The 55,294-nt window shown below is 67.1% G+C and carries 62 protein-coding genes and 2 tRNA genes (2 of these 64 only partly in view); 32 read left to right on the top strand and 32 right to left on the bottom strand.

The genetic code is table 11. The features are described 5' to 3' along the window. Positions 1–67, bottom strand: the 5' end (the start) of a protein-coding gene (locus QE379_RS03050; protein ID WP_306997725.1) for a hypothetical protein. The gene continues 140 nt to the left of window position 1, outside the view; only the first 67 of its 207 coding nucleotides appear in the window; it begins with the start codon at positions 65–67; its stop codon lies beyond the left edge, outside the window. 216 nt (positions 68–283) lie between these two features. Between QE379_RS03050 and QE379_RS03055 the strand changes: the two genes are divergently transcribed. Beyond that, entirely contained in the window at positions 284–1,486 is a 1,203-nt protein-coding gene (locus QE379_RS03055) for an MFS transporter (RefSeq protein WP_306997727.1), read from the top strand. A gap of 83 nt (positions 1,487–1,569) precedes the next feature. On the opposite strand, the gene QE379_RS03060 is transcribed toward QE379_RS03055, so the two are convergent. The 14 genes from QE379_RS03060 to QE379_RS03125 form a co-directional block, all read right to left on the bottom strand. After that, positions 1,570–2,277 carry an alpha/beta fold hydrolase gene (locus QE379_RS03060; protein WP_306997729.1) on the bottom strand — a complete coding sequence of 236 codons (708 nt, stop codon included), beginning with the start codon at positions 2,275–2,277 and terminating at the stop codon, positions 1,570–1,572. Positions 2,278–2,406: 129 nt separating this feature from the next. Beyond that, the gene (locus tag QE379_RS03065) at positions 2,407–5,319 is read right to left on the bottom strand and encodes a sensor histidine kinase (RefSeq protein WP_306997731.1); all 2,913 of its coding nucleotides are present in this window, start codon (positions 5,317–5,319) and stop codon (positions 2,407–2,409) included. A 291-nt stretch (positions 5,320–5,610) separates the two neighbouring features. After that, positions 5,611–5,686 (bottom strand) — tRNA-Phe (locus QE379_RS03070). Positions 5,687–5,717: 31 nt separating this feature from the next. Beyond that, a complete protein-coding gene (locus tag QE379_RS03075) occupies positions 5,718–5,885 on the bottom strand; it encodes a DNA gyrase inhibitor YacG (protein WP_306997733.1) in 168 nt (55 codons plus the stop codon). Then, on the bottom strand, positions 5,882–6,835 hold the full coding sequence (locus QE379_RS03080; protein WP_306997735.1) for a ribonuclease: 954 nt from the start codon (positions 6,833–6,835) through the stop codon (positions 5,882–5,884). The genes QE379_RS03075 and QE379_RS03080 overlap by 4 nt, the downstream gene beginning before the upstream one ends. After that, positions 6,828–7,397 carry a nucleoside triphosphate pyrophosphatase gene (locus QE379_RS03085; RefSeq protein ID WP_307003055.1) on the bottom strand — a complete coding sequence of 190 codons (570 nt, stop codon included), beginning with the start codon at positions 7,395–7,397 and terminating at the stop codon, positions 6,828–6,830. Before QE379_RS03085 ends, QE379_RS03080 begins: the two co-directional genes overlap by 8 nt. A 14-nt stretch (positions 7,398–7,411) precedes the next feature. After that, a complete protein-coding gene (gene infA / locus QE379_RS03090) occupies positions 7,412–7,630 on the bottom strand; it encodes a translation initiation factor IF-1 (RefSeq protein ID WP_007403889.1) in 219 nt (72 codons plus the stop codon). 498 nt (positions 7,631–8,128) lie between these two features. After that, on the bottom strand, positions 8,129–10,096 hold the full coding sequence (locus QE379_RS03095) for a S9 family peptidase (RefSeq protein WP_306997737.1): 1,968 nt from the start codon (positions 10,094–10,096) through the stop codon (positions 8,129–8,131). A 78-nt stretch (positions 10,097–10,174) separates the two neighbouring features. Next, on the bottom strand, positions 10,175–11,080 hold the full coding sequence (gene thiL / locus QE379_RS03100) for a thiamine-phosphate kinase (RefSeq protein ID WP_306997739.1): 906 nt from the start codon (positions 11,078–11,080) through the stop codon (positions 10,175–10,177). Between the two features lie 16 nt (positions 11,081–11,096). After that, positions 11,097–11,552: a transcription antitermination factor NusB gene (gene nusB / locus QE379_RS03105; RefSeq protein WP_306997741.1), complete on the bottom strand. Its 456-nt coding sequence runs from the start codon at positions 11,550–11,552 to the stop codon at positions 11,097–11,099. 401 nt (positions 11,553–11,953) lie between these two features. After that, the gene (locus QE379_RS03110; protein WP_306997743.1) at positions 11,954–12,949 is read right to left on the bottom strand and encodes an IS5 family transposase; all 996 of its coding nucleotides are present in this window, start codon (positions 12,947–12,949) and stop codon (positions 11,954–11,956) included. A gap of 56 nt (positions 12,950–13,005) precedes the next feature. Next, a complete protein-coding gene (gene hisD, locus QE379_RS03115; RefSeq protein WP_306997745.1) occupies positions 13,006–14,301 on the bottom strand; it encodes a histidinol dehydrogenase in 1,296 nt (431 codons plus the stop codon). After that, entirely contained in the window at positions 14,298–14,960 is a 663-nt protein-coding gene (gene hisG / locus QE379_RS03120) for an ATP phosphoribosyltransferase (RefSeq protein ID WP_306997747.1), read from the bottom strand. Before hisG ends, hisD begins: the two co-directional genes overlap by 4 nt. A gap of 174 nt (positions 14,961–15,134) precedes the next feature. Next, complete coding sequence (locus QE379_RS03125) at positions 15,135–15,854, bottom strand: murein L,D-transpeptidase catalytic domain family protein (RefSeq protein WP_306997749.1); 720 nt, start codon at positions 15,852–15,854, stop codon at positions 15,135–15,137. 197 nt (positions 15,855–16,051) lie between these two features. Here QE379_RS03125 and QE379_RS03130 point away from each other — a divergent pair, with 197 nt between their 5' ends. Beyond that, positions 16,052–16,654 (top strand): L,D-transpeptidase family protein, encoded by a 603-nt coding sequence (locus QE379_RS03130; RefSeq protein ID WP_306997751.1) that lies wholly within the window; start codon positions 16,052–16,054, stop codon positions 16,652–16,654. A 145-nt stretch (positions 16,655–16,799) separates the two neighbouring features. Here the strand turns inward: QE379_RS03130 and QE379_RS03135 are convergent, their stop codons facing one another. Beyond that, positions 16,800–17,459, bottom strand: coding sequence for an HAD family phosphatase (locus QE379_RS03135; RefSeq protein ID WP_306997753.1), 660 nt, complete (start codon positions 17,457–17,459; stop codon positions 16,800–16,802). A gap of 9 nt (positions 17,460–17,468) precedes the next feature. Continuing rightward, positions 17,469–17,594, bottom strand: a complete 126-nt coding sequence (ykgO, locus tag QE379_RS03140; RefSeq protein ID WP_003046794.1) for a type B 50S ribosomal protein L36 — start codon at positions 17,592–17,594, stop codon at positions 17,469–17,471. A 218-nt stretch (positions 17,595–17,812) separates the two neighbouring features. Between ykgO and QE379_RS03145 the strand changes: the two genes are divergently transcribed. After that, positions 17,813–18,430: a DUF4136 domain-containing protein gene (locus QE379_RS03145; RefSeq protein WP_306997755.1), complete on the top strand. Its 618-nt coding sequence runs from the start codon at positions 17,813–17,815 to the stop codon at positions 18,428–18,430. A gap of 4 nt (positions 18,431–18,434) precedes the next feature. Continuing rightward, complete coding sequence (locus tag QE379_RS03150; protein WP_306997757.1) at positions 18,435–19,541, top strand: M14-type cytosolic carboxypeptidase; 1,107 nt, start codon at positions 18,435–18,437, stop codon at positions 19,539–19,541. Positions 19,542–19,689: 148 nt separating this feature from the next. On the opposite strand, the gene pgmG is transcribed toward QE379_RS03150, so the two are convergent. Genes pgmG through QE379_RS03165 form a run of 3 tightly spaced genes read right to left on the bottom strand, consistent with a single transcriptional unit; the run spans position 19,690 to position 22,193 of the window. Then, positions 19,690–21,075 (bottom strand): phosphoglucomutase/phosphomannomutase PgmG, encoded by a 1,386-nt coding sequence (gene pgmG / locus QE379_RS03155; RefSeq protein ID WP_307003057.1) that lies wholly within the window; start codon positions 21,073–21,075, stop codon positions 19,690–19,692. Further along, entirely contained in the window at positions 21,068–21,337 is a 270-nt protein-coding gene (locus QE379_RS03160) for a DnaJ domain-containing protein (RefSeq protein ID WP_306997758.1), read from the bottom strand. The genes pgmG and QE379_RS03160 overlap by 8 nt, the downstream gene beginning before the upstream one ends. Before the next feature lie 22 nt (positions 21,338–21,359). Then, a complete protein-coding gene (locus tag QE379_RS03165) occupies positions 21,360–22,193 on the bottom strand; it encodes a division plane positioning ATPase MipZ (protein ID WP_306997760.1) in 834 nt (277 codons plus the stop codon). A gap of 75 nt (positions 22,194–22,268) precedes the next feature. On the opposite strand from QE379_RS03165, the gene panC reads away from it, so the two are divergent. Together panC and QE379_RS03175 are read left to right on the top strand one after the other, a co-directional pair. Then, complete coding sequence (panC, locus tag QE379_RS03170) at positions 22,269–23,111, top strand: pantoate--beta-alanine ligase (RefSeq protein WP_306997761.1); 843 nt, start codon at positions 22,269–22,271, stop codon at positions 23,109–23,111. A 75-nt stretch (positions 23,112–23,186) separates the two neighbouring features. Further along, on the top strand, positions 23,187–23,492 hold the full coding sequence (locus tag QE379_RS03175; RefSeq protein WP_306997763.1) for a hypothetical protein: 306 nt from the start codon (positions 23,187–23,189) through the stop codon (positions 23,490–23,492). 47 nt (positions 23,493–23,539) lie between these two features. Here QE379_RS03175 and topA read toward each other — a convergent pair whose 3' ends face one another. The 3 genes from topA to plsY form a co-directional block, all read right to left on the bottom strand. Then, on the bottom strand, positions 23,540–26,140 hold the full coding sequence (topA, locus tag QE379_RS03180) for a type I DNA topoisomerase (protein ID WP_306997765.1): 2,601 nt from the start codon (positions 26,138–26,140) through the stop codon (positions 23,540–23,542). A 197-nt stretch (positions 26,141–26,337) separates the two neighbouring features. Continuing rightward, on the bottom strand, positions 26,338–27,417 hold the full coding sequence (dprA, locus tag QE379_RS03185) for a DNA-processing protein DprA (protein ID WP_306997767.1): 1,080 nt from the start codon (positions 27,415–27,417) through the stop codon (positions 26,338–26,340). Then, positions 27,414–28,019 (bottom strand): glycerol-3-phosphate 1-O-acyltransferase PlsY, encoded by a 606-nt coding sequence (plsY, locus tag QE379_RS03190; RefSeq protein WP_306997769.1) that lies wholly within the window; start codon positions 28,017–28,019, stop codon positions 27,414–27,416. The genes dprA and plsY overlap by 4 nt, the downstream gene beginning before the upstream one ends. Before the next feature lie 104 nt (positions 28,020–28,123). Between plsY and murI the strand changes: the two genes are divergently transcribed. After that, positions 28,124–28,921, top strand: a complete 798-nt coding sequence (gene murI, locus QE379_RS03195; RefSeq protein WP_307003059.1) for a glutamate racemase — start codon at positions 28,124–28,126, stop codon at positions 28,919–28,921. 270 nt (positions 28,922–29,191) lie between these two features. Then, a complete protein-coding gene (hemA, locus tag QE379_RS03200) occupies positions 29,192–30,433 on the top strand; it encodes a 5-aminolevulinate synthase (RefSeq protein WP_373461710.1) in 1,242 nt (413 codons plus the stop codon). A 141-nt stretch (positions 30,434–30,574) separates the two neighbouring features. Here hemA and QE379_RS03205 read toward each other — a convergent pair whose 3' ends face one another. Next, positions 30,575–31,024 (bottom strand): hypothetical protein, encoded by a 450-nt coding sequence (locus tag QE379_RS03205; RefSeq protein ID WP_306997770.1) that lies wholly within the window; start codon positions 31,022–31,024, stop codon positions 30,575–30,577. Positions 31,025–31,142: 118 nt separating this feature from the next. Here QE379_RS03205 and rpiB point away from each other — a divergent pair, with 118 nt between their 5' ends. The 6 genes from rpiB to QE379_RS03235 all read left to right on the top strand — a co-directional run bounded on the left by rpiB (position 31,143) and on the right by QE379_RS03235 (position 34,802). Further along, complete coding sequence (gene rpiB, locus QE379_RS03210; RefSeq protein ID WP_306997772.1) at positions 31,143–31,586, top strand: ribose 5-phosphate isomerase B; 444 nt, start codon at positions 31,143–31,145, stop codon at positions 31,584–31,586. 12 nt (positions 31,587–31,598) lie between these two features. Next, on the top strand, positions 31,599–32,906 hold the full coding sequence (glyA, locus tag QE379_RS03215) for a serine hydroxymethyltransferase (RefSeq protein ID WP_373461711.1): 1,308 nt from the start codon (positions 31,599–31,601) through the stop codon (positions 32,904–32,906). Positions 32,907–32,917: 11 nt separating this feature from the next. Next, positions 32,918–33,109 carry a hypothetical protein gene (locus QE379_RS03220; RefSeq protein ID WP_306997776.1) on the top strand — a complete coding sequence of 64 codons (192 nt, stop codon included), beginning with the start codon at positions 32,918–32,920 and terminating at the stop codon, positions 33,107–33,109. Then, positions 33,110–33,577 (top strand): transcriptional regulator NrdR, encoded by a 468-nt coding sequence (gene nrdR, locus QE379_RS03225; protein ID WP_306997778.1) that lies wholly within the window; start codon positions 33,110–33,112, stop codon positions 33,575–33,577. Positions 33,578–33,752: 175 nt separating this feature from the next. Further along, positions 33,753–34,073, top strand: coding sequence for a GIY-YIG nuclease family protein (locus QE379_RS03230; protein ID WP_306997780.1), 321 nt, complete (start codon positions 33,753–33,755; stop codon positions 34,071–34,073). A gap of 3 nt (positions 34,074–34,076) precedes the next feature. Further along, the gene (locus QE379_RS03235; protein ID WP_306997782.1) at positions 34,077–34,802 is read left to right on the top strand and encodes an RNA methyltransferase; all 726 of its coding nucleotides are present in this window, start codon (positions 34,077–34,079) and stop codon (positions 34,800–34,802) included. 153 nt (positions 34,803–34,955) lie between these two features. Here the strand turns inward: QE379_RS03235 and QE379_RS03240 are convergent, their stop codons facing one another. After that, entirely contained in the window at positions 34,956–35,264 is a 309-nt protein-coding gene (locus QE379_RS03240) for a chorismate mutase (protein ID WP_306997784.1), read from the bottom strand. Positions 35,265–35,370: 106 nt separating this feature from the next. On the opposite strand from QE379_RS03240, the gene QE379_RS03245 reads away from it, so the two are divergent. The 3 genes from QE379_RS03245 (at position 35,371) to QE379_RS03255 (ending at position 36,989) form a co-directional block, all read left to right on the top strand. Continuing rightward, complete coding sequence (locus QE379_RS03245) at positions 35,371–35,607, top strand: hypothetical protein (protein ID WP_306997786.1); 237 nt, start codon at positions 35,371–35,373, stop codon at positions 35,605–35,607. Between the two features lie 158 nt (positions 35,608–35,765). Further along, positions 35,766–36,380, top strand: coding sequence for a 30S ribosomal protein S4 (gene rpsD, locus QE379_RS03250; RefSeq protein WP_267435281.1), 615 nt, complete (start codon positions 35,766–35,768; stop codon positions 36,378–36,380). A 120-nt stretch (positions 36,381–36,500) separates the two neighbouring features. Beyond that, positions 36,501–36,989 carry a GNAT family N-acetyltransferase gene (locus QE379_RS03255; RefSeq protein ID WP_306997788.1) on the top strand — a complete coding sequence of 163 codons (489 nt, stop codon included), beginning with the start codon at positions 36,501–36,503 and terminating at the stop codon, positions 36,987–36,989. Between the two features lie 36 nt (positions 36,990–37,025). Here the strand turns inward: QE379_RS03255 and QE379_RS03260 are convergent, their stop codons facing one another. After that, a complete protein-coding gene (locus tag QE379_RS03260; protein WP_306997790.1) occupies positions 37,026–37,169 on the bottom strand; it encodes a hypothetical protein in 144 nt (47 codons plus the stop codon). 93 nt (positions 37,170–37,262) lie between these two features. Here QE379_RS03260 and QE379_RS03265 point away from each other — a divergent pair, with 93 nt between their 5' ends. The 4 genes from QE379_RS03265 (at position 37,263) to aguB (ending at position 41,955) form a co-directional block, all read left to right on the top strand. Continuing rightward, entirely contained in the window at positions 37,263–38,894 is a 1,632-nt protein-coding gene (locus QE379_RS03265; RefSeq protein ID WP_306997792.1) for a M28 family metallopeptidase, read from the top strand. A 5-nt stretch (positions 38,895–38,899) separates the two neighbouring features. Then, positions 38,900–39,877 (top strand): agmatine deiminase family protein, encoded by a 978-nt coding sequence (locus QE379_RS03270; RefSeq protein ID WP_307003063.1) that lies wholly within the window; start codon positions 38,900–38,902, stop codon positions 39,875–39,877. Positions 39,878–40,127: 250 nt separating this feature from the next. After that, positions 40,128–41,087 (top strand): hypothetical protein, encoded by a 960-nt coding sequence (locus tag QE379_RS03275; RefSeq protein ID WP_306997795.1) that lies wholly within the window; start codon positions 40,128–40,130, stop codon positions 41,085–41,087. A gap of 19 nt (positions 41,088–41,106) precedes the next feature. Continuing rightward, positions 41,107–41,955, top strand: coding sequence for an N-carbamoylputrescine amidase (aguB, locus tag QE379_RS03280; protein WP_306997797.1), 849 nt, complete (start codon positions 41,107–41,109; stop codon positions 41,953–41,955). A gap of 142 nt (positions 41,956–42,097) precedes the next feature. Here aguB and QE379_RS03285 read toward each other — a convergent pair whose 3' ends face one another. Together QE379_RS03285 and QE379_RS03290 are read right to left on the bottom strand one after the other, a co-directional pair. Further along, positions 42,098–43,093 (bottom strand): IS5 family transposase, encoded by a 996-nt coding sequence (locus QE379_RS03285; protein ID WP_306997743.1) that lies wholly within the window; start codon positions 43,091–43,093, stop codon positions 42,098–42,100. Positions 43,094–43,146: 53 nt separating this feature from the next. Then, positions 43,147–43,821, bottom strand: coding sequence for a uracil-DNA glycosylase (locus QE379_RS03290; RefSeq protein ID WP_306997799.1), 675 nt, complete (start codon positions 43,819–43,821; stop codon positions 43,147–43,149). Between the two features lie 22 nt (positions 43,822–43,843). Here QE379_RS03290 and folK point away from each other — a divergent pair, with 22 nt between their 5' ends. From folK to QE379_RS03330, 8 genes are all read left to right on the top strand, one after another. Continuing rightward, positions 43,844–44,320 carry a 2-amino-4-hydroxy-6-hydroxymethyldihydropteridine diphosphokinase gene (gene folK, locus QE379_RS03295; RefSeq protein ID WP_306997802.1) on the top strand — a complete coding sequence of 159 codons (477 nt, stop codon included), beginning with the start codon at positions 43,844–43,846 and terminating at the stop codon, positions 44,318–44,320. Between the two features lie 20 nt (positions 44,321–44,340). After that, positions 44,341–44,416: transfer RNA gene (locus tag QE379_RS03300), tRNA-Lys, on the top strand. Between the two features lie 363 nt (positions 44,417–44,779). Then, positions 44,780–45,226 carry a helix-turn-helix transcriptional regulator gene (locus QE379_RS03305; RefSeq protein WP_306997804.1) on the top strand — a complete coding sequence of 149 codons (447 nt, stop codon included), beginning with the start codon at positions 44,780–44,782 and terminating at the stop codon, positions 45,224–45,226. Between the two features lie 18 nt (positions 45,227–45,244). Continuing rightward, entirely contained in the window at positions 45,245–45,589 is a 345-nt protein-coding gene (locus QE379_RS03310; protein ID WP_267435290.1) for a hypothetical protein, read from the top strand. Positions 45,590–45,652: 63 nt separating this feature from the next. Continuing rightward, entirely contained in the window at positions 45,653–46,060 is a 408-nt protein-coding gene (locus QE379_RS03315) for a hypothetical protein (RefSeq protein ID WP_306997806.1), read from the top strand. Beyond that, entirely contained in the window at positions 46,057–46,380 is a 324-nt protein-coding gene (locus QE379_RS03320) for a hypothetical protein (RefSeq protein WP_306997808.1), read from the top strand. Before QE379_RS03315 ends, QE379_RS03320 begins: the two co-directional genes overlap by 4 nt. Positions 46,381–46,509: 129 nt before the next feature. After that, on the top strand, positions 46,510–48,990 hold the full coding sequence (locus tag QE379_RS03325; RefSeq protein ID WP_306997810.1) for a DegT/DnrJ/EryC1/StrS family aminotransferase: 2,481 nt from the start codon (positions 46,510–46,512) through the stop codon (positions 48,988–48,990). After that, positions 48,987–50,048, top strand: a complete 1,062-nt coding sequence (locus tag QE379_RS03330; RefSeq protein WP_306997812.1) for a glycosyltransferase family A protein — start codon at positions 48,987–48,989, stop codon at positions 50,046–50,048. The genes QE379_RS03325 and QE379_RS03330 overlap by 4 nt, the downstream gene beginning before the upstream one ends. 140 nt (positions 50,049–50,188) lie before the next feature. Here the strand turns inward: QE379_RS03330 and QE379_RS03335 are convergent, their stop codons facing one another. After that, entirely contained in the window at positions 50,189–50,425 is a 237-nt protein-coding gene (locus QE379_RS03335; protein ID WP_306997814.1) for a hypothetical protein, read from the bottom strand. Positions 50,426–50,574: 149 nt separating this feature from the next. Here QE379_RS03335 and QE379_RS03340 point away from each other — a divergent pair, with 149 nt between their 5' ends. Next, positions 50,575–51,249, top strand: a complete 675-nt coding sequence (locus QE379_RS03340; protein WP_306997816.1) for a phosphatase PAP2 family protein — start codon at positions 50,575–50,577, stop codon at positions 51,247–51,249. 4 nt (positions 51,250–51,253) lie between these two features. On the opposite strand, the gene QE379_RS03345 is transcribed toward QE379_RS03340, so the two are convergent. After that, on the bottom strand, positions 51,254–52,093 hold the full coding sequence (locus QE379_RS03345) for a CoA ester lyase (protein WP_306997818.1): 840 nt from the start codon (positions 52,091–52,093) through the stop codon (positions 51,254–51,256). Positions 52,094–52,098: 5 nt separating this feature from the next. Beyond that, on the bottom strand, positions 52,099–53,103 hold the full coding sequence (gene galE, locus QE379_RS03350) for a UDP-glucose 4-epimerase GalE (protein ID WP_306997820.1): 1,005 nt from the start codon (positions 53,101–53,103) through the stop codon (positions 52,099–52,101). Between the two features lie 78 nt (positions 53,104–53,181). On the opposite strand from galE, the gene msrA reads away from it, so the two are divergent. Beyond that, positions 53,182–53,721 (top strand): peptide-methionine (S)-S-oxide reductase MsrA, encoded by a 540-nt coding sequence (gene msrA / locus QE379_RS03355; protein ID WP_306997822.1) that lies wholly within the window; start codon positions 53,182–53,184, stop codon positions 53,719–53,721. Positions 53,722–53,851: 130 nt separating this feature from the next. Here the strand turns inward: msrA and QE379_RS03360 are convergent, their stop codons facing one another. Then, a complete protein-coding gene (locus tag QE379_RS03360; RefSeq protein ID WP_306997824.1) occupies positions 53,852–54,787 on the bottom strand; it encodes an L-threonylcarbamoyladenylate synthase in 936 nt (311 codons plus the stop codon). A gap of 92 nt (positions 54,788–54,879) precedes the next feature. Between QE379_RS03360 and QE379_RS03365 the strand changes: the two genes are divergently transcribed. Beyond that, positions 54,880–55,294: the 5' portion of an arylamine N-acetyltransferase gene (locus QE379_RS03365; RefSeq protein WP_306997826.1), read on the top strand. Its footprint extends 404 nt past the window's final position; the window shows 415 of its 819 coding nt (coding positions 1–415); the start codon lies at positions 54,880–54,882; its stop codon lies off the right edge, out of view.

A 55,294-nucleotide genomic window follows, 5' to 3' on the forward strand; every position in this document is an offset into this window, starting at 1 on the left:
CGGCGGCCCCGACATTGGGGCTGTCGGGGACGTACAGCACGCGTTCTTCGTTCGACTTGTCTTCCATATCCGGCTCCTTCACGCTGCTTCAAACGCGGAACGGGAGCCACGGTGCCGCTATCCAACGGAATAGGCGGGCTTTTCATCCGCAAACTGCCGCTCGGCGGTGTATCCGTTCGGGATATACAAGACGTGGCCATCGGCGGGCTGATACCCGGTGGCCGCGTAACCTAGCCTCGTATCCGACAATCTTCGGGGATCGGGTTTTCGACTGGAGGATCGCATGACCATATCGACACCCCCGACGCCGCTTGCCGCCTCGCCAGCGTCGAGCCCGGCCCTCGGACGGGGGCTGACCTTCGCCATGGCGGTCGCGGCGGGGATTGCTGTTGCCAACATCTATTACAACCAGCCGATGCTGGGGGTGATGGAGCGGGACCTGCCCGGTGCGGCGACCGGGCTCATCCCGACCGCGACGCAACTCGGCTATGCCGCCGGGTTGTTCCTGCTCGTGCCGCTGGGCGACCTGATCGAGCGCAAGAAGCTCATCGTCCTGCAATTCCTGGTGCTGGCCATGGCGCTGGTCGCCGCCGCCGTCGCGCCGAATGCCTGGGCGGTGGTGTTCGCTTCGCTCCTGCTCGGCGTGGCAGCGACGGTGGCGCAGCAGATCGTGCCCTTCGCGGCGCATCTCGCCTCGCCCGAAAAGCGGGGCGCGACGGTCGGGACCGTGATGTCGGGCCTTTTGTGCGGCATCCTGCTCAGCCGGACGCTTGCCGGCTTCGTCGCCACCCATGCGGGCTGGCGCGAGATGTTCTGGCTGGGCGTGCCGATGGCGCTCGGCGCAGGGGGGCTGATGGCGGCGGCACTGCCGCGCAGTCATCCGGACAGCGATCTGCGTTACGGCCAGCTTCTGGGTTCGCTGCGGCATCTGTGGAACGAGTTCGCGGAGCTTCGGCTGGCGGCCGTGACCCAGGCGTTGTTGTTCGGTGCCTTCACCGCCTTCTGGACCATCCTTGCGCTGCATTTGCAGGAACCCCGCTTCGCACTCGGTGCTGATGTGGCCGGGCTGTTCGGCATCGTCGGAGCGGTCGGGATTCTCGCCGCACCGATCGCCGGGCGGATGGCCGATCGGCGCGGACCGCACGGGGTGATCGCGATCGGGGCGGCGCTGACGCTCCTCTCCTGGGCGGTGTTCGGGCTGTGGCAGTCGCTCGCCGGTCTGGTCGTCGGGGTGATCCTGCTCGACTTCGCGGTGCAGAGCGCGCTCGTGTCCAACCAGCATGTCGTCTACGCGCTTCGTCCCGAGGCGCGGGCGCGCCTGAACACCATCTTCATGGGGGCGATGTTCCTGGGCGGCGCGGGCGGATCGGCGGCGGCCACCGCGGCGTGGAGGGCGGGCGGCTGGTCCGCCGTCGCGTGGCTGGGCATCGCACTGGCGGCGGTCGCGGTCGCTCTCCAGAGCCGAAGCATCCTGCGGCGGCGGTGAAGGTCGAGCCTGTCGCCGCGATCGTGGGCATGAAGGCGCCCCCTGTCCGGACAGGACGAGGAGCGCCTTCCGGTTCGTGGCGCTCAGGCGGCGGCGATGCTCTCGACCGTTTCCATGATGATGGCGGCTACCGCCTCGGGCTGCGACAATAGGGACAGATGGCTGGCCTTCAGCTCGGTCGTCTTCGCGCTCATCCGTGCGGCGAACATGCGTTCCAGGTCGACGTTCACGACGCGATCCTCGCTGGAGACGATGTACCAGTTCGGACGATCCTCCCAGGCGGCACGGCTGATCGCCTCGCCGAACGTGCTGGCGGGGAGGGGTGGTTGCAGCGTGGCGAGGATGCGGGCCTCCGCTTCGGGCAGGTCCTGCCCCACATCCTCCACCCAGCCTTGGGCGCTGAGCTTGAGATTGCCCTTCCCGTCATCGACGATCTTGGAAAGTCCCGGGGGATTGGCGAACTTCCCCACCAGTTCGCCGACCGTCTCCCCCGCGGCGGGCGCGAATGCCGCGACATAGACGAGCGCCTGGACCTTCTCGTCGGTCCCCGCCTCGGTGATCACCGCGCCGCCCCAGCTATGGCCGACCAGAACCACGGGCCCCGGCACCGAATCGAGCACCAGCCGGGTCGCTGCGACATCGTCCGCCAGCGAGCTGGTCGGGTTCTGCACCGCGACGACCGGAATGCCGCGATCGAGCAGGATCGGGATGACACGTTGCCAGCTGGAGCCATCGGCCCAGGCTCCGTGGACGAGGACGACGGTGGGCGGGGATGTTGCGGTGTCGGCCATGGTGATGCGTACTCCTGCGGTGAATGATGCAGGCCACGCTAGGCGTCGGGGCATGGGGCGGCTTGTCGGATCGGCAGCCGAGTTGCTCAAAGCTGCTGCATCGCGCCCCTCGAAACCCTGGAGGCGGCCTTACCGATAGGCGATGCGGGCGGGCATGACGATGGCGATATGCGTACCGTCCTGGGGCGGCGAGGTGATCGACAGCGTGCCGCCGAGCCGCATCGCCCGTTCCCGCATGCCGACCAGGCCGAAATGACCTTCGCGGTGCCCGGCGGCGAGCACGTCGGCGGGCAGCCCCCGGCCGTCATCCCGCACCGTGACCGTCAATTTGTCCAAGCCGTGGACGATCCCGACATGCACGTTCGAGGCATGGGCATGGCGCGCGGTGTTCGCCAGCGCCTCCGCGACGATGGAGGCGATCTCGTCCGCCACGGGAGCGCAGACGGGGCGCGCGCGACCCTTCTCGTCTATCGCGAAATCCATGCCCGCCGGAAGGATGGCGCCTGCAAGGGCCGACAGGCGCGGTCGCAGGTGGACCGGCTCCATATCCTCGCGCAGGGCCCTGACCCGATCGCGTCCCTCCAGCAGCACGTCGTCGGCGCGGTCCAGCGCCCCTTCCAGCGCCATACGAGCCTCACCGCCGGGCGGAAGCTTCTCGGCCGCCGCCTGGAACCGCAGCATCAGGCCCTGGAATCCCTGAAGCAGCGTGTCGTGAAGCTCACGCGCGATTCGCTCGCGTTCCGACAACTGCGCCTCGAACCCCGCCCGGGTGCGGTCGGCGATGATCCGCAGCCGCTGGCGGTAGAGCAGCCACAACAGCCCCCCGACACCCAGTGCACAGAGCAGGGCGAACCACATCGTCTGATAGAATCGGGGTGCGATCTCGAAGCGGAGGACCGCGCCCTCGCGGTTCCACACCCCGTCATTGTTGGCGGCGAGCACATGGAAGCTGTAAACGCCCGGCCCCAAATTGGTATAGAGCGCCTGCCGCCGCCCCTGCGCATCCGTCCAGACCGTGTCCGCCCCCTCCAGCCGATACCGGAAGCGGTTGGCCTTGGCATCGGTCAGGCTGAGGCCGGTATAGTCGATCTGTACGCGGTCGGTTCCGGCGGGAAGCGCGATCCGCGTGTCCGAGGGCGTCCACACCCGTCCGGCGGCGGTCAGCGACCGGATCGTGACGGGGGGCGGTAGCGTATTCTTCACGATGCCGGCGGGATCGACATAGGCCAGCCCCTTGTTCGTCGCGAACCAGATGCGCCCGCTGGCGTCCTGCGCGGCGTCGTTCGCCTGGTTCATATAGGTGCGAGCGGCGAAGTCCTCATAATAGCCGAAGCGTTCGATCGGCAACGGACGGCCAGGACGATCGAAGGCCGCGTTCAGCGCCTTGGTCGAGGTGCGGACGATCCCGTCGACGCCGATCAGCCATGTCGACCCGTCCGGGGTCGGCAGGATGCCGGTGATGTCCGCCAGGAACGGATAGTCCCGCTGACGCAGATTGGCGAAGGCCCGGCCATCCCATCGTCCGACACCCGCTTCGGCCCCGGCCAGGATCGCGCGGCCGTCGAACGCCATGGTCGAGATCGCACCGATGGTCGGCGCCTTGCGCGGCCAGAGCGCGCTTTCCGTCGTGCCGATGCGTCGGCGAAAGCCGGTGCTCGGTCGACTGAAGATCAGGCCGCCCTGCGGATCGACCCGCAGCTTTCCCAACGTCCCCTTCTTCTCGCCGGAGGCCCCGGCCGCCGGAACCAGCTGCGATCCGATCAGCTGGTAGAGCCGGTCGCGACCGGTCCAGAACCGGCCTTGCTGGTCCAGCACACAGGAAATCGAGAGTGGGTCGCCCACCTTGCGGACATGGGCGACCGATCCCGATGGCGTGAGGTCCAGACGATAATGCCCTTCGAGGCTGAAGGTCAGCAGGTGCCGGTCGTCGCCGCACAGCACGCCGATCGAGGGCTTGCGGAAGATGAGCCTGGGCGTCGGCTGACCGGCGTCGATGCGATAGATGCCCGACAGTCCCGCAACGAACAGACGGCTGCCGGTGCGCGACCGCACGAAGCCGGTGACGATGCCTTCCCTGACCGGGGACTGGGCGACGTTCGCGGGGGAGAAGCGGTCCAGGCCGGATGCCGTGCCGACCCAGATATTGCCCTCGCGATCCTCGAAGGTCGACAGGCTGAGGGTGGAGGTCAGGCCCTGCTCGACGGTCATCCGCTCCGCTGTGCCGGGGCCGTCCCGCGTCGGGGTGAAACGGGTCAGCCCGTCGTCCTGCGCCAGGATCCAGAGGTGGCCGTCCCGGTCGGCCCGCATGGTCCGCCGGGCGAACGGGGTGTTCGCGCCGGCGAGCGATACCGGTCCGCCGGTTCCGCCCAGCCGACGAAGCCCCTTGTCATCGGCCAGCCATATCGTTCCGACGGGTTGTTCCGCCAGCGTGGCATAGGGTGCGGCCTGGAAGGGGAGCGTTTCGAAATGGTCCATGCCCGGACGCAGGCGCAACACGGCGGGCGGAGACGACAGATAGACGCTGCCGTCCGCCGCCGCGAGGATCGGACCCATCTCTCCCGGCGTATAGCCTTGGCGGGGGCCGATCCGCATCCATCGGCCATCCTTGAGCCGACTGACCAGCAGCACGCCCCGGCTGTCGCCCGTCACCCAGATCGAGCCGTCGCGCGCCTGCACGATCGAATCGACGCCGCCATCGGGTGTCCATGGATTGGCATCCCGCAGGACGCCATGGCGGACCACGGCGATGCCGCCGCTGTCATAGCCGACCCATATGTCGCCGTTGCGCGCCGCGAGCAGGGCCGTCACCTGAAGCGAGCGTCGCCGTCGTTCGTCGCTGGGCAGGATGCGCTCGAAGCTGATCCCATCGAAGCGGTAGAGCCCGGTCGAGGTGCCGAGCCAGAGGAAGCCGTCCGGCCCTTGCGTGATCGCCCGGATGTTGCCCGGCGCGCCGTCGCCCAACGTCCATCGGCTATGGCGCAAGTCGGTAAGGGCGGGCCGGTCCGCCGCCGCCGCCGCCGAAACGGCGGGGCCGGGCAGCATTGCCGCGATGCTCAGGCACAGCGACGGTCGGAGCGTTCGACGGTGCGTGGGTAAACGGGAACAAGCGGCAAGAATAGCAGGGAACGTCAATAGCCTGGGCCAGCCTTGCCCGCGCGCCTCCGCTCTTCCCGTGACCCCGCCCTTTTGCATCGTAGCATCATGGCAGTGCCGATGGAGGTGATCCAGTGGCGATTCGGCTCCGGAATGTCGGTTCGGCACGACAATGCGACCCGGCGCGCGATCGCATCCACGGAGTGCCCTATGGCAGCACGATTATCGATGTCAGGAAAATGGTGCCCAAGGGCGGGATCGAACCACCGACACTGCGATTTTCAGTCGCATGCTCTACCAACTGAGCTACTTGGGCCCACACCGCGATTGCGATTGGAGGCGTGCCTTTAGGGGTGGTTTCCGCCGGTGTCCAGCCCTTCCTCGTCACTTTCTTTGACCGGAATGCGATAACCCTCGCCCAGCCATTGCAGCAGGTCGCGGTCCTTGCACCCGCGCGAGCAGAAGGGGGCGTGGTCGGCGGCGGTCGGCTTGTCGCAGATGGGGCAGGTGGTCATGACGCTCGTTCCAGTTGCAGCGGGCGACCGGTGCGGCGCGCGACCTCGTCGCGCCAGCCAGGGTTCGCCATCAATCGATCATATAGGGAGCCGGACAGCCGGTGCACGGGGGCCGGGCCCGCCGGCTCGCGCTCCCATTGCCGCAGCAGCGCACGGGCCCGCGCGCCGATCGGGTCGATCCCCAGCCGCTCGGGGATCGAGGCGCGGGGACGCGGGCGCACGATCTGGAGGAAGCCGAAGCCGTTGACCGCCGTCCGCTCGAAGGGGAGGGGCAGAGCAGCATCCAGCGCCTCAGCCACCGCCTGACGCGGCCCCTTGCCCTCCAGCGTGGGGAAGTCGATCCCGATCGACCCACCGATCCCGTGGCGCAGGATCGCCTCACCCACCGCGCGCGCGGCGGCGATGGACAGGGCTTCGTGCGGCGGCGAGCCATCGACGTCGAACAAGGTCATCGCCGGGGTCGGCGTCATCCGCAGCACGCCCGGGCCGAAGCCGATCTCGCCCGTCACCGCTTCGTCGAGCAGTTCGGACCAGCCGGCCGCTTCCAGATCGTCGGGTTGATGTGCCAGCATTTCGCGGACGGGAATGCCGGTGGCGACAATGCGGGCGCGCAGATCGGGGCCGGGGCCGGGGGGGGCATCCTCCGGGGCGACCTGCACCTTGGGCAATTTGGAGCGGCCGCGTTCGGGAATCGCCTCGCGCGTGACGATGACGGTCAGGCCTGAGCCTTGCGTCATCCCCTTGGGCACCGGGGCAAGCAGCACGTCGCCGCCCTGGTCCAGCGTCACCCGACCTTGCCGACCGGGGAGCAATTCGACCAGCCGCCCCTCGGCCACCGTACCGACGGTCAGCGTGCCGGTCAGTTCGATCGCGGCCTGAACGATCCGGCCATCCTCGACCAGCGCGGCGCGCGCCTCGCCGATCCCGGCCTCATAGAGCCATTCAGACAAGCGGCAGTCCGGCGGCCTTCAACAGCGCCCGCGTCTCGAACAGCGGCAGGCCGATCACGCCGGAATGACTCCCCTGAAGGAAGCGGACGAACGCCTCGGCGCGGCCCTGGATGGCATAGCCACCGGCTTTGCCCAGTCCCTCGCCGCACGCGATATAGGCGTCGATCTCCTCCTCGGAGAGCGGCTTGAACGCGACGATCGTGTCGGCCAGCCGGGTGCGCGCCTTGCCGGTGGTGTCGATCACGCACACCGCCGACAGCGCATGATGCCGCCGCCCGGAGAGCAGGCGGAGCAGCTTGCGCTGGATATCCTCCGTTTCGGCGGGCGGCAGGATGCGGCGTCCGACGGCGATGGTGGTGTCGCCCGCGACGACGATCTCGCCCTCGGCACGGTCCACCGCGTGCGCCTTCTCCACCGCCAGCCGCAGCGCATAGACACGCGGAAGCTCGGCGGGGCGGGGCGCTTCGTCGATATCGGGCGAGGCGGTGCGCTCGGGCACGACTCCCAGCCGCGCCAGCAGATCGCGGCGGCGCGGGGAGGAGGATGCAAGGACGACCGGCATGATGGGCCGTTCGCTCACTTGAAGCGGTAGGTGATCCGGCCCTTGGTCAGGTCGTACGGCGTCAGCTCGACGAGCACTTCGTCGCCGACCAGCACGCGGATGCGGTTCTTGCGCATCTTGCCCGCCGTATGTCCCAGGATCTCGTGATCATTCTCGAGCTGGACGCGGAACATCGCGTTGGGGAGGAGTTCCACCACGCGGCCGCGCATCTCGAGCAGTTCTTCCTTGGCCAAAAAATACCTCGGTTCGTCTTGTTTTAGGGTATGTCGAAGAGGCGCCGCCATAGCCGCAATGGCCCCAAAAGGAAAGGCGCGCCGAATCAACCCGGGATATGGGGTCGGTGATGAGGTTCAGCAAGGTTGCCGATCCTCCCCGGCACGGGGAGGGGGACCGCCGCGAAGCGGTGGTGGAGGGGGGCTTCCACGAGGCGGATCGAGATTCAGATATGCCCATCTTTTCCCTCTCCCCTCAAAGAGGGGAGAGGGTTGCGCAGACTTGGTCTTTGCAAAAGCAAAGGCTTAGTCGGAGCTGGGTGAGGGGTGCTGCGCTCGAAGAGCGCGCGAGCCTGTGGCTCGCTCAACCCCTCACCCAAGCTGCGCTAGCCAGCAGGCTGGCAAGCTCCGCTAACCCTCTCCCCTATCCAGGGGAGAGGGAAGAAGGAGTGTCATAAATCTCGATCGGCTCTAGGCGATACCCGTGCGGCGTTCCCCCTCCCCATGCCGGGGAGGATTTCACGCCGGGTTATGCTCCGCCAGAAACGCCGCCATCGCCTTCAGGAATTCCAGGCGATCCTCCGAGCGGGTGAAATGGTGGTCGGCCAGCGGCTGTTCGATATAGTTCACCGGCTTGCCCGCCGCCTTCAGCGCGGCGACCATCATCCGCGACTGGTTGACCGGTACGCGCTTGTCTTCCTTGCCGTGCACGATCAGCAGCGGGATCGTCATGTCGGCGGCCCCGAAACGCGGCGAGACGGCGCGGTAGTCCGGGGCCTGTTTGTGCAGCCAGTCGGCGCGCGTCTTGCTGAACAGGAACCGCGAGTCGTAGCGCTTCATCGCCTGAAGATCGGACACCCCGGCATAGGATATCGCACAGCGGTACAGCGCCCCGTCACGCTGCGCCGCGCGCATCGCGGCATAGCCGCCATAGGAGGCCCCGACCATGCACACGCGTTTCGGATCGGCGATTCCCTGCTTGGCCAGCCAGGTGACGGCGTCGTTCAGATCGTCCTGCATCTTCAGGCCCCATTCGCCCTGGCCTTTCAACGCAAAGGCGGTGCCGTAGCCGGAGGACCCGCGATAATTGGGCTGGATCACCGCATAGCCGAGTTCGGCCAGATACTGGCTCCACCAGTCCCAGCTTTCCGAGTCGCGCGCGAACGGCCCGCCATGCGGCAGCACGATCAGCGGCAGGTTCTTGTCCCCGCGACCGCGCGGCAGGGTCAGTATCGCCTCGATCTGGGTCCCGTCGCGCGCCGGGTAGCGCAGGGTGCGCACCGGCGACAGGCGCTGGCCCTTGAGTTGCGGATTGTCCCAGGACAGGAACTGCATGTTCCCGTAATCGGTATCCCAATAATAGAGCGCGCCCGGCGTGGAGGGGCTGCTGACATCGATCAGGAAGCGGGTGCGGGCGCGGTTCCATGAGATGATCTCCGCCCGGCGCGGCGCTACCGCCTTGTCGACCTGCGCCTGCAAGTCCTTGATGCGCGGGTCGGTCCAGGCGTCATGATAATATTGGTCGGTGTAGCGGATCGCCGAGATATCGTCGCCCGCCTCGTTCCCGATGATCCCGTCGATATCGTAACCGGTCACGCTGCTCAGCTTGCGACCCAGTTTCAGGTCGGGCAGCGTCACCTCGTACAGCGCGTCATAGCCGTCGCTGTCGTCGATCGCGAGCGCGGTGCCGTCGGGGCGGAAGATGCTGGGCACCAGAACCGATTCGTCCTTGCGCGCATCGGCACGTGCGATCGTGCGGAAGGACTCGGCGTTGGACTGGCGATAAAGCAGGCTCTTCTGCCGCGTCGAATCGGAATAGCGGACGCCCATGCGCAACTGGCCCTGGCCATCGGCATACCAGTCCCACACATCGGTCTGCCCGCTGACGATCCGCTTCACCTTGCCGGTGGAGATGTCGGCTTCGAAGACGGACGGATAGACATCCTCCATCGAATAGATGCCGGTCTGCTTGGCGAACAGGATGCGCGGGCTGCCGTCCCTGGCGACCCATAGAACCTCGTCGGCGCGGAAGCCCGACCGATCCCAGTCGATGCGGGTCGTCTTCGCCATGTCGGCGCGGATGCCCAGCATGCGGGTGATGTAATATTCCTCGCCCTCGATCACCTGCTTGGCGCCCAGCCCGACCAGCAGCCATTCGTCATTGACCCAGCGCCACCAGTTGACGTCGACCTTCTCGCCGATCGGGACGATGGCCGGCTTGCTCTGTCCTTTGACCAGTGGAACGACCATCAGATATTGCTGGCCGTTCAGCGCGCGCTTGCCCGCAATCCGGGTGCCGTCGGGCGAAAGCGAGGGCTTTTCGAACTCGGGCAGCGCGGCGAAGGCCTCGACCGGTTGCGGTCCCGGCCTGGCGGCCGGAGCGGATGCGGCGGCGGGCTTGGCCGGTTCCTGCGTCATCCCCGTCAACGCCATCAGGGCGAGCGCCGCCACCGACGCGCCCAGCATCCTCGTCACACCCAAAGTCATTCTTCCCCCTTGGCCGGACCATCTCCCCAGGGTCCGGTCGCGCCAGAATATCACCGCCGCGCGGAGGCGAAAGGGGTTTCAGTGCCCGGTTGTGTGCTCGAAGCCCAGGCGAGGGGGCAGGGGGACGGGCCCCTGTCCGTCATGGAGCGACAGGCCATCGCCCATCCCGAAGACGCCCAGCCGGGTCGCGGGCACGGGCGGGGTCGTGTCGGCGGGCAGCGCGAACAGCAATTCGTAATCGTCGCCCGCCGTCGCCGCCGCGAGACGCGCCGCGCGGCCCTCTCCGCCATGGGCGCGCGCTTCCGCCGATAATGGCACAGCATCCAGATCGATCGACACCGCCAATCCACTCGCCCGCGCCATCCGCGCGGCATCGATCAGCAGGCCGTCGGAGACATCCATCATCGCATGAACGATCGGCCCCAGCACGCGTCCCTCGGCCAGACGCGGATGGGGACGGCGATAGGCGTCGCGCAGCGCGATCGGTCCATAGCCCCGCATCGCGATCGCTAGCCCCAGTCCCGCATCGCCGATCGTGCCGGTGACCCACAGTGCATCGCCATCGCGCGCGCCATCGCGCGCGGGCGCGGGGGCATCGCGGCCGAACGCGGTCAGCGTCAGGACGCGGGGACCGCGCAACGACACCGTATCGCCGCCGATCAGCCGGACATGAAAGCGGTTCAGCACCACGCCCAGCCCGTCGAGGAACGCCCGGTCCCAATCGGCTTCGCCCAGCGGATAGTTGAGCATCACCCCCTCGACCAGCGCGCCCTTGGCGGCGAGGTCGGACAGGTTGGTGGCGACCAGTTTCCAGGCGACATCTGCGGGGGGATCGTGGGGCAGGAAATGCACCCCCTCGACCAGCGTGTCGGTCGTGACGACCAGCGGGGCGGCGTCGATCACGGCCCCGTCATCGACCAGTCCGCGCGCGCCGGGGTGCAGCGGCAACCGGCGCAGCGCGGCGAGGAAGTCCGCCTCGTTCATCGGGCGGATCCTGGCGTCAGGCCCGAGCGACCTTGGCGATGGCGTCGAGCAGGCCGTTGACGAAGCCCGATTCGCGCTTCTCGTAAAAGGCGTGGGCGACATCGACATATTCGCTGATCACCGCGCCCACCGGCACGTCGTGGCGGGCGATCAGTTCATAGGTGCCGGCGCGCAGGAGCGCCTTCATCGGCCGGTCGAGCCGGTTCAGCGTCCAGCCCGTGGCCAGCTTGTCCTCGATCATCCGGTCGATCTCGCCCAGGCGCGCGTGCACGCCCTTGACGATGTCGTCGAAGAAATCGGTGTCGGCATCGGCATATTCGACGTCTTCGATGGTCGCGCCGATGCGGTGGTTGTGGAATTCGTGGAGCAGCGCCGCCAGCGGGGTCTGTTCCATGTCATGCTGGTAAAGCGCCTGGACGGCGGCAAGGCGCGCGGCGGCGCGCGCCTGGGTACGGGCGGTGGGACGAGTCATTGGCGGGCCTTTACCGGGCTGTCGCCAATCCGTCACGTTTTTTGGTGGGGGATGTCCCTTGGCCTTCGACTTCGCTCAGGCTGAACGGAGGCTGGTATACTGGGCTAGCATTCCCTCGCTCCGTTCAGCCTGAGCGAAGTCGAAGGCCAAGGACCGAACCCCAATCCTCCCCATCCCCGATGGGGAGGGGGACCATGCGAAGCATGGTGGAGGGGCGGGGCCCCACGCGAACGGCGATCCCCCTCCGTCAGGGCTCTACCGCGCCACCTCCCTTTGCAGGATTCCTTTGCGAAACGGCTCATTTGTGACAGAGGATCTGGGCGAGGCTTTCGCTGCAGGGATCCGGTACGGGCCTTGGTCAGCTTTGGCTGGCCGGTTTGGAGGGGCAGGATCGCTCCGGCTCAGCCAGCGGCAAGGATGGCGGCGCGTCTGAGATTGTAGATGGTGGCAAAGGCGAGGAAGTCTGCGGCGTTCCGCTCGATCGACAGGCATCTGGTGCGCGCCTTGCCGTAGAGGCGCTTCATGGCGCTGAAGACCGCCTCGACAGGGGCGCGCCGTCTGGCGATGAGGTGGTTGCGCCGGGCCTGCCAGCGCGGCAGCTTTGGCATGTAGCGGTGCCGGCGATGCATGATGCGATCCTTGATCCCGGCCGCCTTCAGGGCCTTGCGACGCGCCTGGCCCTCATAGGCCCGGTCGGCATAGACCGCGCCTTCGTCGCCGCAGACCAGCGCGTCGGCCCGTTCGACATCCTGGACCCTGGCCGAGGTGAAGGCCAGCTTGCGGATCAGGCCCGAGCCCTCGTCCATGCCGATATGGAAGCGGTAGCCGAACACCGGCTTGCCGTCCTTGCGCGTCCAGTCGGCTCCCGGCTCCTGGGGGTGCGGATCACCCGGCGCGATCCCGTCCCCGCGCGGGGGCTTGCGGGTCGCCTTGACCACCGAGGCATCAAGGATCGTCCCCCGCCGCAGCACCAGCCCCTGCGCATCCAGCTGCCGGTTGATCTCGGCAAAGCAGCGCTCCAGCACGTCCCCCGCCGCCGCCGCCGCGCGAAACCGGCACAGCGTCGTCTCGTCCGGCGTGCCGCCATCCAGCGCAAAGCCGCAGAACCGCCGGAACGACAGCCGGTCGAGCAGCGCCTCCTCCAGCCCGGGGTCCGACAGATCATACAACGCCTGCAGATACAGCGCCTTGACCATCGCCAGCGGCGCATAGGGCGGTCGACCCGTCCGACCCTGCCGCAGCGGCGACACCAGCGGCTCCAGCCGGCTCCAGTCGATCAGCCGCTCGATCCCCGACAGCTTCGCATTCGATCCCAAGCGCGGATCCATCAACGCTTCCACCAGCGATCGCTGCTCGACCATCACCATGCCCTCCTGCCCGCACAGTGAATCACTCAACCATCCTCATTGCCAGCCGTTTCGCAGAGGAATCCTTTGCAGGGGAGGAAAGAGCGTTACCGGTTGAGCCGCAGCCGCAACGCCACCGACTTGGCATGCGCGGGCAACCCCTCGGCATGGGCGAGCGCCACCGTCGCCGGGCCCAGTTCCGCCAATGCCGTCTCGGTCAGCCCCAGAAAGCTGGTCCGCTTCATGAAATCGAGCACCGACAGCCCGCTGGCGAAGCGCGCCCGCCGCCCGGTCGGCAGGACATGGTTCGGCCCCGCGACATAATCGCCGATCGCCTCGGGCGTATGCCGTCCCAGGAACACCGACCCGGCATGGCGCAACCGGTCGAACAGTCCTTGTGGATCGTCCACCGCCAGTTCCAGATGCTCGGGCGCGAGCCGGTCGACCAGCGGCATCGCCGCCTCCAGCGACTCGACGACGACGATCGCGCCGTTCGCGTCCCAGGCGGTGCGCGCGACGCTGGCGGTGGCCAGTTCGGGAATTTGCCGGTCGACGGCTTCGGCGACGCGCGTGGCGAAGTCCGCATCGTCGGTGAACAGGATCGACTGGGTGACCGTGTCATGCTCGGCCTGGCTCAGCAGGTCGGCGGCGATCCAGTCGGGGTCGTTCTTGCCATCTGCGACCACGACGATCTCGGAGGGGCCCGCTACCATGTCGATGCCGACCATGCCGTACACCTGGCGCTTGGCCTCGGCGACCCAGGCATTGCCGGGGCCGGTGACGACATCGACCCGCTGGATGCGGCCCGCGCCGTAAGCCAGCGCGCCGATCGCCTGCGCCCCGCCGACGCGCCAGACCTCGTCCACCCCTGCCAGATGCGCGGCGGCGAGGACCAGATGGTTGATCTCGCCCTTGGGCGTCGGCGTGACCATCACCAGCCGCTCGACCCCCGCCACCTTGGCCGGAATCGCGTTCATCAGCAGCGAGGACGGATAGGCCGCGCGCCCGCCGGGGACATAGATCCCCGCCGCATCCACCGCCGTCCAGCGCGCGCCCAGCCGCACGCCCTGCGCATCGACATAGTCGCTGTCGGTCGGCTTCTGCTTCTCGTGATAGGCGCGGATGCGCGCGGCGGCGAGGTCGAGCGCGTGGCGGAGTTCGGGCTCCAGCGCCTCATAGGCGGCGCGGCAATCGGCGAGCTCGATCCGCCAGCCGCTCTCCGCCAGGTCATGGCCGTCAAACTGCCTGGTGAAGGCTGCCACCGCCGCCTCGCCATCGTCGCGGACCGCGCGCAGGATCACCTGCACGTCGCGCGCGACATCGGCATCGCTTTCGCGCCGGGCATCGACCAGTTCGTCGAACGCGGCGGCGAAACCCGGTTCCTGCGTATCGAGACGGATCATGCGGCGTGCCTTTCGGCCACGGCGCGGCGGAACGCCTCGACCAGCGGCACGACCTGCGCCCGCGTCTTCATCGCGGCGCGGTTGACGACCAGGCGCGAGGTGACTTCCTCGATCACCTCCACCTCGACCAGCCCGTTTTCCTTCAGTGTGCGGCCCGAAGACACCAGGTCGACGATGCGCGGCGCCAGGCCCAGAGTCGGGGCCAGTTCCATCGCGCCGTTCAGCTTGACGCACTCGGCCTGCACCCCCCGGCGGGCGAAATGGCGGCTGGTGATATGCGGATATTTGGTCGCGACGCGGACATGGCTCCACCCGCGCGGATCGTCGCTTTCCGCCATCGCGGCGGGCTCGGCGACCGAGATGCGGCAATGGCCGATCTTCAGGTCGACCGGCGCGTAAAGCTCGGAATAACCGAACTCGGACAGCACGTCCGAGCCGACGATCCCCAGTTGCGCCGCGCCATGCGCGACGAAGGTGGCGACGTCGAAGGCGCGGACGCGGATCAACTCGATGCCGGGGACATCGGTGGCGAAGCGCAGCGCGCGGCTGTCCTTGTCGGTGAAGGCCGGTTCGGGCCGGATGCCGGCGGCGGCGAGCAGCGGCAGCGCCTCGGCCAGGATGCGTCCCTTGGGGACGGCGATGATGAGCGGCTGGACCATGAGGATCGGGGACTTACCCACCCCGGTGGGGGATCGCAATTCTTATCCTCCCCGGAACGGGGAGGGGGACCAGCGAAGCTGGTGGAGGGGGCGCGCCACAAAGGGCATCCTGTGGGGCAGCCCCCCTCCGTCAGGCCTGCGGCCTGCCACCTCCCCGTGCCGGGGAGGATTGGATCACACCTTGGCGGCGTAGATCATCCGGCCCGGACCGAGATTGGCGAACACCCGGTCCAGATCGCTTTCGCCGACCGCGAAGCAACCCTGGCTGCGGCCGAGCATGCCGTGCGTCTTGATCATGTCGCGATTGGCGTACCAGGCCGAATGCACCACGATCGCGCGACCCAGCGCGTTGTCGTTGGTCGGGTCCAGCCCGATCAGACGCTGCGACCGGCCATGTTTGCCGACATAATAATCGTCGGTCAGGAACGCGCCTTCCGAGCTGGCATTCGAGTTGAACGCGTTGGAAAAGCGCTGAAGATAGCCGCTGTGCGATGGGTCCGACCCGCTGCCGTGCGAGACGAGCAGCGAGGTGCTCTTGCCGCTGACCAGATCGACCAGATGGAGCCGGGGTTCGGACGAGCCGACCGCGAAATCGACGATCGCCATCCGGTCGCGCTGGCGCACCCGCGCGCCATGTTGTTGCAGCGAGGCCATCGCGGCCCGCAGCAGCGCCGGGCGAACCACCCGCGACGAGGCGAGGATCGGTTGCGCCGGAATGGGCGAGGGCATCGTCGGATGGCTGGGCAGCGGCGGCTGGCGAACGGGCCGCAAATCACCGGCCGTCAGCCGTTCGCGAGCACCTGCCGCCCCCGGAACCGCGAGCGCACCGGCCAAGACCAGCGCGTTCTTCAGCAGCGCGCGCCGACCCGGCGCAGCGTCCAGATTATCGAACATTATGATCCTTCAAACCCCAGAAATCCCGCGACTCCGATGTAGCAGAGAAGGGGCGGTTTTTCTCCCCGTCCCGTCTCGGTTGATCGCTTGGTTCCATCGATTCGGCGAAAGTTCCGCTCCAGCGCAAAAAATTTCGCTCGGCACAAATTGTCTATTGACGGGTTTAAGAAATTATGAACTCGCCAAGGAAAAGGGACATGAAGGCACTCGCTCTTGCCGCCCTGCTCGGCGTCACGACGCTGGGTTTCGCCGCACCCGCCATCGCCGAAGAGGGGCCGGGCACCGTCACGGTCGCCCAGGCCGCCGCCGCGCTGGCCCCCAACCGATTCGTCTGGACCGATTCGCAGATGACGGCGGTCGATCCGGTGGCGCAACCGGTGACGGTGGTGGTCAGCCTGCCGATGCAGCGTGCCTATGTCTATCGTGGCGACGCGATGATCGCCGCCGCCTCGGTATCGACCGGCAAGGACGGCAAGGACACCCCGACCGGCGTCTTCCCGATCCTGCAAAAGCGCGAAATGCATCGCAGCAATCTCTATAACGACGCGCCCATGCCGTTCATGCAGCGGCTGACCTGGGACGGCGTCGCGCTTCATGCGGGCAACAATCCGGGCTTTCCGGATTCGCATGGCTGCATCCGTCTGCCCACCGCCTTCGCCAAGAAGTTGTTCGCAGTCACCTCGGTTGGCACGACGGTGATCGTCACCGATCAGATGGTTGGGGATCATTTCGACCCGGCGCTGCTGGAAACCGAGACGATGCAGGCGAATCAGACGCAGATGGCGTCGTTGGAGCGGTGAGGGTTGGGCGTGGCCCCGTCGACTGCCCGCGAAGGCAGGCGCTCAGGACAGGCTTCGACTTCGCTCAGGCTGAACGGACGTTGGATTGATCTCCGCCCCTCCGTTCGCGCTGAGCGAAGTCGAAGCGCACGGGATGACGTTTGGCCTATGCAACCAATCCCAACGCCCGCAACTGGGGCCGCAACGTCGCCTCATCGGTGAAGTGCAGCGCATGAATGCCCATCGCCGTCGCCGCGTCGATATTGGCGCGATTGTCGTCGATGAACACCGCCTCATGCGGCTCCAGCCCGAATCGGGCGAGCGCGAGGGCGTAGATGGCGGGATCGGGCTTCACCAGCTTTTCCGCCCCCGACACCACCACGTCGCGGAACCGGTCGAACAGCGCCGCTTCGCGCGCACGGAAGGGCGGCCAGAATTCATGGCTGAAGTTCGTGATCGCGAACAAGGGCACGCCAGCCGAATCGAGCTCGGCGACCAGTTCGTGCATCCCCGGAATCGGATCGCCGATGCTGTCGTTGAAGCGCGGGCCCCAGGCGGCGATCAGATCGCGATGTTGCGGATACAGCGCGGTCAACTCCGCCGAGGTGTCGGCGAAGTCGCGTCCCGCATCATGCTGGAAATGCCATTCGGTCGTGACGACATCGCGCAGAAACGCATCGAGCGCCCGATCGTCCGCGATCAGGCGCCGATACAGGATCCGGGGATCCCAGTCGTACAGGACGCGACCGACATCGAAGATGACGGCGGTCGGCCGATCGGCACGCAGTCCGGGCAGGGTGCCCGTCCCGTTCGAATCGATCGGCATCAGGGCTGATTAGCCCTGGCGCGCCTTGAAACGACGGTTGGTCTTGTTGATGACATAGGTGCGGCCGCGACGGCGGATCACGCGGTTGTCCCGGTGGCGATCCTTGAGCGACTTCAGGGAATTGCGGATCTTCATGATCGATTCGCTTCTTTTGAACTGGAGGGTGATCTGGAAAGCGTCGCCGCCTAGTGGCAACGACGCGTCAAGTCAAGGTTGGGCGGCTGCTTTGGCGCGTGGGGCATGACATGTGCGTCACACGTCATGCATCCGGAACGCGGCCTCTTCCGCCGCCGGATCAACCCCCATATGTCATGCGTTGCCCATCCGTAACATCCTCCAAGGTGCTCCTGTCCATGAAAGCCCGTTCGCTCCTGATCCTCGCGGCCGCCGCCGGAACGCTGGCCGCCTGTTCCACCACGGGTGGGCGCCTGCCCCCGACCGAGGTGATTCGCTATCATCTGGGCGAGCCGATCGCGCGCGGCACGATCCGGGTCGAGCCGCTGTCCAACACCGGCCCCGCCAGCATCGAGTTCAAGACCTATGCCGCCGCCGTGGAAACCGCGCTTCTCCGCAACGGCTATTCGGTGGCGCAGGGTGATGCGCAGCCCGATTTCATCGCGACCGTCGCCTTCACCCGCGCCAACCGACTCGGCCCGCCGCGTCCCTCGCCCTTCTCGGTCGGTCTGGGGGGCGGCAGCTTCTCGGGCGGTCGCGGCGGCGGTGTCGGGCTGGGCGGCGGCTTGAGCTTCCCCATCGGCAAGAGCCGCCCGCAAGAGATCATCGGCACCGAATTGTCGGTCCAGATCAAGCGCCGCGCCGACCAGTCGCCCATCTGGGAAGGCAGCGCGCGCAACATCGCGCCGGTCGAGGCGCTGGCCCGGATCGATGCGCAGGCGCAGGCGGCGAAGCTGGCCGATGCGCTGTTCACCAAATTCCCCGGCGAGTCGGGCCGCACGGTCGAGGTGAAGTAAGGGCATGACGCTGACCATCAACGCCTCCTTCGACGGCGGCAATATCCGCCTGGTCGGGATCGAAGGTGACCGTGTCGACCTGGAGATCATCGCCGACAAGGATTCGGACTTTTACCAGTGGTTCTATTTCCGCGTCGGCGGGGTGAAGGGGCGGATGCTCACCTTCCGCATCCTGAACGGCGCGGGGTCGGCCTTCCCGCAAGGTTGGCCCGGCTACCACGTCCGTGCCTCCACCGATCGGCGGGATTGGCGGATGACGCCGACGACCTATGCCGATGGCGTGATCGAATGGCAGTGGACGGGCGAGTCGGACCTGGTCTGGTTCGCCTATTTCGAGCCCTATACGATGGAGCGGCACCATGATCTGGTCGCCCGGATCGCGGCTCGGGGCGTCCATCATGAGGAGATCGGCCAGAGCCTGGACGGTCAGCCGATCGACTATTTCCGCTTTGGCGACGGCCCCAAACAGGTCTGGCTCTATGCCCGCCAGCATCCGGGCGAATCGATGGCCGAATGGTGGATGGAGGGTGCGCTCGACTGGCTGACCGGCCCGGCGGCGGCGGATCTGCTGGCGAAGGCGACCGTCCATGTCGTGCCCAACATGAACCCCGACGGCACGCGGCGCGGGCATCTGCGCACCAATGCGGCCGGGGTGAACCTCAACCGCGAATGGCATGACCCGACCCCGGAGCGCAGCCCGGAAGTGCTGTGCGTGCGCAATCGGATGGACCGGACCGGCGTCGACTTCGCCATCGACGCGCATGGGGACGAGGCGATCCCGGCGAACTTCATCGCGGGGTTCGAGGGGATTCCGAGCTGGACCGAGGAGCATGGCGCCAAATTCTATGAATTCGGTCGCCGCCTGGCCGCGCATACGCCCGATTTCCAGACCCAGATGGGCTATGAGAAGTCGAGCGCGGGCCATGCCAATCTCGCCATGTCGACCAACCAGCTTGCCGAGCGGTTCGGCGCGGTGTCGGTGACGCTGGAAATGCCGTTCAAGGACCATGATCCCAACCCGGATGCGGTGCACGGCTGGTCCGGCGAGCGTTCGGCCAAGCTGGGCGTGTCGTGCCTGGAGGTGCTGTCCGGGATGATCGGGGAGATTTGATCCGGGTGGGGGGATGCCTTTTTGGGAAAGCCATCCCCTTGGCCTTCGACTGCGCTCAGGCTGAACGGAGCGGGGGGATTTTGATCCAACGTACCAAAGGCCGTTCAGCCTGAGCGAAGTCGAAGGCCACGACCTGCACGCGCCGGAACTACCGCCGCACCCCCTGTGCCGACAGATAGCGGTCCATTTCCGCCAACACCCGTTCCAGTCCCGTAATGTCCCCCGACTCGGCCCGCACGGTCAGCGCGGCTTGGGTATTGGAGGCGCGCAACAGCCACCAGCCATCCGCCGTCCGCACCCGGACGCCATCGGTATCGTTGACCTCCGCGCCGTCCTGGGCGAGCGCCGCCGCCACCCGCTCGACCAAGGCGAACTTGTCCGCCTCCGCCACCGCGATCCGCGTCTCGGGGATATCGACCGTCGCAGGCATCGCACCACGCAAGTCGGTCATCGATCGGCCCGCGAGATGCACCGCGCGGATCAGGCGGATCGCGGCGTAATGCGCGTCGTCAAAGCCGTACCATTCGCCCGCGAAGAACATATGGCCCGACATCTCGCCACCCAGCGGAGCACCGGTTTCAACCATTTTGGACTTCATCAGGCTGTGGCCGGTCTTCCACATCACCGGCTGGCCGCCCAGGCGTTCGATATGGTCGAACAGCGTCTGGCTGGCCTTCACATCCGCGACGATCGGCGCGCCGGGATGATCCACCAGGGCGGGGCTCGCCAGCAGCATCAATATCTGGTCGCCCCAGATCACCCGCCCCCGACCATCGACCGCGCCGATCCGGTCGCCATCGCCGTCGAAAGCGAATCCGAAATCGAGCCGCTTCTCGGCGACCAGTGCCTTCAGCGCGTCTAGATTGGCCTCGACCGTCGGATCGGGGTGATGATGCGGGAAATGACCGTCCACATCGGTGAACAGCGTGTGATGCTCACCCGGCAGGCGCTGGACCAGCTTTTCCACGACCGGCCCCGCCGCGCCACTGCCGCAGTCCCAGCCGATGCGATACTCGCCGCCCGCATAGCCCGCCATCAGCCGGTCGACATAGGCGTCGAGAATGTTGCGATCCTCGACCACGCCGGTTCCTTGGGTCCAGTCGCGCGCGGCGGCCATGCGCGCCAGGTCCTGCACGTCCTCGCCGAAAAAGGGGCGATGGCGAAGGACCATCTTGAAGCCATTGTCGTCGCGGGGATTATGGCTGCCCGTTACCTGTACGGCGCCGTCCACCCCTAGGGTCGCCTCGGCGAAATAGACCATCGGCGTGGGGCCCAGGCCCAGACGGACGACGTCGACCCCGCTGTCGGTCAGCCCCTCGACCAACGCGGCCTCCAGCGCGGGCGAACTCAGCCGCCCGTCGCGCCCCACCGCGACGCGGGTGCCCCCGGCCCGGCGCACCCGCGTCGCGAAGCCCCGCCCGACCGCATAGGCCGCGCCTTCGTCCAGCGTCTCGGGAACGGTGCCGCGCACATCATATTCGCGGCAAGCGCTGGGGTGGATGGCGGCGACCCGTTCGGCCCCCCGATCACCCATGGCGGCGGTCCAGCAGCAGGTCGCGCGCCGCATTGACCCGGCGCGTCAGGTCAGCCGAGCCGCCGCGATCGGGATGAACCTGCGCCACCAGCCGCCGATGCGCCTGTCGGATCGCGTCGGCATCGGCATTGGGCGGCAGGTCGAGGACCGCCAGCGCCTCCGCCTCGTCACGCGGCAGGCGGGGCCTGGGGGCGGACCTGGCCGGACGCGGCATGTAGCGCCACACCAGCCAGATCACCGCCAGCGCGATCAGCCATTTCACGCTCCGAGCATCCGCCGCGCCGTCATGCCGCCGGGCTGGCGGCGGCAGCGGCCTTCGCGTCCGGCGTTCCCTCTTCCGCCCAGGCTTCGGGCAGTTGCAGCGCCGCCATCATCTCGCGCAATTCCTGCCGCGCGGCGACATGACCCAGCCCCATCGCGCCGAATTCCTTGGCGTCGATCATGGTCAGGCCGTTGGGGAACATCTCGCGATAGATGACGCGCTCGCCCAGCCCGGGGATCACCCGGAAGCCGACCCGCCGCGACAATTGGAGCAGCGCGTCGGACACGCGGCGCATGTTGCGCGCCTCGATATGCTGGAGCCGGTTGCGCAGCACGACCCAGTCGATGGTGGTGCCGTCCGCCCGTGCCCGCTGCTTGCGCGCGTCCCAGATCAGTTCGGAATAGAAGCTGGGGCGGGTGACCTGGAACGTCTCCGGGTCGACCTGTCCGATCAGGTCGAAATCGACGAAGCTGTCGTTCATCGGCGTGACCAGCGTGTTCGACAGCGCCGCCGCGGTGCGCGCGAAATGGTCGTCGCGGCCCGGCGTGTCGACGATCAGGAAGTCGGCATCGTGCGAGAGACGGAACCAGAGTTCCTCGAATCCTTCCTCGGTCTGGCTGCTGTGCGTCGCGTGGACCGGCATGGGCAGGGCATGGCCGGTGCGCCGAATCGTCTCGGCCCGATTGTCGAGATATCGGCCCACGGTCCGCTGCCTGTGATCCAGATCAAGGCACGCCACGCGCGCGCCCTTCGCGGCCAGAGCGATGGCCACGTGAACCGCCGTCGTCGATTTGCCAGTGCCACCCTTTTCATTGGCAAACACGATCACATGGGTTGAAGATAGCCGTTCCGGCAACTCGTCGCTTCCTTATTGATCCCCGTTGCCACCCTTCATAGAAGCCCTGGGCCTGGGGAACGAGGGGTAAAATCAGTGCAAGTCATTCGGGATCGCGAAGCCTTGGTCGCGGCGCTCGCCGCCATGCGGGCCGAGGGCGCGCGCGTGGCGCTGGTGCCCACCATGGGCGCGCTCCATGCCGGTCACATCGCGTTGATCGAGGCGGCGAAGCGGCCGGGGACCAGGGTCGTCGCGTCGATCTTCGTGAACCCGAAGCAGTTCGGCGCGGGCGAGGATCTGGGCCGCTATCCCCGGCGTGAAGCGTCCGACCTGCGCATGCTGAACGAGGCGGGATGCGACCTGGTCTGGATGCCCAGCGTCGAGATCATGTATCCGGAGGGCCATGCGACCAACATTCGCGTCACGGGCGTCAGCGAAGGCTTTGACGGCGAATCGCGCCCCGGCCATTTCGACGGAGTCGGCACCGTCGTCGCCAAGCTGTTCAACCAGATCGGCCCCGATGCCGCCTATTTCGGCGAGAAGGATTTCCAGCAGCTGGCGGTGATCCGTCGCATGGTCGCCGATCTCGACTTTCCGATCGAGGTGGTCGGCGTGCCGACCCAGCGTGAAGATGACGGCCTCGCTTTGTCGTCGCGCAACATCTATCTGGACGAGGAAGAGCGGGCCAAGGCCGTCGCGCTGCCCCGCGCGCTGGGCGTCGCGGCCCGCGCGATCGGGCGGGGCGAGGATGTCGCCACCGTTCTGGCCGATGCGCGCGCCACGCTGACCGCCGCGGGGTTCGAGGTGGATTATGTCGCGCTGGCCGATGCCGAGACGCTGGTCCCCGATCCCGCCGCCGACCGCCCCCGCCGCCTGCTGGCCGCCGCCCGCATGGGATCGGCGAGGCTGATCGACAATATCGCTATATCGGATGGTTAACGAGTTAACGAATTTGTGACCGTTTTGGCCATAGGCTAACCCTCGGACACAGGATGTCCGGCAAAAGGGTGGGACATGGCCAATAGCAGCAAGTCCGCGCATTTCCTGATGGAAAGCCGGTATGCCGATCGGGTCGCGAGCGATGACGGCGCGACCCTGTACGATCTGGGGGTCGCCTATTCGACCGGGTCGGGCGGCACGGCCATCGACCTGATCGAGGCGCACAAATGGTTCAATCTGGCGGCGGTCGCGGGCTTCCTGCCCGGGCAGATCGCACGCTCGGAAATCGCCGGCGACATGACCGCGCGTGAGATCGCCGAAGCGCAGCGTCAGGCCCGCGCCTTTCTTCAGGGCGGCATGCAGCAGATGCGCGCGGCCTGAACCCTCTCACGACCGCGCGTTGACTGCCCCGGCAGGGAAGGCCGGGATCAGCCTTCGCCCGCCGTCGCCTTGGGTGCCGTCTTCTTCGGGGCCGCCTTCTTCGCCGGAGCCTTTTTGGCCGGCGTCTTCTTGTCCGCCGACGCCTTCGCAGGTGCCTTCTTGGCTGCGGCCTTCTTCGTCGGCTTCTTGCGCGCCGGAGCCGCCGCCGCCCGCGCGTCGATCAGTTGCGCGGCCTCTTCCAGCGTCAGCTGGTCCTTGTCGACCGTCTTGGGGATGGTCGCATTGGTCTCGCCATCGGTGACGTAAGGGCCATAGCGGCCTTCCATCAGCTTGATCTCCGCCTCGGTGCGCGGATGCTTGCCCAGTATCTTCAGCGGTTCGCGCGACGCCGTCGTGCGCGCCCCGCGTCCGCCGCCCGCTGCGGCTTCGGCCAGCTTGACCACGGCGGCGTTCATGCCCGTCTCGAACACCTCGGCGGTCGAGGTCAGGCGCGCATATTTGCCGCTATGCGCCAGATAGGGGCCATAGCGCCCGATCGACGCGGTGATCGGCTCGCCCGTTTCCGGGTGGTTGCCGATGGTGCGTGGCAGGCTGAGCAGCTTGAGCGCCCATTCCAGATCGAGATCGACATCCTTAGGGATCGAAGCGCGCTTGGCGTCCTTGCCCTCGCCCAGCTGGATATAAGGGCCGAATCGCCCGGACTTGCGCTCGACCGGCAGCCCGGTCTCGGGGTCCTGGCCCAGCGTTTCCGGCCCCGAATCCTCGCCCGCGCCTTCGCCGCCCTGCGCGAATCGGCGGGTGAACTTGCACTCGGGGTAATTGGAGCAGGCAATGAACGCGCCAAATCGACCGCCGCGCAACGCCAGCTTGCCCTCGCCGCAATTGGGGCAAAGGCGCGGGTCCGATCCGTCCGCCTTTTCCGGGAAGAGATAGGGCGCGAGAAACTGATCCAGTTCGGCGGTAATCGCCGAGGGCTGTTGCTCCATCACCTCGGACGTGCGCGGCTTGAAGTCGCGCCAGAAGGCGTCGAGCACCGCCTGCCACTGGGCGCGGCCGCCGGACACGTCGTCCAGTTCCTCTTCCAGCTCGGCGGTATAGTCGTAGCCGACATATTTCTCGAAGAAGCGCTCCAGGAACGCCGTCACCAGCCGCCCGCTCTCCTCGGCGAAGAAGCGGTTCTTCTCGACGCGGACATAGGCACGGTCCTTCAGCGTCTTGATGATCGAGGCATAGGTGGACGGACGCCCGATGCCGAGTTCCTCCATCCGCTTGACCAGCGACGCTTCGGAAAAGCGCGGCGGCGGCTGGGTGAAGTGCTGCTCGGCCTTGACCTCCTTCTTGGCGGGCGCATCGCCTTCGCGCAGGCGGGGGAGGCGGCGCGCCTCCTCGTCCTGGCTGTCGTCCTGGCCTTCCTCATAGAGCGCCAGATAGCCGGGGAAGAGCACGACCTGGCCGGTCGCGCGCAGCAAATGGCGGCCGGTGCCGTCGGCCATGTCGATGGTGGTCCGCTCCATCCGCGCCGAGGCCATCTGGCTCGCCAGCGCGCGCTTCCAGATCAGGTCGTAGAGGCGGCCATGATCGCCCGAACCCGCACGATCGCGCGAGAAGTCGGTCGGGCGGATCGCCTCGTGCGCTTCCTGGGCGTTCTTCGCCTTGGACTGATAGACGCGCGGCTTGTCGGGGACATAGGAGGCGTCATAGCGATCGGCCACGGCTTTCCGCGCCGCCGAGATGGCCGACCCGTCCATCTGGACGCCGTCGGTACGCATGTACGTGATCGCGCCGTCCTCATAGAGCTGCTGCGCGATCCGCATGGTGTGATCGGCCGAGAAGCCCAGCTTGCGCGCGGCCTCCTGTTGCAGCGTGGAGGTGGTGAAGGGCGGCGGCGGATTGCGCGTCGCGGGCTTGGTCTCGACCGACTGGACCTGGAAACGGCCCGCCTCGACATCCGCCTTGGCGCGGGTCGCGTCGCCTTGCGTGCCGATCGACAGGCGGTCGAGCTTCTTGCCCTCCCACTGGACCAGCCGCGCGACGAAGGGCGTGCCGTCCTGCTCCATATCGGCCGTCACCGACCAATATTCCTGGGGCTTGAACGCCTCGATCTCGCGCTCGCGCCCGACGATCAGGCGCAGCGCCACCGACTGGACGCGCCCCGCCGACTTGGCGCCGGGCAGCTTGCGCCACAGCACCGGCGACAGCGTGAAGCCCACCAGATAGTCGAGCGCGCGGCGCGCGCGATAGGCGTCGATCAGGTCGGTATCCAACTCGCGCGGGTTCTGCATCGCGTGGAGGATGGCGGGCTTGGTGATCGCGTTGAACGTCACGCGCTCGACCTTGTCGGGCAGCGCCTTGCGGTTCTTCAGCACCTCCTGCACATGCCAGGAAATCGCCTCGCCCTCGCGATCGGGGTCGGTGGCCAGGATCAGGCGGTCGGCCTTCTTGGCCTCGTCGGCGATCGCCTTGAGCTGGCGCGCCTTGTCCGCGTAATTCTCCCACTCCATCGCGAAATTCTGGTCCGGGTCGACCGAGCCGTCCTTGGGCGGCAGGTCGCGGACATGGCCATAGCTCGCCAGGACGCGGTAGTCCGAACCCAGATATTTCTCGATGGTCTTCGCCTTGGCGGGCGATTCGACGATGACAAGCTGCATGAGTGGTAAAACTACGTCCCTTACGTGTGTACGCGAGGATGGGGAGGGGGCGGGGGGCCGTCAAGCGGGTTGGCGGGTGCGTGGCGGACGGCGGGACGTGGCCTTCGACTTCGCTCAGGCTGAACGGCGCCTGGGATATAGGTCGCACATACCACCACCCGTTCAGCCTGAGCGAAGTCGAAGGCCACGCGACGCGCTTACCCCAGCGCCACCCGGCCCCCGGCATGGCGCTCCAGCCGTCCGGCCAGTTCCAGTTCCAAGAGGATCGTCTGGACGATCGCCGGGGGGCGCCCGCTCTGGCGGATGAGTTCGTCGACCGTCACCGCCACCGGGCCGAGCAGGTCGGTGACGCGGGCGCGGTCGGCATCGCTCGCCTCTTGGGGAAGCGGCGGCGTATAGATGCTGCCCGGTGCGCGGACCATGCGCGGGTCAATCGGGCGGATCTGTTCGAGGATGTCCCCCGCCGACTGGATCAGCGTCGCGCCCTCGCGAATCAGCATATTGCACCCCTGCGCGCGCGGATCGGCGGGGTGGCCGGGCACCGCCATGACCTCTCGCCCCGCCTCGCCCGCCAACCGGGCGGTGATGAGCGAGCCGGAACGCGGTGCGGCCTCAACCACCACCGTGCCTTGCGCGAGCCCGGCGATGATCCGGTTGCGCGAGGGGAAGTGGCGGGCGAGCGGCTGCGTTCCCGGCGGCTGTTCGGCGATCAGCAGGCCGCGTGTAGCCACCTCCTCCTGCAACCGCGCGTTTTCGGGCGGGAAGGCGATGTCGATGCCGCTGGCGATGACGCCGATCGTCCCGCCCTCCAGCGCGCCGATATGCGCCGCCGTGTCGATCCCGCGTGCGAGGCCGGAGGTGACGGGGACGCGGTGCGAGGCCAGATCGTGCGCCAATCCGCGCGCGAAGCGGCAGGATGCGGCGGAGGCGTTGCGGGCACCGACCAACGCCACCCCGCCGCGCTGCGCCAGCCCCATGTCGCCGCGCACGATCAGCGCGGGCGGGGCGGTATCCAGCTCTGCCAGCAAAGTGGGATAGTCGGCCTCGCCCAACAGCACATGCCGTGCGCCAAGCCGTCCGACCGCCTCGATCTCCCGGGCGATCAGCGCGGGATCGGCAGCCTTGGGAGCCTCGCCGCCGCCGCGCCGGGCAAGACTGGGCAGCGCCTCCAGCGCCGCCGCCGCATCGCCGAAGCGCGCCATCAATTGCCGCCAGGTGACGGGCCCGATGCCGTGCGTCCGCAACAGCCGAAGCTGCGCGAACCGGGCGTCGCTCACGGCTTCTTGCGACCGATGCGCGGCTCGGTCCCGGCGAGCAACCGCTCGATATTCGCGCCATGTTTCCAGATGACGATCAGCGCCAGCGCGATCAGCAGGAGGACCAGGTCGAACCGCCCCATCACCGCCGCGGCGAGCGGCGCACTGATCGCCGCCGCCATTCCGGCCACCGCCGAGATGCGGACGATGGCGAGCAGCCCCAGCCACACCACCGCATAGACGACACCTAGCGGCCAGTAGAGCGCGGTGACGACGCCCATCAGCGTCGCGACACCCTTGCCGCCGCGAAACTTGAGCCAGATCGGATAGCAATGGCCGATGAACGCCGCCGCCGCCGCCAGCACTTCCTCACCCGGCAGCCAATGACGCACCAGCAGAACGGCGGCGACACCCTTCAACAGATCGAGGATCAGCGTCGCGGCGGCCAGCCCCTTGCGCCCCGTCCGCAACACGTTGGTCGCGCCGATATTGCCCGAACCGAGCTTGCGAAGGTCGCCCGCGCCCGTTGCCTGCGTCAGGATGATGCCGAAGGGAATCGATCCCAGCAGATAGCCGATCAGCAAAGCCCAGGTCGGCGGCCCCCAGATGATTTCGGTCGGCAATGGTCTTCCCCTGTGCTCCGGGTACAGACATAGAACATCGGTCATCGTCTGTCCAATCCGGCGACATGCTGGTTTCGCTCGCCCAAGCCGCTTACAAGGCGGCGATGAGCGACGTGCGACCCATTTTGTTCTTCGATTCCGGCGTCGGCGGACTGTCGATCGCGGGGCCCGCGCGAGAGGCGTTGCCGACCGCGCCCTTCGTCTATGTCGCGGATAGCGCGGGCTTTCCTTATGGCGAGAAGAGCGAGGCGGAGATTGCGGGGCGCGTCCCCGCGCTGCTCGGGCGGCTGGCGGAGCGGTATCGACCGCGCCTGATCGTGATCGCGTGCAACACCGCCTCGACCATCGCTCTGCCCGCCGTGCGCGCCGCGCTCGATCTGCCGGTGGTCGGCACGGTGCCCGCGATCAAGCCTGCCGCCGCGATGAGCGAGACGCGGACCATCGGCGTGCTCGGCACCCGCGCGACGGTGCGGCAGGCCTATGTCGACGATCTCGCGACACGGTTCGCGGGCGATTGCCGGGTGATCCGGCATGGCTCGGCGGAACTGGTGGAACTGGCCGAGGCGAAACTGCGGGGTGAGCCGCTGTCGCGCGAGTCCTTCGTGGCGGTGCTGGACGGGCTGTTCGGGCAGGAGGGGGGCGAGCATGTCGATGTGATCGTCAATGCTTGCACCCATTTCCCGCTGGTTGAGGCGGAGCTGGCGGCGGCGGCGCCCCATGCGGTGCGCTTCGTCGATGGCGGGCCCGGAATCGCGCGGCGAATCGCGTTCCTCACCCAGGGGCAGGACTGGCCCGACTCGGCGGGCGAGGGTGTGGCGGTGTTCACGCATCTGGGCGAGCGCGAGGCCGCGTTGCGACCGGGACTGGCGGCGCGGGGCTTTTCGCGCATCGCGGCACTGTAACCCCCTCACCTCCGGCCAGGCTGAGCGAAGTCGAAGCCCAAGGGAAAGCCCAAGCGAAAGCCTCACCGCGAACCCACCCCATGCACTTCGACTTCGCTCAGTGCGAACGGCGGGGTACCTGACCGGAGGTTGGGTGGGGGGGAGGAACGTTGCGAACCATCCGCATCGGGAACCCTTCGATCCGTGGGACAATATGTCCACCATGATCGATCACAGTAAGCGCAGTTCCCGACTCGATTCATTTACGTCTTCGGCCTACATTGCGACCCCATGAGCATCGAGGGCACGGACGCGCGCGTGGATTATTCCCGCGTCTTCACCCAGGCGATCGACCGCCTGCACGCCGAGGGACGTTACCGCGTCTTCATCGACATTTTACGCAACAAGGGCATGTTCCCCAATGCGCGGTGTTTCGCCGGGCATAACGGACCCAAGCCGATTACGGTCTGGTGCTCCAACGACTATCTGGCGATGGGGCAGCATCCCAAGGTCATCGCCGCGATGGAGGAAGCGCTGCACGATGTCGGCGCAGGCTCGGGCGGCACGCGCAACATCGGCGGCAACACGCATTACCATGTCGATCTGGAAGGCGAACTCGCCGACCTGCACGGCAAGGAAGCGGCGCTTCTGTTCACCAGCGGCTATGTCTCCAACGAGGCGACGCTGGCGACGCTCGCCAAGATCCTGCCCGGCTGCGTGATCTTTTCCGACGAACTCAACCATGCCTCGATGATCGCGGGGATCCGCAATTCGGGGTGTGAGAAGCAGGTGTTCCGCCACAACGACCTGGCGCATCTAGAGGAATTGCTGGCGGCGACCGATCCGGCGGTGCCCAAGCTGATCGCGTTCGAGAGCGTCTATTCGATGGAGGGCGATGTCGCCCCGATCGCGGCGATCTGTAATCTCGCCGACAAATATAATGCGCTGACCTATCTGGACGAAGTGCACGCGGTCGGCATGTACGGCCCGCGCGGCGGCGGTATCTCGGAGCGCGACCAGGTCGCCCACCGGCTGACCGTGATCGAGGGGACGCTGGGCAAGGCGTTCGGGGTGATGGGCGGCTATATCGCGGCCGACCGGATGATCGTCGACGTGATCCGTTCCTATGCGCCGGGGTTCATCTTCACCACCTCGCTGTCGCCGGTGCTGGTCGCGGGCGTGCTGGCGAGCGTGCGCCACCTCAAGCAAAGTTCGGTCGAGCGCGAGGGCCAGCAGGCCGCCGCGGCGAAGCTCAAGGCGATGATGCGCGACGCTGGCCTTCCGGTGATGATCGGCGAGACGCATATCGTGCCGGTGATGGTCGGCGACCCGGTCAAGGCGAAGAAGATCAGCGATATCCTGCTCGCCGAATATGGCGTGTACGTGCAGCCGATCAACTACCCGACCGTGCCGCGCGGCACCGAGCGCCTGCGCTTCACGCCGGGGCCCGCCCATGACGGAGCAATGATGGCGGAACTGGTCTCGGCGCTGGTCGAGATTTGGGAGCGACTCGAGTTGAAGATGGCAGCGTAAGTTGGGTTTTTCCTCCCCGGCACGGGGGGTGGCAGGCCGAAGGCCTGACGGAGGGGGGCTTCGACGAAGGCCGTCCTGTGTGGCGCTCCCCCTCCACCATGCTGCGCATGGTCCCCCTCCCCGTGCCGGGGAGGATCGGGGTTATTTCTTGCAATAACCCTCGCCGGTCTTCACCGTCAGGCACTGTGTCTTGCCCGCCAGATATTTCAGCCCCGTCGCATCGCCATTGGTGGGGCGTAGCGTCTCGCGCACGCCGTCGCGTTCGAAGACGATGGTGTCGCCCACCGCATCGCCCTTGAACTCGCCCTTATGGTCGAGATCCCATTGCATTTCCATGCGATAGCGGCCCGGCGTCGCGGCGTGCTTGATATAGAGATACATCCCTTCCACCCCGATCCAGCGACCGACATAATCCGGGGCCTTGGCCTTGGGCATACCGGTGAAGGTCGATCCATCTCCCGCCGGACCCGCCGTGGCGGTCGCGCTGGGGCCCCCGACCGAGGCGGCGGCGGTATTGTTCACGGCCTCCGGCGTTTCGCGCGAGCAGGCGGTGAGGGTGATCAGGGCGGACAGGATCAGGATGCGCTTCATCCGGCGCAGAACCGCCGTACCCCGTCCCACGTTCCGCGACCGAAGGGGTAGCCATCCGCTCCGAGCGCGCGTAAAGGCGCACCCATTCCATTCCTACCCCGTCAGGAGCGCCCGTCCCATGCGCATCGCGATCGCATCCGATCATGCCGCCGTCTCTTTGAAGACCGTGCTGGCGGACTGGCTGCGCGAACAGGGGCATGAGGTGCTAGACCTCGGCACGGACGGCACGACAAGCGTCGATTATCCCGATTTCGGCCGGGCGGTGGCTGAGGCACTGGCCGATGGCCGTGCCGAGCGCGGCGTGGCGCTGTGCGGCTCGGGCATCGGCATTTCGATCGCGGCCAATCGCAACCCCGCCTGCCGCTGCGCGCTGGTGTCCGAGCCGTTGTCGGCGGCGCTCGCCCGCCAGCATAACGACGCCAACGCCATCGCCATGGGCGCGCGCGTCATCGGCGAGGAAATGGCCAAGGCCTGCCTCGACACATTCCTGTCCACCCCGTTCGAGGGCGGACGTCATCAGCGTCGCGTCGACATGCTGACCGCCGCGCCCGCCCAGAATTGAACGCCCGAGGATATGCACCCCATGAGCACGCTTAACGACGTCCAGCCCGCCGGTTTCTTCACCCGCACCCTGGCCGATGCCGACCCCGCCGTCTTTGCCGGTGTTAGCCACGAACTGGAGCGCGAGCAGACCCAGATCGAACTGATCGCCAGCGAGAACATCGTCTCCAAGGCGGTGATGGAGGCGCAGGGCTCGGTCTTCACCAACAAATATGCCGAGGGCTATCCGGGCAAGCGCTATTATCAGGGTTGCGCCCCGTCGGACGAGGTCGAGCAGCTTGCGATCGACCGCGCCAAGCAGATTTTCGGTTGCGACTTCGTCAACGTCCAGCCGCATTCGGGCGCGCAGGCGAACGGCGCTGTCATGCTGGCGCTGGCCAAGCCCGGCGACACGATCATGGGCCTGTCGCTTGATGCGGGCGGGCACCTGACCCACGGCGCCAAGGCGGCACTGTCGGGCAAGTGGTTCAACGCGGTCCAGTACGGCGTCAATCCCGAAACGCACATGATCGACTATAACGAAGTCGCCCGGATCGCGCGCGAGAGCCAGCCCAAGATCATCATCGCGGGCGGATCGGCCTATCCCCGCGTCATCGACTTCGCCAAGTTCCGCGCCATCGCGGATGAGGTCGGCGCCTATTTCATGGTCGACATGGCGCATTTCGCGGGCATCGTCGCGGGCGGCCTGCACCCGACCCCGTTCGGCCATGCGCATGTCGTGACGACGACCACGCACAAGACCCTGCGCGGTCCGCGCGGCGGCATGATCATGACCAATGACGAGGCCATCGCGAAGAAGATCAATTCGGCGGTCTTCCCCGGCCTTCAGGGTGGCCCGCTGATGCACGTCATCGCCGCCAAGGCGGTCGCGTTCGGCGAGGCGCTCCAGCCCGAATTCAAGACCTATATCGCGGCGGTCGTGGAGAATGCCCGCGTGCTCGCGGCGACGCTCCAGTCGCGCGGGGCGAACCTGGTCGCGGGCGGCACCGATACGCATCTGGCGCTGGTCGACCTGACCCCGCTGGGCATCACCGGCCGCGACGCCGACGAGGCGCTGGAGCGCGCGGGCATCACCTGCAACAAGAACGGCATCCCCAACGATCCGCTGCCCCCGATGAAGACCAGCGGCATTCGCGTCGGCTCGCCTGCCGGGACCACGCGCGGTTTCGGCCCGGCGGAGTTCGAGCAGATCGGCCATATGGTCGCCGATGTGCTCGACGGTTTGAAGGCCAAGGGCGAACATGGGGACCCGGAGGTCGAGGCGAACGTTCGTGCCCGTGTGCGTGAGCTTTGCGCGCGCTTTCCGATCTATCAGGGATAAGGACGTTACCGATGGCCAAGATCGACCAGAAGATTTCCGAAGTCCAGAACGACATCAAGTCGACGCCGGGCCTGGGCAAGAGCATGGCGAAATGGGGCGCGCTCGGCGCCGTGGTCGCGATCCCGGTGCCGTTCGTCGGCCCGGTCCTGGGCGCGGCGGCGGGTGCCGGCTACGCCTATTTCAAGGCAAAGAAGAAGGCCTGAATGCGCTGCCCCTTCTGCGGCCATGAAGACAGTCAGGTAAAGGACAGCCGCCCCACCGAAGATGGGGCGGCCATCCGCCGCCGCCGCCAGTGCGAAGGCTGCGGCGCGCGCTTCACCACCTTCGAGCGCATCCAGTTGCGGGAACTGTTCGTGCTGAAGAGCGAGGATCGGCGTGAGCCGTTCGACCGTGAGAAGCTGCTTCGGTCCATCGCCATCGCCACGCGCAAACGCCCGATCGATCCGCTGCGGGTGGAGAAGCTCGTGTCCGGCATCCAGCGCCAGTTGGAAACCAGCGGCGAGGGCGAAGTGTCCTCCAAGCGCATCGGCGAGATGGTGATGGAGGGGCTGAAAGGTCTCGATTCGGTCGCCTATATCCGGTTCGCCAGCGTGTACCGCGAGTTCGGCGAGGCTAAGGATTTCGAGGCGTTCGCGGGGACGGTGGAAGAGGTCGCGCCCAAGGGGGAGTAGGCGTGTGGTGGGGTTCGGGCATGGGCTTCGACTTCGCTCAGCCTGAACGGAGATGGGTATTCTGGGCTTGGCAAAGACAGCCGTTCAGGCTGATCGAAGTCGAAGCCCAAGGGAATGCCTTGCCCCCAACCATTGTCGCGATAGCATCGGGCGATTGGTCGATGGGAACCGGACAATGGCCTTCTACGGCTACATCCTCCGCTGCTCGGACGGCAGCTTCTACACGGGCCATACCGACAATCTCGAACACCGCATCGCCCAGCATCAATCCGGCGACCTCCCCTGCTACACCCAGACCCGCCGCCCGGTGGAACTGGCCTGGACCCAGGACTTCCCCACCCGCCACGAAGCCCTGACCGCCGAACGCCAGATCAAAGGCTGGTCCCGCACCGAGAAGAGCGCGTTGATCGCATCGGACTGGACGACACTCAAAGAAGCCGCGATACCGCACTCCGAACGTGCCCTTCGACTTCGCTCAGGGCGAACGGAAGATTGAGTTTTGTCGAACAGCCAACCCCCCGTCATCGTCCTGGTCCGCCCGCAGCTTGGCGAAAATATCGGCAAGGCGGCGCGCGCCATGCTCAATTTCGGGCTGGTCGAGATGCGCCTCGTCACGCCGCGCGACGGCTGGCCCAATCCGCAGGCGGGGCCCGCGGCCTCGGGTGCGGACATCGTGCTGGAACAGGCCAAGGTCTTTGAGAGCGTCGCCGAGGCGGTCGCCGATTGCTCGCAGGTCTATGCCACCACCGTCCGCAAGCGCGGCGTGACCAAGCCGGTCGTCACGCCGGAAGAGGCCGCGCGCGAAATCCATGCCGATACGACCGGCCGCGCCGCCTTCCTGTTCGGCCCGGAGCGCTCGGGACTGGAGACCGACGACGTGGCGATCGCGCGCAAGATCGTCACCGTGCCGATCAACCCGGAATTCGGCAGCCTCAATCTGGCGCAGGCGGTGATCCTGATCGCCTATGAATGGTCGAAGGGCATGGCGCTGGCCCAGCCGCCCGAGGTCGCATTGCCGGATGTCGCGCCGCAGGGTGAACTGGACGGGATGATCGACCAGTTGGAGGATATGCTCGACGGCGCGGGCTATTTCTTCCCGGAGGATCGCACGCCCGCGACCAAGCGCACGCTGCGCACCCTGCTGACCAAGCCCGGCTGGTCGAGCCAGGAAATCCGCACGTTGCGCGGGGTGCTCTCGACGCTGGCGCGGCCCCGCCAGCGGTAAGGGGGCAAATCCCAAAGCCCCGTTCAGCCCGGTAACCATCCCTCCGTTCGGGCTGGGCGAAGTCGAAGCCCACGCCGATCGGGGTGTTCGGCGGAGCTTGTCCCTTGGGCTTCGACTTCGCTCAGCCTGAACGGAGCTTGGGTAAGGGGGCCGTTACCCGCGCGTCCGGTCGAACGTCGCCAGTTCATAGGCGATCGATCCCTCGACCAGCGTTTCCCACATCTCCGCGATTACCGCCTCGGGCACACCCAGCCGCTTCGCCTCGGCGCGCGCCTGCTCGATCACCTGGGTCTTGCGGTCTTCGTCGCGCACCCGGTCGCGGGTCGGTTTGATCCGCGCGGCGGCATCCATATAGGCGAAGCGGCGCGCCAGCAGTGCGACCAACTCACGGTCGGTCTGGTCCACGCCTGCGCGGACCTCCGCCATGGTCGTGCAATCGGGTCCGGCGAGGATATGAGTCATGGGAAGGGCTCTGCCGGGCGGCGTCCCTGCTGTCCAGCCCGGCTTGCGATGGGGCGACGGATCGCGTTAGCTTGCCGAACATGCTGTTCCGACGGGAGATAGGACGATGCTGACCGGTTGGCTGTTGCTGGCCCTGACGGGGCAGGAGGTTCAACCGACGCCCGCGCCGCCCAAGGTGAAGGACAAGGAAAGGACGATCTGTCGCAGTGAGGGGACCACGGGATCCCGGCTGGGCGGACGTCGCGTCTGCCACACGCGCGAGGAGTGGGACATGATCGCCGCCAATGCGCGCAAGGATGTCGAGGATGCGGCCAGTCGCATGACCACCGCGCAAGGCAACTGATCCCCGCTTCGCTTGACTCGGGTGGGCCTGTCCGCTAGGCGCGCCCCTTCGCAATTGCCCCCGCATCCCGGTGAAGCGGTGGGCCTGCGCTTGTCTCACAAAGACGGGCATGGTGCGATACCGGGACCAACGTCGTTCGTAGTTGCTAAGGAATATACATGTCGAAGCGTCAGAGCGCAAAGTACAAGCTCGACCGCCGTATGGGCGAGAACATCTGGGGTCGTCCCAAGAGCCCGGTCAACAAGCGTGAATACGGCCCAGGCCAGCATGGTCAGCGTCGCAAGGGTAAGATGTCGGACTTCGGTCTGCAGCTTCGCGCCAAGCAGAAGCTGAAGGGCTATTATGGCGACGTGACCGAGAAGCAGTTCAAGGCCTGCTATCAGGAAGCCGCCCGCATGAAGGGCGATACCTCGCAGAACCTGATCGGCCTGCTCGAGCAGCGTCTGGACATGATCGTGTACCGCGCCAAGTTCGCGCCGACGATCTTCGCCGCGCGCCAGCTGGTCAGCCACGGCCACATCCGCGTCAACGGCGTGAAGTGCAACATCGCGTCGCGTCGCTGCTTCGTCGGCGACGAGATTTCGCTGGGCTCGAAGGCGACCGAAATGGCGCTGGTCATGGAAGCACAGCAGCTCGCCGAGCGTGAAGTGCCCGACTACGTCACCGCCGACGGCAACACCAAGGTCGCGCTGACCCGCGTGCCGACGCTGGACGAGGTGCCCTATCCGGTGAAGATGGAACCGAACCTGGTCGTCGAATTCTATTCGCGCTAAGTTTTCGGGTCTTACCGAATGCGAAGAGGCGGTCCTTCGGGGCCGCCTTTTTTCGTTCTGGATATGTCATGATCGGTCAAGCTGTCGTCGTGATTCCGCCACGAATCCTGGCGAGCCGTGATGGCCATGACGATCATCCGCCCCGCCCGCTTTCCCGAAGACGCGACGTCCGTGCTGGACATTTGGCGAGAATTTGTCGCCAGCCCGAGCGTCAGCCTGGACTATCAGGGCAATGAGGCGGAGTTCGCCGTGCTTCCCGGCAAATATGCTCGGCCAGCGGGGTGCGTGTTGCTCGCCGATCGGGGCGGCGCCATCGACGGATGCATCGCCTTTCGTCGGGTGACCCCGGCCATCGCCGAGATGAAGCGCCTTTATGTGCGGCCCAGGGCGCGCGGCGAACGGCTGGGCCATGGACTGGTGAAGCGGTTGATCGAAGAAGCCCGCGCGGCGGGCTATTCGGAAATCCGCCTCGACGTGCTGGCGGAGTTTACGCAGGCGCAAAAGCTCTATGCCGAGTTCGGCTTCGTTCCGGCCGAGGCGGTGTCCTATAATCCGTTACCTGGCACGGCGTTCCTGGGGCTTAAGCTGGAGCCGTCCTCTACCCTGTAGATCGGGTCGATACACCTCGGCCACATGCCACCCAGGCTATCCACTCGCGTGCTTGTTCTGCACGATCGCGACGATGACGGCGGCGGCCATTCCCAAGGGAAAGAACAGGCCGAACTTGCCGAACAGCAGGCCGATAAGGCCGAATATGACCAGCACGGCCGGAGGTGACAGCTTTTTCATATCGCCAGACTGAAGCCCCCGCCGCCCTTTGGCAAGCTTGCCCCGAACCCCGACGCCGGGCACAAGGCGAGCATAACAAAGGGGAAGTTCATCATGCGCCGTCTGGTCCTATTGTCCCTTCTGCTCTCGGGCACCGCCATCGCGCAGCAGCAGCCCGCCATTTCGGTCGATACGCTGAAGACGGTCACGCAAACCCTGTCCTCCGACGAATATGAAGGCCGAGCGCCCACCACCCCCGCCGAGGACAAGACGGTCGCGTACATCATCGACCGCTTCCAGAAGGCGGGGCTGAAACCCGGCAACAAGGGAAGCTGGACCCAGGACGTGCCGATGGTCGAGATCACCGCCACCGACGTTCAGCCCTTTACCGTCAAGGGCAAGGGCGCGCCGATCCCGCTCGCCTATCGCACCGACATGGTCGTCGGCACCTATCGCGTGACCCCGCGCATCGACCTGACGACCAGCGAGATGGTCTTCGTCGGATACGGCATCACCGCGCCCGAAAAGGGCTGGGACGATTATGCCGGGGTCGATGTGCGTGGCAAGACGGTGGTCATCCTGGTCAATGACGCCGACTGGCAGACCATGGGGCGCGAGGGCCCGTTCGAGGGGCGGGCGATGACCTGGTATGGCCGCTGGCCGTACAAGTTCGAGAATGCCGCCAAACATGGCGCCGCCGCCGCGCTGATCGTGCACCAGACCGAACCCGCGGCTTACCCCTGGGCGGTGGTGCAGTCGTCGTGGACCGGACCGCAACTCGAACTGGACGAGGCGGGCGACCATATGGACCAGAGCCAGATCATCGGCTGGCTGCAACAGGCGATGGCCGAGCGTATCCTGAAGGCGGCGGGCAAGGACCTCGCCACGCTGACCAAGGCGGCGCAGACCAAGGGGTTCAAGGCGGTGCCGCTGGGCCTGACCCTGTCGGGCGGCTTCACCAACGCGATCCGGCGTCAGGCGTCGAAGAATGTCATCGGCCTGCTGCCCGGCACCACCGAGCCGGGGGATTATGTCCTCTATTCCGCGCATTGGGATCATCTGGGCCGCTGCGACGCGGTGGACGGCGACGATATCTGCAACGGCGCGCTCGACAATGCGAGCGGCGTGGCGGGCCTGGTCGCGCTGGCCGAGGCGCAGGCCAAGGCGGGGCCGGCGAAGCGCTCCATCGCCTTTCTGGCGGTAACGGCGGAGGAAAGCGGACTGCTTGGTTCTGGCTATTATGCGCAACATCCGGTGTTCCCGCTCGCCCGCACGGTCGGCGGGGTGAACATGGACGGGCTGAACGTCACCGGGCGCTCGAAGGACTTCGTTCTGGTCGGCAAGGGCAAGTCCGAGATCGAGGATCTGGCCAAGGGGCTGGTCGGCGCGCAAGGCCGCTATATCGGTGAGGAAGCGAACCCGGAGCGGGGCAGCTATTACCGGTCCGACCATTTCTCCTTCGCCAAACAGGGGGTTCCGATGCTCGACGGCGGGTCGGGACAGGACAAGGTGATGGGCGGCGTCGCGGCGGGCAAGAAGGCGAGCGAGGACTATGTCGCGCACCGTTATCACAAGCCCGCCGATGAATATGATCCCAACTGGGATTGGTCGGGCGCGGTCGAGGATTTGACGGTCTATTATCAATTGGGCAGGACGCTGGCGGACCGGCCGGGCCTGTGGCCCAACTGGTATCCCACCGCCGAATTTCGCGGTATTCGCGATCAAAGCAGGAAGAATGCCCAGTGACCACGATGCCCGTGACCACGCCTCCACCGCCCGAATGGGCCCGGCATGAGGCCGTATGGATCGGATTCCCCAGCCATCCGGAATTGTGGGAAGAGGATCTGGAGCCCGCACGCGCGGAGGTGCTGGCCTTTGCCCGCGCGGTGCATGCCGATGGCCGGGGCGAGCGGGTGATCCTGGTCGCCGCCGATGGCGAAGCCGCCGATGCGGCGCGCGCCATGGCGGGGGATGCCGCCGATGTGGTGGTGCAGCCCTTCGGCGACATCTGGCTGCGCGATACCGGGCCGATCGTCACCGGCGACGGCACGGCGCGGCTGTTCCGCTTCAACGGCTGGGGCGGGAAATACGACCTGCCCGGCGACGATACGGTCGGCGGGCGGCTGGCCGAGGATCGCGGGATCGCCGCGACGCGCTGCGACTGGGTGCTGGAGGGCGGCGCGATCGACGGGGACGGCACCGGACTGGTCGTCACCACGCGCCAGTGCCTGCTCAACCCCAATCGCAATCCCGAACTGACCGAGGAGGCGATCACCGCGCGGCTGGCGAAGGATCTGGGGCTGACCCGCGTGGTGTGGTTGGGGGACGGGCTGCTCAACGACCATACCGACGGGCATGTCGACAATCTGGCGCGCTTCGTCGGGCCGAACCGGATCGCGCTGCCGGAAGCGGCGGAGAATGATCCCAACTGGCAGGTCTATATGGTCGCCAAGCGCGACGCGATCGCCGCCGGGCTGGAGGTCGTGACCATCCCGTCGCCGGGCCGCGTGCTTCGCGACGAGGAGATCGTGCCCGCCAGCTATATGAACTTCTATATCGGCAATGCGGCGGTGGTCGTGCCCATCTATGGCAGCGAGAATGACGCGGCGGGCGTCGCGGCGATCCAGGCGATCTTCCCCGACCGCGAAGTGGTGGGCCTGCGCGCCGATGCGATCCTGACCGGCGGCGGCAGCTTCCACTGTATCTCGCAGCAGATTCCGGCGCGGTGATGCGCTGATCCCGTTCGGGGGTAGAGGGCCCGCGCTTTCGGAAGAGAGCGCGGGCCTTTTGCTTGCGAGGCACGCCCCCAACCCCCGTTCGGCCTTCGACTTCGCTCAGGCTGAACGGAAGGGAGGAAGAATCCCGTGACCCGTGGCGTCTGGTCCGATACCCTCTTCTCAACGGAGGGAATGCGCCATGATGATCGCCCGCTCGACCGACTCGCCCCGTCGCCTCAGTCCGCCGGCGATCGTCCCTCCCATGGTGATCATAGGCGCAGCGGCGCTGCTCCGCCTGCCGGTCGCCCTGGCCTATTCCCGTATCGCGGCGCTGCTGTTCCTGTGGATCGCATCGGATGCGATGATGCTGGGCCTGATCGCGCGTGATCGCCGTCCGGGCTGGCGAGCGGGGATCGCGGCATTGGCGACGGCGGGAATGGCGGTGTTCAGCCTGTCGCCACCCCCGATCCGCACGGCGCTGCTCACCATGCCCTGGGCACTGGCGGTGCCGGTCTTCGCCATCGCGCTGCATGGCGGCTGGGGGCTGTGGCGGGTGGTCGAGCGGGTGCGGCATTGGAACCGCTGCGATTCGGAACGCTGGGTCGCCCTGCTCGCCGAGGTCTTTCCTCGGCCCTTCGCCCGCTTCGCGGTGGCGGAGGCGCGGTTGCTGCATCTCGCGCTGTTCCGCTGGAACGCCGCGCCGGATGTGCCGCCGGGGGCGACCGGCTTCGCCTATCACCGGCATCTTCAGCCGATGATGATCGCGCTGCTTCTCCTGTCCTGTGTCGAGATCGGGGTGACGCATCTGCTGGTCGCGCATTGGAACCGGGCGCTGGCGCTGATCCTGTTCGTCATCAGCGATGTGTCGCTCGTCTATCTGATCGGCCTGATCAAGTCGCTGCGACTCGCGCCTGTGTTGCTGACCGAAACGGGGGTGCGAATCCGCGCCGGGATATTGGTCGACCGGACGATCCCCTATGACGCGATCGCCGAGGTGGCGGCGAATCCGGGTGGCAAGACGGTCCGCGCCGGGGACAGCTGGAACGTCGCGCTGCTCGCCTGGCCGAATCTGATCCTGCGTCTCGCCCAGCCGCTGCCGCCGCGTTCGCGCTGGCGGCCTGTGCCGGTTCGGCGGATCGCCTTGCGGCTGGACGAGCCCGGCCCCTTCCTCGACGAATTGCGGGCGCGACTTGGCACTCGGCGCGTGACGGAGGAAAGTTGAGCCATTAAAGGGCGTCGCCATGACCCAGATCACCGTCGCCGCGCTGCAACTGGCCTTCACCGCCGATATCGACCGCAACATCGCCGAGGTCTCCCGCCTTGTCCGCGAGGCGGCGGCCAAAGGCGCGCAGGTGATCCTGCCGCCCGAACTGTTCGAGGGCGAGTATTTCTGCCGCGTCGAGGACGAAGGGCTGTTCAGCAATGCCAAGCCCACCGCCGAGCATAAGGCGGTGCTGGCGATGCAGGCACTCGCCGCCGAGTTGAAGGTCCACATCCCGACCAGCTTCTTCGAGGCGGACGGCCCGCACCACTATAACTCGCTGGCGATGATCAATCCTGACGGCAAGGTCGCGGGGGTCTATCGCAAAAGCCATATCCCGGACGGTCCGGGATATGAGGAGAAATTCTACTTCCGCCCCGGCAATACCGGGTTCAAGGTGTGGGACGGCCCCGCGACCAAGCTGGGTGTCGGCATCTGCTGGGACCAATGGTATCCCGAGACGGCGCGCGCGATGATGCTGATGGGCGCGGAGATCCTGTTCTACCCCACTGCGATCGGCAGCGAGCCGCATGACGACAGCCTCGACACCGCGCGGCTGTGGCGGCGGGCGATGGTCGGCCATGCGGTGTCCAACGTCGTGCCGATCGTCGCGGCCAATCGGGTCGGCTGCGAACATGGCCAGACCTTTTACGGCACCAGCTTCATCTGCGACGAGCGTGGCGACATCCTGGCCGAACTGGGTCGCGAGGAAGAGGGCGCGATCGTCGCCACGCTCGATATCGACCGGGTGAAGCGCCACCGCGCGGCGTTCGGCTTCTTCCGCGACCGGCGGCCGGAACTCTACGGGCGGCTGGTGCAGGATATCTGAACCTGTTCCTTCCCTTGCAGGATTCCTCTGCGAAACGGCTCATTTGTGACAGAGGATCTGGGCGAGGCTTTCGCTGCAGGGATCCGGTACGGGCCTTGGTCAGCTTTGGCTGGCCGGTTTGGAGGGGCAGGATCGCCCCGGCTCAGCCAGCGGCAAGGATGGCGGCGCGTCTGAGATTGTAGATGGTGGCAAAGGCGAGGAAGTCTGCGGCGTTCCGCTCGATCGACAGGCATCTGGTGCGCGCCTTGCCGTAGAGGCGCTTCATGGCGCTGAAGACCGCCTCGACAGGGGCGCGCCGTCTGGCGATGAGGTGGTTGCGCCGGGCCTGCCAGCGCGGCAGCTTTGGCATGTAGCGGTGCCGGCGATGCATGATGCGATCCTTGATCCCGGCCGCCTTCAGGGCCTTGCGACGCGCCTGGCCCTCATAGGCCCGGTCGGCATAGACCGCGCCTTCGTCGCCGCAGACCAGCGCGTCGGCCCGTTCGACATCCTGGACCCTGGCCGAGGTGAAGGCCAGCTTGCGGATCAGGCCCGAGCCCTCGTCCATGCCGATATGGAAGCGGTAGCCGAACACCGGCTTGCCGTCCTTGCGCGTCCAGTCGGCACCCGGCTCCTGGGGGTGCGGATCACCCGGCGCGATCCCGTCCCCGCGCGGGGGCTTGCGGGTCGCCTTGACCACCGAGGCATCAAGGATCGTCCCCCGCCGCAGCACCAGCCCCTGCGCATCCAGCTGCCGGTTGATCTCGGCAAAGCAGCGCTCCAGCACGTCCCCCGCCGCCGCAGCCGCGCGAAACCGGCACAGCGTCGTCTCGTCCGGCGTGCCGCCATCCAGCGCAAAGCCGCAGAACCGCCGGAACGACAGCCGGTCGAGCAGCGCCTCCTCCAGCCCGGGGTCCGACAGATCATACAACGCCTGCAGATACAGCGCCTTGACCATCGCCAGCGGCGCATAGGGCGGTCGACCCGTCCGACCCTGCCGCAGCGGCGACACCAGCGGCTCCAGCCGGCTCCAGTCGATCAGCCGCTCGATCCCCGACAGCTTCGCATTCGATCCCAAGCGCGGATCCATCAACGCTTCCACCAGCGATCGCTGCTCGACCATCACCATGCCCTCCTGCCCGCACAGTGAATCACTCAACCATCCTCATTGCCAGCCGTTTCGCAGAGGAATCCTTGCAGGGGAGGAATGGATTATCCCCGCAACTCCACGGCCCGGGCAAAGACGGCCTCGAACATCTCGGGTGTCAGGCGGCCGGTATTCTGGTTGTAGCGCGAGCAGTGATAGCTATCGAGCACCACCGGCCCGCCGCCCGGCATCCGGTGTTCGGCCAGATGCGCGAAGCGGGCCTTGGGCAGCTTGCCGCCCAGCGCCTTGACCACCGACTGGTGCGCGATCTGGCCCAGCGCGATGACGACCTTCAGTCCCGGAAGTGCGGCCAGCTCCTGCTCCAGAAAGGGGCGGCAGGTGCGGATTTCGTCGGGCGTCGGCTTGTTCTCGGGCGGCAGGCATTTGACCGCGTTCAGGATGACCGCGCCGGTCAGCGTCAGGCCGTCATCGACCCGCGCCTCGAAATTCCCCTCGGCCAGACCGAACCGGGCGAGCGTGCCATAGAGAAGCGGCCCCGCGCCGTCGCCGGTAAAGGGGCGGCCCGTCCGGTGTGCGCCATGCTTGCCGGGGGCGAGGCCGACGACCGCCAGCCAGGGATCGGCATCGCCGAAGGGCGGGACGGGCGCGTTCCACCAGCCGGGATATTCGGCGGCGACCACCTCGCGCACTGTGGCCAGGCGCGGGCAGAGCGGGCAGTCGCGCGGCGGCTGGATGGGGATCAGGGGCGCGGGGACGGCGGGAAGGGATGCATCGGGCATCGCGCTCGGGTAGTCGGGTGACATGACGACGACAAGCTATGCCATCGCACTGGGTTCCAACCGTCCCGGGCGGCATGGCGGTCCGCGCGACGAGGTTCGCGCGGCCTTGGCGGCGCTGGACGGTGTCTATGCGGTGTCGCCGATCCTCACCACCACGCCGCTCGGCCCGTCGATCCGCGCCTTCGCCAATGCCGCCGCGCTGGTCCGCAGCCCGCTGACCCCGCCCGAGATGCTGGCGCGGTTGAAGGCCATCGAACGCGACTTCGGGCGACGGCGCGGCCGGCGCTGGGGGGCGCGGGTGATCGATCTGGACATCGTGCTGTGGTCGGGCGGGCGGTGGCGTTCGGCGGGATTGACCGTGCCCCACATCGCCTATGCGCAGCGCGCCTTCGTCCTCCACCCCCTGGCGGCGATCGCGGGGGCGTGGCGCGATCCGTGGAACGGCCGCCGCATCCGCCAATTGCGACATGGTGTTGACCGCAGGCGTCCACGCCCCTAGGTCGCGTTCACCCCGATGGAGGGTCCGTAGCTCAGTTGGTAGAGCAAGCGACTTTTAATCGAGAGGTCCCGGGTTCGAGTCCCGGCGGACCCACCACGGGGGTGTTTCAGGGCGTCTCACGCCCTTACCCAAATCACACAGGATCGATCGTCGGCGTGGGCGCGGGATATCCGATCCCCCCGTGCCTTGATCGCGCGCGCCGCCGCGGCATGGCCCGGTCGCCGGATCAGCTTGCGGGATTTCCAACCGGAATGGACTGGTCTGGCACCGAAACCGCTCCTATCTGCGGTGGGGTTGATCGAGGATAATCGCAGGGCATGATTCGTGTTGTCGCAACCATTTGGGCTCGCCGATCGAATCGCGGTGAAGGGGGCGATCCAGCGCGGGTGGCGGACTGAATGTCCTGTCTTTCCAGCGCTCCTGGGGTCATAATCGTGCACGATGGTTAATGGGGGCAACTTGGAGCACGCGGCGAAGCTGCTGTCTGAGCGGCAGAAGGAATGCTTGCGCCTGGTCGGGCAGGGTTTGCGATCCAAGGAGATCGGCCCGATCCTGGGCCTCGCGCCCGGTTCCGTCGATACGTACATCAAGGCCGCGGTCGCCAGGCTGGGGGTCAGCGATCGGCGCGTCGCGGCCCGTATCCTGTCGGAATTCGAGCTATCCCAACGATTGGGATCACCACCGGAACAGCTTCCACCGACCGTCGAGGCTGAGGCAGACGAGGTGCAGCGGGAGCCGCAGGGGTTCTGGAGGGAAACCCTGAAGCTTCCGCCAATCGGCGGACATCCCAATCGCTTGTCGTCAAAGGAGCGCCTGCTCGCGATGGTGCGGGTGGCCTGTGTCATGACGGGGTTTTCCGCCGGTTTCATTCTTCTATTCGTGGGGGCTCTGCACGCGTTGAGCTGAGCCCCGGCCGGAGGTATCATGCTCAACATCGAACCGAATAACGCCGCCCGGGTGGCCGAGACGACCCGGAACGCGATCCGCCAATATGACGAGGCGCTGAGCAGTGCGGCACGCCTGACGCTGTCCTTCATCGAGGCGAGCACCAACACCAATATTCCGGTGAACGAGACGCAGAAGATCCTAGCCGCCGTTCACCAGAGCCAGTCCGATCTGGTCTCCGCGCGTGGCACCATGGCGTCGGCGGTGTCCCTGATGACCAGCGTTCAGCGGCGCAGCAACATCGCGGAAACCAGCTTCGGCTGTCCGGGGCCGACGCCGCTGGATTATGCGAAGCTGGCCGAGCCCGTGCGGGCTGTGGCCTGATCGAATCGATCCGGCATTGACGGTGGGCGGGTAGGTGTGTTGGTCCAAGCGATGGTTCCAGCGATGTTCCTCTTGCTCACCGTATCCAGCCTGATCTTCGCGGCATGTTTTGGAGGGAGGGACGCGCGATGGGCGGCAGCCTTGGTGCTCGCGGCTGTCATAGCGACCGCCGTCGCGGAGGAGCTGAATCGGAATTGGGGCTCGGTGCACCTGACGGTCGCGGCGGTGGATTTCTGTCTGCTGATCGGTCTGGGCCACCTCATGCTGATCAGCCGGTCCTTCTGGCCGATCTGGATGACGGCGGCGCAGCTTCTGACCGTGCTGTGCCACGCTGCCGCCGCGCTGGCGGGGCCGTACAACCAGCAGATCTACACCGCGCTGGCCACGCTGTGGTCGATTCCCTGCCTGCTGAGCATGGTGGTGGGAGTCGCGCTGGATCGCCGGGCGATCGCGAGATTTCCGAATGGTTGAAAACCTATCTGCGTCAGCGCCGCGCGCGTGCGCGCCATTTCAACCAGCGGCTGTTCTCCGACCCGGCATGGGACATGGTGCTCGACCTGTTCGTCGCGAATGTGGAGGGTCGATCGATCTCGACCTCGTCGGCCTGTATCGGCGCCGGTGTCGCATCGACGACCGGCCTGCGCTGGCTCAACACGCTGGAAGCCGAAGGACTGGTGCGGCGTGCGGCGGATCCGCGCGATCGTCGGCAGCGCTTCATCCATCTGAGGCCGGACGCCATATCGGCGGTCCGGGCCTGGTCGATCGAAGCGATGCTGGCGCTCAGGGGCTGATCGAGACGCCCGTGAAACAGGCCGGGGGGATAGCGGCACGACCGGGCGATCCGCGCATTCCCCTTGTGCTAACCCGTTCTTAAAGGCGAATATGGGACAGGCACGAACGTGTCCCAGGAAATGCGCCCCATGGATTTTCCGCTCATCGCCCCGCGCCCGCCGCGGCTGTCCGAGCAGATCGACGGCCTGAAGCGGATCGAGCAATCCGGCCAGTTCAGCAATGGCGGGCCGGAGGTGCGTGCGCTGGAGGCGGAGATGGTGGCGCGGCTGTTCGAGGGTCGGGGGGCGGCGCTGGCGGTGGGCAATGCGACGCTGGGGCTGATGATCGCGATCCGGCAGGCGGCGGGGATGCATCCCCGCCCCGGCGACCTGGCGATGATGCCCGCCATGACCTTCGCCGCGACGGCGCAGGCCGCGATCTGGGCCGGGCTGACCCCGCTGGTCATCGATATCGATCCGCAGGACTGGACCGCCGATCCCGCCGAAGAGGAACGGATGCTGGCGCGCCATGGCGACCGGATCAGGGTGATCGTGCCCTATGCGACCTTCGGCACCGATCTGGACCTTGATCGCTATGCCTGGCTCGCCCGGCGTCACGGGGTGGGGATCGTCATCGATGCCGCCGCATCGCTGGGGACGCTGGACGCCGTCGGACGCGGTTTCGGCGCGGGGGCTCCGTTCACCCTGGTCTATTCGATGCACGCGACCAAGACCTTCTCGGTGGGCGAGGGCGGGTTGATCTATAGCGGCGATGCCGACCGTATCGACCAGTTGCGTGCGATGGTGAATTTCGGTTTCGAATCCGGCCGCCATGCGACGCTGCCCGGCATCAACGGCAAGATGCCCGAGGTGCTGGCCCTGATGGCGCGGTGCAAGCTGACCGAGATCGATGCGATCTGCGACGCCCGCGCGGCGCTGGACCGGGAATATCGCGGCGCGCTGCCCGGATGGTCCTTTCAGCGTCAGACGGTCAGGCGGCAGGCGACCCAGTTCATGCCGGTGCTGTTGCCGCCCGAACTGGCCGGGCGGCGGGGCGAGGTCATCGCGGCCCTCGCCGGCGACGGGGTGGGCGCGGGCCAGTATTTCAGCCCGCATCTGGGCGAGCAGGCGCTGTTCCGCGAAACCGCGCTGATCGAACCGACGCCGGTGGCCGATGCCCTGTCGGCCCGCATATTGAGCCTGCCGATCACCGATGCGATGAAGCGCGGCGATGCGCGGATCGTCGCCGGACGACTGACGAGCGCCGTTGCGCGGATGTCCGCCGACGTGAGCGTCGAAAAGGTGCTAAGCCCGATCAACGCCGTGGTGATCGGCGGAGGACCCGCCGGGACCGCGATGCTGACGGCGGCGAGCAAGAACGGCACGCTGGAGACGCTCGCGCAAGGGGGCCTGACCCTGGTCGAGCGGTCGCAGCATATCGGGCCGGGCGCGCTGGGCGGCTATGCCATCCGTTCCGATACGACCGCCGAAACCTTCTTGTCGGCGGTGAAGGACAATCCGCATCCCGAACTCGCCGCGCTGGAGGCGCATCCGGCGGGGCGGTTGATGGCAGGCTATTGCGGCGCGCTGGGCGCTCCGTTGCGTGACACCGCGCCGCTGCTGGCGGCGACGGCGGAGCGGTTGCGGACGATCGTCACGGTACATGGCGGACAGGTGCTGACCGGCGTCGAAGCGGTCGGTGCGCAGCGGACGGCGGACGGCCATTGGCGGACGATCCTGTCGGGCCCGGATGGCGAGCACAGGCTCACCTCGCGCAGCATCGTCGTCGCGACGGGCGGCTATCAGAGCGACGAGCAGGTCGCGGCCAGGATCGTGGCGGGCGCGCCGCTGGGGCAGATGGCGGGGGATCGGCTGATGCGATCGGACGCACTGCTCCGCCAGGGGGGGATGGCACAGGTGGTCAAGCGGCTGGCGTCGGTCCGGGCGCCGCGCATCGTGATCGTCGGAGCGTCCACCAGTGCGCTGGCCAGTGCCGTGCAATTGCTCAAATGCCATGATCTGCCGTTGGGCGCGGGGGCGATCACGTTGATGGTGCGCACCCCGCCCAAGCCGTTCTTTCCGACGGTCGACGCCGCCCGTCAGGAGGGTTTCACCGATTTCACCGCCGACGATGTCTGTCCGGTCAGTGGGTTCGTCCTGCGGCTCGCGGGGCTGCGGCTGGAGTCGCGCGAACTGGTGCTGCGGATGCTGTCGCTGGGCGGGCGGGAGCCCGATCCGCGCATGACCACCTATCGGATCGTCGGGGAAGACGATCCCGAAGCGCGGGCGCTCATCGCCGAGGCCGATCTGGTCGTCGGCGCGCTCGGCTATCGTCCCCGGTCGCTGCCGCTGTTCGATGCGGAGGGTGCGCCGATCGCGCTGGCGCATGAGGCGGGACGGCCGATGGTCGATCGCCATTGCCGCATCCTCGATGCGCAGGATCGCCCGGTGCCGGACGCCTATGGCATCGGCCTGTCCGCCGGTTTCGTGCCCTGGGGCCCGCTCGGCGGGGAGAAGAGCTTTCGTGGTCAGGCCAACGGGCTGTGGCTGTGGCAGAACAATGTCGGGCAGATGATCGTCGACCAGTTGCTGGGTCAGGCGATACCCGAATGCGACAGCGCGGCGGCATGAGCGATCCTGTCGTCAGCCCTGTCGTCAGCGTGGTCATCCCGGCCTATAACGGCGCCGGGCTGATCGGCGAGACGCTGGCGAGCCTGGGCGACCAGACGATGACCGAATGGGAGGCGCTGGTGGTCGATGACTGCTCGTCCGACCATACCCGTGAACTGGTACGCAACTGGCCCGACACCCGAGTCCGCCTGATCGAGAATGCGGTCAATGGCGGCCCCGTGGTCACGCGCAATCGCGGCTTCGCCGAGGCGCGGGGGCGGTATCTGGCGGGGCTCGACCAGGACGATCTCTGCCGCCCCGAAAGGCTGGCGCGGCAGGTCGCCTATCTGGAGGCGAACCCCGATGTCGTGCTGGTGGGCGCGCAGACCGAGCAGTTGGTCGAGGGGCGGGTTCTGCCCATGAACTATGCGGCACACAGCACGCCCGACCTGATCCGCTGGCTGAGCTGGATCGAAAATCCGCTGGCCTGGTCGACGGTCATGGTGCGCGCGGATGTGGCGAGGCGGCTCGATCCGTTCACCCGGCCCGAGCTTCTCTATGCGGAGGACTTCGACCTCTATCACCGCATCGCCGCCTTCGGTCGGATCGCCCGGCTGGACGAGCCCCTGCTCCTCTATCGCCAGCATGCGGGCGGCGTGTCGAAAAGGTTTATCGAGAAAATGCGGGCCAGTGCGACGCGGGTCGTGACGGAGGCGCATGCGCCGCTGCTGGGCGATGCCGCGTCGGAGGTCGCCCATCTGCTCGTCCGGCACAATATGGGCGGGGTGCCGATTCCCGATGGCGCGACGCTTCGGCGGCTGGGACAGGCGATCGCGACGTTGCAGAGCGCCTATCTGGCGCAGGTCGCCCCCGATATCGAGAGCGTGAAACTGATCCGCTGGGAAACCGCGCGGCGTTGGCGGCAATTGGCGCGGGCGGCCCTTCGCTCGGGTCGCGTGACGCTGGGCGATGTGTTCGCCTCACGCCCCCCGCATATGGGACTGGGCTATGCCGGGGTGGAGGACTTGCTGGGGTGGCGGATGATCGGGCTGGCGCGTCGCCTGGGACAAAATCGGTGAGCGATGCACGCCTCTTCGAACGATCAAGGTTGATCTTGGCCAAACCGGATATTCGAATGACAGCTTGAAGACAGCCCTGTCGAAGGGTTGGTCGCGTATAAGATCATCGGCCCGCGATGGCGCACGCCGATGGATATCCGTCAGAAGAGATGTTCGACCAGCTTCGACGCGCCAATGGCCACACCGCCCACGGCAACCCAGCTAGCCATCGCACCGAAAGTCAGGATGAGCAGACGGTCGAGCGGCGAAATGACGTGTTGGTCCATGGTCGTGCAATCCTCTCCAACCGGTCTGTGTGCCGGGATGGGGCAAATCTGCGATAAAATGACGGAAGACGCAAACCCGTTTTTCGAATTATGGTGATCGATATTGTTCACCAGAGCCGTATTGATGCGGTCGGCTGACGTCGCACAGCGCCTGCAATCGGTTGCAATTGCCCAAATGCTGTCGTTTTGTCAAAAGCTTGGGATGATCGACGATCCGTTCGGGATCATCGGCAGGACGACGGCGAATCAGGTGAATTTTTTTGACAGACCAATCCCCCGAACGCCTGTCCGCCATGCCTCGGGCCTTGCGAGGGGCGGCGGCGGGCGCGGCGGCGCTGGCGATTCTCCTGTTCGCGGGGCTGCTGGTCGATCGCTGGCCGTTCGATTGGGACCGGGCGATTCTCACCGGGCTTCGCGCCCATGCCCAGTCGCGCGGGTTGATGCGTGCGGCGGTCGATATCACCGCACTGGGTAGCGTGCCCGTGCTGGTGCTGATGGTCGGCGCGGCGACGCTGCTGCTGGCGGCACGCGGCTGGTGGTTGACCGCCGGTGTGACGGTGGCGTCGGGGATCAGCGGCGGCGCGGTGGTGACCCTGGTCAAGCAAGGCGTGTCGCGCGCCCGGCCCGACCTGGTGCCGCACTGGGTCGATGTGTCCAACGCCAGCTTCCCCAGCGGCCATGCGGCGGGCAGCGCGATGGTCTATCTGACCCTCGCCGCGCTGGCGACCCAGGTGACACGGCACCGCCGGGTGCGTCATGCCATCGTGGCGATGGCGGTGTTGCTGGTCGGGGCGATCGGGGTCAGCCGTGTCTATCTGGGCGTCCACTGGCCGTCCGACGTGGCGGCGGGGTGGTGCTTCGGCACGCTCTGGGCGCTCGGCTGGTGGTGGGCCACGGCGGCGATCCGCGCGTCCTGGCCCACCATGCGCGAATAGGGGCTTAGGCTTGAGCGCGCGCCAGTAGAGCCTGCGCGGCCTTCAGATGCGGTGCGTCGACCATCCGGCCATCCAGTTGCAGCGCCCCTGCGCCGGGATTCATGGCGAAAAGATCGACGATCGCCCGCGCGCGGGCCAGTTCGTCCGCCGACGGGGTGAAGGCGGCGTTGATGACCGGCACCTGGGACGGGTGGATCGCCATCATACCGGTAAAGCCGTCCCGTCGTCCGCGCGCGGCATAGGCGGCCAGCCCCTCCAGATCGCGGAAATCGGGATAGACCGTCTCGATCGCGCTTACCCCCGCCGCATGCGCCGCGAACAGGGTCAGCGAGCGGGCGAGTTGATAGGGCGGGGTATAGCCGCCATCGGCTTCCCGCGCGGTCGCGGCGCCGATCGCGGCGGGCAGATCCTCCGCGCCCCAGGTCAGCCCGGCGAGCGGCAGGCTCGATCCTGCATAGTCGCCCAGCCGGAACAGCGCGGTCGGGGTTTCGGTGGCGATCGGCAGGATCGGGATATGGTTCACCCCACGCGCCGCCAGCGCATGGAGGCTGACCAGCCCCTCGGCCTTGGGCAGCACGATCCCGTCGGGCCGGGCGGGCAGAACCGCCGCTAGGTCGTCCGCCGCCAGCGGCCCATCGACCGGGTTGATCCGCACGAACAGCGCCACCGCGCCGTCACGCGGTTCCGCCAGGAACCGGGCGATGGCGTCGCGTGCGCGCGGCTTGGCATCGGGGGCAACCGCATCCTCCAGGTCGAGGATCAGCGCGTCGGCGCCCGATCCCATCGCCTTGGCCATCCGGTCCGGCCGGTCGCCGGGCACGAACAGCAGCGAACGCAGCCGCATGGGACTTAACGCCCCATCTCGGCCAGCTTGCGCTCCCAGGCCAGGGCGTCGCGGACGATGCCGTCCAGATCGTCGCGCTCGGGCCGCCAGGCCAGGGTGGACAGGATCGCGCCATTGTCCGCGACCAGCTCCGCCGGATCGCCCGCGCGGCGCCCTTCCAGGCGGCGCTCGATCCTGTGATTGGTCACGCGGTCGACGGCGTCGAGCACTTCGAGGACCGAGAAGCCCCGGCCATAGCCGCAATTGAGCGTGTGGCTCTCACCCGGCTGCGCGACCAGCAGGTCGAGGGCGGCGACATGCGCGGCGGCGAGGTCGGAGACATGGATATAGTCGCGCACCCCCGTCCCGTCGCGGGTCGGGAAGTCGGTGCCATAGACGCCGACCGCGTCACGCTTGCCGATCGCCGCCTCGACCGCGATCTTGATCAGGTGGGTCGCGCCGACCGTCGACTGGCCTGAGCGGCCCTGCGGGTCGGCACCCGCGACGTTGAAGTAGCGCAGCGCGCAATAATTGATCGGATGCGCGGCGGCGACGTCCTTCAGCATGATCTCCGTCATCAGCTTGGACATGCCATAAGGGTTGATCGGGGCCTTGGGGTCATTCTCGGTGATCGGCACTTTTTCGGGCGTGCCATAGGTGGCGGCGGTCGAGGAGAAGATGAAATGGGGCACGCCCTCGGCCACCGCGCTTTCGATCAGCGAGCGGCTGGCGGCGGTATTGTTGCGATAATATTTGAGCGGATCGCTGACCGATTCCGGCACCACCACCGAACCGGCGAAATGCATGATCGCACGGACCCGGTGCTCGCGGATCGCGGCGCGGACCGTGTCGTCGTCGGCGACGTTCGCCACGACCAGCGACGCGCGCGGATCAACCGCCCAGTCGAAACCGGTGACCAGATTGTCGAGCACGACGACCTCATAGCCCGCGTCCAGCAGCGCCAGCACGGCATGGCTGCCGATATAGCCCGCGCCGCCCGTCACCATCACTTTGCCGTTGATCGTCGCCATCACTTTGTCCCGAACCCTTGGATTGCCGTGGCCTAGCGCCTTCCTATCTAAGCATACAAGACGACGAGGAGATTTCGCGTGACTGAGTATGTGACACTGGCGGGTGGTTGCTTCTGGTGCACCGAGGCGGTGTTCAAGGACGTGATCGGCGTGGAATCGGTCGAAAGCGGCTATATCGGCGGAACCGTCCCCAACCCGACCTACAAGCAGGTCTGCGGCGGCGACACCGGCCATGCCGAGGCGATCCGCATCGGTTTCGATCCCGAGCAACTGGTGCTGGACGATCTGCTGGATATCTATTTCGCGACGCATGACCCGACGCAGCTCAACCGGCAGGGCAATGACGTGGGTACGCAGTATCGCTCCGCCATGTTCCCGGCGGACGAGCGACAGGAAGTCGCGATGAAGGCGGCCGTCGAACGCGCCCAGGCGGGTTCGGACAAGCCGATCGTCACCACCATCGAGCCGATGGCGGAATGGTATCCTGCGGAGGATTATCATCAGGATTATTGGGAAACGTCCGGCCGGTCGAACCCCTATTGCATGGCGGTCATCCCGCCCAAGCTGCAAAAGCTGCGCAAGAGCTTCGCCGCGCGGTCGAAGGCGGTGACGGCGTAATTTCGCCTGGGGGTGGGTTATGCCCTTGGCCTTCGATTTCGCTCAGGCTGAACGGGACTTGGGACATGAACCCTTCCTCCGTTCACGCTGAGCGAAGTCGAAGTGCACGCCCCGAACTTCGCCGAAACCCCTATCGCGTCGCCGCGCGTCGCAGCCGGTCGTTGATCGCCTCCCCGATCCCCTCGACCGGGATCGGCGCGATGGCCAGCCTGGGGCGGTCGCCGGTATCGGCGCGGTGGAGTGCGTCGAACAGATTTGCAGCCGCTTCCACCGGATCGCCGGTCGCCGACAGCGTGTCCTGCCCCGTCACCGCGCCGAAACCGATCAGCCATTCGTCCGCCGCCGCCTTCGTCGCGTTCAGCCGCAAGGGCTTGGCGGGGGCGTAATGGCTGGCGAGTTGTCCCGGCGCGGTGACGATGGCGGGGGCGTCGGGGCCCTGCTCGACGGACCCCAGCACGCCCGCCAGCATCGACGCCGTGACGGGGCCGGGGCGCAGGATGGTGCGGCCCGCGACGATGGTCGATTCCAGCCCCGCCTCGGTCGCGCCGTCATCCAGGATCGGCACGGCGGGGCCCAGGCTGGCGCGGACGTGCGCGGCGCGGGTCGGGCTGATCCCGCCGCTGGCATTGGCGGACGGGGCGGCGAGGGGGCGACCGCTCTCCGCCAACAGCGCCTGCATCGCCCGGTGGCGGGGCACGCGGATCGCCACCGTCTCCAGCCCCGCCGTCACCAGCGAGGCGATGCCCGACCCGGCGCGCACCGGCAGGACCAGCGTCAGCGGCCCGGGCCAGAATGCCTCGGCCAGCGCCAGCGCATCGGCGTCGAACAGCGCCAGTTTCCGTGCCGTCGCCAGATCGGCGACATGGACGATCAGCGGATTGAACGAGGGCCGCCCCTTGGCGGCATAGATGCGCGCGACCGCTCCGGCGTCGGTGGCGTCGGCGGCCAGGCCATAGACGGTCTCGGTCGGTACCGCGACGATCCCGGCCGTCAGAATGACGTGGGCGGCGGCGCGGATCGCGGGCGGGGAGAAGGGCAGGGTCGGATCGTGGTCGGGGAAGCGCATGGTCGCGCCGCCCTATACCCGCTCGCCGCCGCCGCGATAAGGGGGCGCGTCCCCCTTCGACAATCGGCATTGGGCACCCTATCTGGCGGATCATGTTCGATCTCGATTCCTATCTCGCCCGCATCGCCCTTCCGTCGCGCGTCACCGTCGATGCCGAGGGGCTGGCCCGGCTGCAATGGGCGCACCGGCTGGCCATCCCCTTCGAGAATCTCGATGTGCGACTGGGCCGCACGATCGCGATCGACAGCGACAGCGTCTTCGCCAAGCTGGTGACCGCCAAGCGCGGCGGCTATTGTTTCGAGCAGAACCGGCTGTTCCTCGACGCGCTGGCCGCGCACGGCTTTGCCGCGCGCCCACTGCTCGCCCGCGTCTGGCTGCGCGCCAGCGACGTGCCGCCGACCACCCATACGTTCAGCCTGGTCCATATCGACGGGCAGGACTGGATCGCCGATGCGGGCTTCGGGGGCAGCTATTCGCCGCCCATGCCGTTGGTCGACGGGGCGGAGG

This window comes from Sphingomonas sp. SORGH_AS_0879 (assembly GCF_030819175.1).
In the GTDB taxonomy this organism is placed as follows: domain Bacteria; phylum Pseudomonadota; class Alphaproteobacteria; order Sphingomonadales; family Sphingomonadaceae; genus Sphingomonas.

Coding starts and splice junctions, on each gene's coding strand:
- QE379_RS03260 (WP_306997790.1), bottom strand. CDS start 37,169: ATGAAAAAGCTGTCACCTCCGGCCGTGCTGGTCATATTCGGCCTTATC.
- QE379_RS03145 (WP_306997755.1), top strand. CDS start 17,813: ATGAAAGCCCGTTCGCTCCTGATCCTCGCGGCCGCCGCCGGAACGCTG.
- QE379_RS03240 (WP_306997784.1), bottom strand. CDS start 35,264: ATGACTCATATCCTCGCCGGACCCGATTGCACGACCATGGCGGAGGTC.
- QE379_RS03220 (WP_306997776.1), top strand. CDS start 32,918: ATGGCCAAGATCGACCAGAAGATTTCCGAAGTCCAGAACGACATCAAG.
- murI (WP_307003059.1), top strand. CDS start 28,124: ATGAGCGACGTGCGACCCATTTTGTTCTTCGATTCCGGCGTCGGCGGA.
- QE379_RS03060 (WP_306997729.1), bottom strand. CDS start 2,277: ATGGCCGACACCGCAACATCCCCGCCCACCGTCGTCCTCGTCCACGGA.
- QE379_RS03330 (WP_306997812.1), top strand. CDS start 48,987: ATGAGCGATCCTGTCGTCAGCCCTGTCGTCAGCGTGGTCATCCCGGCC.
- QE379_RS03055 (WP_306997727.1), top strand. CDS start 284: ATGACCATATCGACACCCCCGACGCCGCTTGCCGCCTCGCCAGCGTCG.
- hemA (WP_373461710.1), top strand. CDS start 29,192: ATGAGCATCGAGGGCACGGACGCGCGCGTGGATTATTCCCGCGTCTTC.
- pgmG (WP_307003057.1), bottom strand. CDS start 21,075: ATGGGTGATCGGGGGGCCGAACGGGTCGCCGCCATCCACCCCAGCGCT.
- QE379_RS03315 (WP_306997806.1), top strand. CDS start 45,653: ATGTTCCTCTTGCTCACCGTATCCAGCCTGATCTTCGCGGCATGTTTT.
- hisD (WP_306997745.1), bottom strand. CDS start 14,301: ATGATCCGTCTCGATACGCAGGAACCGGGTTTCGCCGCCGCGTTCGAC.
- nrdR (WP_306997778.1), top strand. CDS start 33,110: ATGCGCTGCCCCTTCTGCGGCCATGAAGACAGTCAGGTAAAGGACAGC.
- QE379_RS03265 (WP_306997792.1), top strand. CDS start 37,263: ATGCGCCGTCTGGTCCTATTGTCCCTTCTGCTCTCGGGCACCGCCATC.
- rpiB (WP_306997772.1), top strand. CDS start 31,143: ATGCGCATCGCGATCGCATCCGATCATGCCGCCGTCTCTTTGAAGACC.
- QE379_RS03130 (WP_306997751.1), top strand. CDS start 16,052: ATGAAGGCACTCGCTCTTGCCGCCCTGCTCGGCGTCACGACGCTGGGT.
- QE379_RS03135 (WP_306997753.1), bottom strand. CDS start 17,459: ATGCCGATCGATTCGAACGGGACGGGCACCCTGCCCGGACTGCGTGCC.
- QE379_RS03065 (WP_306997731.1), bottom strand. CDS start 5,319: ATGCTGCCCGGCCCCGCCGTTTCGGCGGCGGCGGCGGCGGACCGGCCC.
- topA (WP_306997765.1), bottom strand. CDS start 26,140: ATGCAGCTTGTCATCGTCGAATCGCCCGCCAAGGCGAAGACCATCGAG.
- QE379_RS03125 (WP_306997749.1), bottom strand. CDS start 15,854: ATGTTCGATAATCTGGACGCTGCGCCGGGTCGGCGCGCGCTGCTGAAG.
- QE379_RS03085 (WP_307003055.1), bottom strand. CDS start 7,397: ATGCCGGTCGTCCTTGCATCCTCCTCCCCGCGCCGCCGCGATCTGCTG.
- QE379_RS03270 (WP_307003063.1), top strand. CDS start 38,900: ATGCCCGTGACCACGCCTCCACCGCCCGAATGGGCCCGGCATGAGGCC.
- rpsD (WP_267435281.1), top strand. CDS start 35,766: ATGTCGAAGCGTCAGAGCGCAAAGTACAAGCTCGACCGCCGTATGGGC.
- ykgO (WP_003046794.1), bottom strand. CDS start 17,594: ATGAAGATCCGCAATTCCCTGAAGTCGCTCAAGGATCGCCACCGGGAC.
- QE379_RS03275 (WP_306997795.1), top strand. CDS start 40,128: ATGGTGATCATAGGCGCAGCGGCGCTGCTCCGCCTGCCGGTCGCCCTG.
- folK (WP_306997802.1), top strand. CDS start 43,844: ATGACGACGACAAGCTATGCCATCGCACTGGGTTCCAACCGTCCCGGG.
- QE379_RS03175 (WP_306997763.1), top strand. CDS start 23,187: ATGGCCAATAGCAGCAAGTCCGCGCATTTCCTGATGGAAAGCCGGTAT.
- QE379_RS03325 (WP_306997810.1), top strand. CDS start 46,510: ATGGATTTTCCGCTCATCGCCCCGCGCCCGCCGCGGCTGTCCGAGCAG.
- QE379_RS03205 (WP_306997770.1), bottom strand. CDS start 31,024: ATGAAGCGCATCCTGATCCTGTCCGCCCTGATCACCCTCACCGCCTGC.
- nusB (WP_306997741.1), bottom strand. CDS start 11,552: ATGACTCGTCCCACCGCCCGTACCCAGGCGCGCGCCGCCGCGCGCCTT.
- thiL (WP_306997739.1), bottom strand. CDS start 11,080: ATGAACGAGGCGGACTTCCTCGCCGCGCTGCGCCGGTTGCCGCTGCAC.
- QE379_RS03345 (WP_306997818.1), bottom strand. CDS start 52,093: ATGCGGCTGCGTTCGCTGCTGTTCGTGCCCGGCGACCGGCCGGACCGG.
- QE379_RS03360 (WP_306997824.1), bottom strand. CDS start 54,787: ATGCGCTTCCCCGACCACGATCCGACCCTGCCCTTCTCCCCGCCCGCG.
- QE379_RS03095 (WP_306997737.1), bottom strand. CDS start 10,096: ATGACTTTGGGTGTGACGAGGATGCTGGGCGCGTCGGTGGCGGCGCTC.
- QE379_RS03150 (WP_306997757.1), top strand. CDS start 18,435: ATGACGCTGACCATCAACGCCTCCTTCGACGGCGGCAATATCCGCCTG.
- galE (WP_306997820.1), bottom strand. CDS start 53,103: ATGGCGACGATCAACGGCAAAGTGATGGTGACGGGCGGCGCGGGCTAT.
- QE379_RS03310 (WP_267435290.1), top strand. CDS start 45,245: ATGCTCAACATCGAACCGAATAACGCCGCCCGGGTGGCCGAGACGACC.
- aguB (WP_306997797.1), top strand. CDS start 41,107: ATGACCCAGATCACCGTCGCCGCGCTGCAACTGGCCTTCACCGCCGAT.
- QE379_RS03255 (WP_306997788.1), top strand. CDS start 36,501: ATGGCCATGACGATCATCCGCCCCGCCCGCTTTCCCGAAGACGCGACG.
- QE379_RS03075 (WP_306997733.1), bottom strand. CDS start 5,885: ATGACCACCTGCCCCATCTGCGACAAGCCGACCGCCGCCGACCACGCC.
- QE379_RS03230 (WP_306997780.1), top strand. CDS start 33,753: ATGGCCTTCTACGGCTACATCCTCCGCTGCTCGGACGGCAGCTTCTAC.
- glyA (WP_373461711.1), top strand. CDS start 31,599: ATGCACCCCATGAGCACGCTTAACGACGTCCAGCCCGCCGGTTTCTTC.
- QE379_RS03245 (WP_306997786.1), top strand. CDS start 35,371: ATGCTGACCGGTTGGCTGTTGCTGGCCCTGACGGGGCAGGAGGTTCAA.
- hisG (WP_306997747.1), bottom strand. CDS start 14,960: ATGGTCCAGCCGCTCATCATCGCCGTCCCCAAGGGACGCATCCTGGCC.
- QE379_RS03290 (WP_306997799.1), bottom strand. CDS start 43,821: ATGCCCGATGCATCCCTTCCCGCCGTCCCCGCGCCCCTGATCCCCATC.